This window comes from Mycobacterium sp. 852014-50255_SCH5639931 (assembly GCF_001665605.1).
Lineage (GTDB): Bacteria > Actinomycetota > Actinomycetes > Mycobacteriales > Mycobacteriaceae > Mycobacterium > Mycobacterium paraffinicum.
Map to the genome: position 1 here is coordinate 1 of NZ_LZSV01000022.1, position 55,045 is coordinate 55,045.

Consider the following 55,045-nt stretch of genomic DNA (forward strand, 5'->3'; position numbering starts at 1 on the left):
GTCAAGGTCTGCGCCACCGAAGACCCGGTCTGCTCCGACGGCATGAACTTCTCCGCCCACAACACCTACGCCGACGACGGCGCCATGATCGACAAAGGCGTCGCCTTCGCATCCAGCCACCTCGACGCGGGAACCGGCGGCCCCGCGGGGTCGCCGGTCAGGGGCTTTTCGGGCGGCTGAGCGACCGCTCGGCTAGCGTTGGCCGCCTTTGGTATTCAGGTAGGCGACGATCCCCTGGGTGACCGCGGCGGCATACTTCGCCCGGCCGTCCGGGCTTTGCATCCGCGCGGCGTCGTCGGTGTTTTTCATGTTGCCGAGTTCGACGAGGATCGCCGGGTACTGGGCCAGGTTGAGCCCCGCGAGGTCGTCCCGGCCATACAGGCCGCCCGAGCCGATGTAGTTGGCCGGCTGGAAACCGGCCTGCACTAACGCATCCCGCATCGTGTTGGCCAGCTGGACGGCCGGGCCGGCCTGCACCTCGTTCAAGGGCGGGCTCGAGTAGTTCACGTGGAATCCGCTGCCGGACGCGGGTCCGCCGTCGGCGTGGATGCTCACGATGGCGTCGGGACGCATTGCGTTGGCCGCCGCCGCGCGCTGGTCCACGCAGGGGCCGACGGAGTTGTCGTCACCTCGGGATAGCTGGGTGCGAACGCCCATCTGGTTGAGCGACTCGTTGATCAGCGCCACGACCGCCCAGGTGAACGCGTGCTCGGGATAGCCGTCGTTGGTGGCAGCGCCGGACGCCTGGCACGCCTTGGTTCCGCCCCGGCCGTTGGGGACCTGCTGGTTGATCGAGGCGTCGTTCACGGCGTTGTGGCCCGGGTCGAGGAAGACGGCCGAGCCGGCGACACCGGCGGCGGCGCGCGGAGCGGTCATGAGCCCGGCGCCGATAAGCACCGGCGCGAATTTCAGCACGTCGCGTCGCGAAACGGGTCCCGGCCGGCCGGGGTGGTCACGCATCGCGCGATGGTAGCAATCAGACGTCGGTCAACGCCCGGGCCGCTGCGCGGAACATGGTCTGCTTGATCGCGCCGAGCGTGCCGGGGTCCTTGCCGGCCAGCGGACGCAGCAGGTCGGTGGCCGCCGCGGTCACCTCGCCCTCGGCCGCGGTAGCGTCGACGATGCCGAATTCGGCGGCCTCTTCCCCGCCGAACCGCCGCCCGGTCGTCATCGAGGCCACCGCGGCGCGGGGCGTGAGCTTGGCCTGGATCAGCGCGGCCATGCCGTCGGTGAACGGAATCCGGATGTCGACCTCGGGGAAGCAGAAGAACCCTCGGTCGGCGCGCATCACTCGCACGTCGTGGGCCATGGCGAGCATCGCGCCGGCGCCGAAGGCGTGCCCGGTCACCGCGGCGGCGGTCGGCATCGGGAAGGTGAGGACGCGAGCCAGCAGGGCCTGCACCCGCGCGACGTACGCCTGAGTCTGGTCGGCATGGGCGCCCAGCCAGTCCAGGTCCAGCCCGTTGGTGTAGAACTTGCCGCCCGCGGTCGTGACCAGGCCCTGGGCACCGGCCTGCTGGATCTCGTCAAGCTGCTCGTTGATCGCATCGAGAAACTCCGGGGAGAACCGATTCTCGTCCTCGCCGAGGTGCAGCACCGCGATCTTGTCGTCCCAACTGCATGTCGGTGTCATGTCGTGTCCTTCTCTCTGGTTTTACGCCGGGGTTCCCCGACGTCGAGCACGGCGCGGACCGCGGCGCGTAGCCGCTCCCGCGCCTCCGGATCTTTTATCCTGTTGCGGCGCAACAGGATCGCGGTCGGCAGATCGACGATGCAGGTTGTGATGACGTCGACGGCCGTGGCGTCCTTGCGGTCCCACAGGCGGCGGGCCAGCCGGATCATCGACTCCACCAGCTGCCGGTCCAGGTCGCGCAGCTGTGCCGCAATGTCGGGCGGCGTATCGGGACCCAGCAGCTCGTCGCGGCGCACCGTGAGTAGCAGCTGCGACGACTCCGGGAAGCTTTCGGCGAATACTGCGGGCGCCTCGGCCGCCGCCACCACGGCGGCAACACCATCCCCATCGGGCGCGGCGTGGATCAATTCGCCTTGGGCGCTGAGGAATCGATGCCCGGCCCGCAGCCAGGCGCGCCCAACGAGGCCCGCCCGCGAGCCGAAGGTGTGGTACAGCGCGCCGTTGGAGACCCCGATCGCGTCGCCGACGGCTCTGATCGTGACCGACGCGGGCCCGGACCGCACCGCCAACCGTTCGACGGCATCCAGGATTTGGTCCTGGTCGTGAACACGCGGCCGCGGCATTCCGGCATAGTAACAGAGCAGACGCTCTGTTATAGGCGTGCGCCCAGTTCACGCGATTGCAGCGCCCTCTTAACGCGAAACCCGTTTGATCGCGAGCGCCGATCGGGAACCCCCTGCCCATGGGTAAGGTCACTCAGGTCAACGAAGAGATGCTGTTGGCGGATATCGAGCGGCAACTGATCGACGAGTTCCCGCAGATCCCATCAGAGGTCGTCGACGCCCTCATCCGCGAAGAGCACGCCCGGTTCACGCACAGCCCCGTCCGCGATTTCGTTCCGCTGTTCGTCGAAAAACACACCCGCGAGCAACTGCGGGCGCGGTCCAACTGAGGAAACGGCTACCGGCCAGATTCTCGGCTTTCCGCCCCGGACGGGCGGATCTGCGCCTACGCTCAGCAAATGGTCGGTCGCCGATGGGTCATGCTGGGCATCGGCGCGATGGTCGCGGCGGCCACCGCCACGCCCGCGACCGCACGCGCCGACACCGTGAACTTTCAATCCCCGTCCGGGAACATCTACTGCGTTCTGGACAGCGCATTTGTCGCGTGCGACATCAGTGACTTCGATTACCAGCCGCCGCCACCCCCGGAGTGCGGCAAACACCTCGCCTGGGGAAATCGCTTCGTCCTGGCCCAGGGTCAACCGGCCGCCATCCACTGTCACGGCGACACCCTGCGGGTCGCCGGCGAGCCGACACTCGACTACGGCCAGTCCAAGTCCGCGGGGACGCTCACCTGCGAAAGCGAGCCGTCGGGCATGACATGCACCGACAGCAGCACCGGGCATTACTTCCGGGTGTCGCGGGATTCCTACGATCTGGGCTGAGAGCCGTTCCGCTCCAACCGCTTACATGACCGTACAAAATAGTATGGTACGGTCGCGCCATGTCCGCGGTCGATACTCGCCCGACGTATGGGATCACCGACGACTTCGTCGCCCGCTTGGCCGAGCGCGCCGACGAGGCCGAAAGGCTGCGCCGGCTGCCCGCGGCGACGATCAGCGAGTTCCGGGAAACCGAGCTGTTCCGGCTGTTGCTTCCGGCCCGGTTTGGCGGCATCCAGGCGTCGTTTCCCGGACTGCTGGAACCGATTCGGCGGATGGCGCACGGGTGCGCGTCCAGCGCCTGGACGCTCGGTTTCTACGCCCTGCACAACTGGATGCTGTCGCTGTTCGACATGCGGGTCCAGCAGGAGGTGTTTGCCTCGGGGCCGGTGCTCGCGCCCGCTCCCCTGGCCCCCACCGGCCGCGGCGTCCCGGCTGAGGGTGGGGTGCGCTTGACGGGCCGCTGGTCGTGGGCCACGGGTGCGATGGATGCGGATTGGGTGATGGTCGGGGCGCTCATCGAGCGACCCGATCGCATCGACCCGGCGCTGGTGCTGGTGCCCGCCGACCAGGTCGAGGTCGTGGACACCTGGCACACCGCCGGGATGCGGGGCACCGGGTCCCACGACGTCGTCGTCAGCGACCTCCTCGTGCCGGAGCACCGCATGGTCGCCGTGGCCGATATCTATGCCGGGACGGCGCCCGGCGCCCGGGCCCATGACGTGCCGACGTACCGGTGGCCGATGGTCCCCGCGCTCGCGCTGGTGGCGTCGATGCCGGTGCTCGGTGCCGCCGAGCGGGTGACCGAGCTGTTCGCCGAACGACTGGGCGGGCGCGTCCTGGCGTATAGCGGTGCGGCGCAGAAGGATCAGCCCGCCGCGCAGATCCGGCTGGCGAGTGCGCGGGTTCGGTTGCGCGCTTTGAGGGCGCTCGTCGACGAGACCGCCGACGGGATCGACCGGATGGTGGCCGCCGGCGAGCGGGTGCATCGATCGGTGCGGGCCGAGGCGCGGCTGGCGGCCGCCCACACAGTGCACGAGAGCAAGGCAGTGATTGCCGATTTGCTGGACGCCTCCGGCGCCAGCGCGCAATTCCTATCGAATCCGCTGCAGCGGTTCAAGCGCGACGTGGACATCGCGGCCGGGCATGTCGTCTTCGACTACGACGTGAGCCGAGAGTTGGCCGGCGCGTTGGCGATTGGCGCCAAGATCTCCCCGATCGCGATGGTCTAGTCCTTGAGCATCAGCTCGAGGAAGCGTTCGCGCTGCGCGATCTGTTGCGCCTGCTGCGCCGAACCGGCCAGGTGCAGCAGCCCGATGCCGGCGGCGAAGGTCAGCTCGGCGCGCAGCTTGGCGTCGTCGGGGCTGAAGCCGTAGTCGCTGTAGGCCTTGGTGACAGAGCGCAGCAGGCGCAGGTCGGCCGCGCGGATGTTGGCCGCGGCGGCCGGATCGGTGCGGGCCCATTCGCGCATCGCGCGTTCGAGCGTCCAATGCCCCGGGCTGGTCAGCGCGGTCATCATGGCGGACAGGCGTTCTCGCGGGGGCAGCGCGTCGAGCTCGGCCAGTGACTGCCGGTCCTTCTCGAGGAAGGTGTTCCACGATTCGACCAGCGCGGCCCGATAGCTGTCCATGCCCTGGAAGTGCCAGTAGAAGCTGCCCCGGGTGACGCCCGCCTGCTGGCACAGGCGCTCGATCTTCAGGGCGCGCACCCCCTGCTCGGCGAGCAGCGTGTAGCCGGCCTGCAGCCAGTCCTCCACGGACAGACGCGGGGGCTTGCGCGCGGTCACAGATGAAGGTTACGGGGGACGCTTCCGGGCGCGGATCCGTCTGTCATCAGGGGCCCTGCGTGGGTCCGGGTGAACTCCTACCCAACACCTGGCAAAGCGGAGCGGTCGGCCGCACACATGGGTGTAATGTCCGGGTTTGCTAGCCGACAAATTCCTGTTAACTCTTGGCACGCTTGCTGGGATGCCGAAGGATCAGGAGGTGCCGTGAGCACAGCCGAGGTGTCCGACCTGTCGGCGACGATCGACAACGACGAGGTCGTGGTGTCGTTGCACGACGAGGCCCTGCTGCTGGGCGGTGACCCCGCCGCTGTCGACTCCTATCTGACCCGGCTACGCGCGACCGCCGGCCACGCCATGCGAGTCGCCGGTATCGACAGTGCCTCGCTCGCGAACGCGGCGATCGCCGGGCTGGCCTCCTTGCTGGCCGACTCCGGCAAGTACGTGCAGTTGCATCGCGACACCGTGGAGGCGCTGAAGGAAGGCAACCTCGTTCCCCTCAGCGACGGCTTCTTCCGGCTGACCACGGGCGCCGATGCCGGCGAGCTCCTGGCGCAACTGCAATGGCGACCGGAACTGCTCGGACCGGAGGTGATGCTGTCGGCGCAGATGATCGCGGTGCAGATGGCGTTGAAGTCCGCGGTCGCCGAGGTCGAAGACGCCGTCCGTCGCGTGGAGGACAAGGTCGAATCGGTGCTCGAAGTCGCCCGCGCGCAGCGCGCCGGCGATGTCCTGGGCACAAGCCTCACGATCTCGCGGATGGTCGACTCGTTGGACAAGTACGGGTCGCTGCCCGATGCGTACTGGGATTCGGTGGCCATGCTGGGGCCGGCGCTCAACGTCACGGTCGAGCAGCTACGCAACCACGTGAGCCGCATCCTGGAGTCGTTCGATCACACCCTGGGTGTGCAACAGCGCGCCGGGAAGCTGCGAAATGCCATCAGCGAGAACCGGCTTGGCGACACCCTGAGCCTGCTGGTCATCGCCGAGGAGGCGCTGCACAAATGGCAGCGGCTGAACCTCGCCCGCATCGAGGCAAAGGAGCCCGAGCAGCTGTTGCGGGCGATCGACGAAGCTCGCGAGCTCGTCGACCACCACCTGCGCGAAGACCTCGACATCTACCGGAGCGCGAAGGAAGTCCTCGACCGGTTCGGCAAGACGGCGGCCATCGACGGCTTCCGCTTCTGGGCGGTCCGTGAGCTGGCCAAGCAGCGCGGCGCGCTGCGCGACGAGCTCGACCGCTTCGCCGCGGCCCGTCAGCACCAGGTCGATACCTGGGAGGACTTCCACATCCCGAGCGTGCTCGACGCCGCCCTGGCCACCCTCGAAGCCGTCGGAAGCGTTACGGGCCGTGTGTTCGTAACCGTCGGCCGGGGGGTGGTCTACCTGGGCGGGCAGGTAGCGGGCCCGTTCCGGGGCAAACCTAGCGATGAACCCTCTCAGGCGAGCAGCTCTGAACTCGAGGAACACCAGTCGGCGTCCTGACTGGGCACAGTGCGTCGTCATTGACTGTGGTCGGGGCTGCCTCGATACTCCACCAGTACCGCCGTCGACCATCAACGGCTCGCGGCTAAAGTGCTTGGCGCGCAGAGGAGGTCGACGTGATCGATTTGGGGCTATCCGGCAAGCGTGCGGTTGTGTCGGGTGCGGGCTACATCCCGGAGCGTGCGGGCCACGGCTGGTTCACGTCGTTGGCCCTGGCCGAAGCGGGCGCCTCGGTGGCCTGCATCGATATCGACGAGCAGCGCGCGGAGCACATTGCCGGCGAGATCGTCGGGCGGGGCGGCACTGCCGTCCCGATCGTCGCCGACATGACCGACCCCGTTCAGGTCGGTCGGGCGATCGATGACGCCGTCGCGGCGCTGGGCGGTGTCGACGTGTGCGTCGACATCATCGGTGGTGCGACCTGGTCGAAGGTCGAGGACTTCACCACCGAGCTGTGGGACGCGGCGATCCATTACAACCTGACCCAAGTGTTCTACCTCTTTCAGGCCGCGGCCAGGTACATGATCGGCCAGGGCAGTGGTGGATCGTTGGTGGCGGTCGCGTCGGTCGACGGCATTGCGGCGGCGACCTACCATGCCGCCTATGGCGCCGCCAAGGCCGGCGTCATCTCGCTGGTCAAGACGTTCGCAGATGAACTGGGCCGCTACGGCATTCGCGCCAACGCCGTCGCACCGGGCAATGTGGGCTCCGGCAACGAGGACCAGCCGCCGAACGAGTACGCCGTCAACGGAATCAATCCACTGGCGGCGCCCCGCGCGCACGACATCGCCAACGCCGCGCTGTTCCTGTCCTCCGAGCTGGCCGCCCGCATCACCGGTCAGACCCTAGTCGTCGACGGCGGTGCCACCATTCGCCAGCTGTGGGGGCTGGGCGAGTCGATGATCCCGACCGACCCCGAAGAGGCGCTGCCGGACTTCATGAAACCCGGGCCGTCGGACGGCTAGCGCTGGTGCACCATCGGCAGGCCCGGCACCGAGCTTCTGCCCTTGAGCACATACGGCGTCGTGATCGAGCCGATGTAGATGTCGCGCATGTCCTGTCCGCCCCAGGCGATGCTGGTCGGGCCTTTCAATAACGCGCCCTCGGGATCGTCGAGGACCACCGTGGCCGTGCCGTCCGGGTGGATCGCTACGATCCTGTTGGCGAGAACCAGTGTGACCCAGAGGTTTCCCTCTGCGTCGAACGCGCATCCGTCGGCCAACCCCCACCGGCGGCCTACCTCCGGGTCGCCCATGGACCGGCCGGCGTCCGGGCCGAACTCGTCGGGGCGGCGCTCCCCCAGCGACGGGCCGAATCGCTCTGCCGGGTTGAGCGTTTCGCCCTCGATCGGAAATCGCATCACGTCGGCGGCCAGCGTGCGGACCACATACAGATATTGCTCATCGCGATCCAGCGCCATGCAGTTCGGAAAGCTCACACCGTCGGCGACTACGTGCGCCGACTGTCGATCCGGTGCAACGCGAAAGATGAACCCATCAGCGGTGCCGCGCGCGATGGTATCCATGAGATCGTCAGCCATTGTGCTCACCGAACACCACAGCGCCCCAACGGAATCCACCAGGACAAAGTTCAACCATCGCAGCGGGCGTCCATCGAGTTGTCCGCCCAGCACCGTCGTGTTCGCGCCGGTCACCGGGTCGAGGTCCTGCAACACACCCAAGCCCCAATTGGCGATCAGAAAGTGGCCGTCGCGATCGAGCGCGATCCCGTTCGGCTCGCCGCCCGCCTTACCTATACGTCGAATCGTGTGTTCGTCGATGAGTTCTGCGACAGCAGAGGCCTTATCTGAGGCGAACACCTTGCCATCGCCGGCCACGAGGACGTGTTCGGGGCGATCGACGCCGCGCCCGACGGGGTGGAGATCGGTTACCGCGATTGTGGTCTCGCCCGTTCCGCTCATCGATTCCCCTCGTGGACTCGTAGCAGCCCAATGTCAGGCTAGTGGAGGTTACGAGCTCACCGGGTCGAGCAGCCCAGCATGAGACACCCTCATCCCGTCGGCTGATATGCACCCGCCCGTTTCGAGCTGCGGTCAACGGGGCTGAGGAACCGAGTCGGCGCTGGGCGGGCCAGTGTGCTCAGGCCGTGGTGCCGCTGGCTATTTCTGACGATTGGGCAATGGCTGCGAATTGGCGTTTGAGCATTTGGTATCCCCAGGCGAGTACTAGCCAGGGCGCGATGAGCCAGGGCATGTTGAGCATGATGAACTTCACGCCCAGGTCAAAGAAACTCGAGGTGTTCACCGACGGCAAGCCGCCGATGATTTCGCTGCCGTAGTAGTACCAGGTCAGCACCGTGTGGGTGACGGCCGTGGACATGACGAGCAAAGTGCCGCGGTAGTCGGTGAATTGCGAGCGTTTGAGCATGATCAGACCCGTGACGCCGACGCAGGCGTTGATGACCGAGAGCACCTCGATCATCAAGAAATGGGGATTTGGGTTGAGGTAGCGCAGATCTCCACCGTCGATGTAGGCCCACCACGGGTAAGCCCAGGCGCTTTCGCGAGCGCCGGCGATCGGCTTGTGCAGGATCAGCCACCCCAACTCCCACGTCAGGTGGGTGGCGTAGGAGCAGATCACGAACGGCAGCACGATCCCCTGCAGGCGCTCGAACCTGGTCCAGCGCCGCAGCGACGGGATCGGCAGAAAGGCCGCAAAGATTCCCACGAAGTAGGCGGCCGTAGCTTGAGTGGCCAGCAGGTTGGCCATCAGCCCGCGGTCCATATGGCCGTGGAACACCAGGTACGTGTAGAGCGGGAAGCCCAGCACAAGCGAACCGAACGCCAAGATCCACATCAATCGCAAACCCCGGGACGGCGGCAGGGCGCTAATGACAGGCTTCGCGGTAGCCGGGGGGACTGCGGTGGCGGTCATCAGTGCTCCTTGGTGACTTTCACAAGCAGAATAATGATTACTGCAGGAACAGACATAGTTACCCCCGCCGCCCAAGCCGCTACCGAAGCCGGCAAGATCACCCGACGTCCCGCGATCCAAGCGATGTATCACAGACCTCAAGTCGTCGGCGGTCACGTTTTGGCGTCGTGGCGTGTCGTAGCAGTAGACCACTCGTTACGACACATCGCCGGAGACTCTGAAATGACTGCGATCACAAAAACCCGCGAGATGCGCACTCGCGCCCAGGTGACCACCTACTGGATTGCCACCGCCCTGCTCGTCGCTGAGCTGACACTGGGAGGCATCTGGGATGTGCTCCGCGTTCCGTTGGTTCGCAACGTCGTGACGCACTTGGGCTATCCGACGTACTTCTTGGTTTTGCTTGGGACATGGAAACTGCTCGGCGCGGCTGCCCTCGTTGTGCCGCGGCTTCCACTGGTCAAGGAGTGGGCCTACGCCGGCATCTTCTTTGTCTTTTCGGGGGCCATCGTGTCGCACTTGACCACGGGCAAGGATGTCCAAGAAGTCGCGATCTGCTCCATTGTGCTCGTACTGACGGTTGCGTCATGGGCCCTGCGTCCGGCGGCACGCACGCTCCACAAACGCGAACACGACCAGGACATAAGCGTGGCGGAGTCAACATGACCTTAGTGGCCGGCTGCTCGGGGCGCCCCGAACTTCTCTGAGCTGCAAGAGATGGCGCTGCCCAGCTGCGCGCGGATCGGGTCGATGTCAGGGGCGCTGCTGCGGCGCGACGTTCAGTGAGCTGCCGACAAGACGACCGAAAGATGTCGCCGTTGCGGCGCCACGCAGGGTGGAGCCGATCGCGTCGTCCACGATTGACGAAGGCCAACGCCTTGCCGAGGAGTTCGTCACCCAGTGTCACCAGGATCGTCGTTCCTATGTGAACCTCAATCTGCAACTCGCCGAGTACAATTCGCGGCTATCGCTCGATGTTGCCCTGTCGAATGCCGACGTACCCGGGACCTTAGTGGTTTTTCGCAATCAGCGTCCGGCAGCCGGCACAACGGTGGCAGTCTCCGCGCCACCCGGAGTGACGATGCCAACCGTCTGACCCCGACCGCACCCGGCGCTTCGGGTCAGCCAGCCGGATTCGGTTGGACGACAACGCATCCGGCCTACGCTGACCGACTCAATGCGTGCGATCCCCGCCTCGGTGCATCACCCATTGGCCGGTAAGGTCGCGGCGCTGGCTTTCAGCGACTCCAAAGCGGCGGCGCTGAGCCGGGCGAGTTCGTCCGCCTCGTCGGGAGTGAGGGCGGCTGCGAAAATTTCGGCCATCCGGCGGTTGGTCGCCTCCTCGACCTCGGCGTAGCGGTCCTTTTTGTCCGCGCCGTCGGCGAACGGCTCCGACCAGCCGAACATCGCGGCATACTGATGCCCCTTGTTGAGCATGTGGGCCTCCACGGGGGTGATACCCGAGATCGTGAGGGCGTTGAAATGCACTCCGGCCCGCAGCTCCCGCAGGACGTGCATCACCTGCAGCGTCCGCGCGGGCGGGTCCTCGTCCAGCGACATGGTGCGCCACCCGGCGTACAGCGGCAGACCCCCATCCGGTGTCGCCGCGACGATCTTTTCCCCCAGCGCGGCGATGCGGTCCAGCCCCTCGCCGCCGGCCAGGTGCCTACGCGCGAAGCCGGCGGCCTGTTCCCAGTACACCTCGGCCGCGCCCATCGCGCCGCGAACCGCGACGCCCTCCTCCCACAGGCTCCGCAGGGAGGTGGGCTCGAACACCACGAACACCGAACTGACCGCGACGCCGGTGGCCTCGCCCAGCACCCCGCCGCGCCCCGCAACGTATCCGGCGAGCGGGTTCTGGTAGCCGGCCGCGACGCTTTCGGCGAGATTCTCGGGGTGCAGCATGAACATCCCGACCGCTTGTCCGATGGACGAACCCGCGGTGACGGCGGCGTCGAGCACGTCGTTGTGACTCATGGCTTTTCTCCTTGTCAGGCAGTCGCGTTCATGTCAGTTTCCCTGCTGCGTGGGTCGGGTCGACGCTACTCCTGGTGGTCCGTAGCGACTACGCAGGCAGCGGCGGCTCCCCTGATAGCCGGCACCGACACTTCTTGAGCAGAGCAGTCACTAACCCGCCGGGTTCGGGTCGACGCCATCCAGCCAGAGCCGCGTGCCGAACCCTCTCCTCTCCTCGCGCTTGCGCCGAGGACATTTACGGCCTCGACCGAGACGGTAATGGCGTGGGGTGCGAATAGAACCTTCCCACAAGTACTCGTACTTCAGCCGCGCGTCTCGCCGCCCGGTTTACGGCCGCGGCGGCAGCGCCGCCAACCACCCATCCGAAAGCAGCTCCAATAGTTGCCCATCCGGATCGCGGATCATCGCCATCGCCTCCGTCACCGTTGCGTCCACCACCGCTCCCCCGAACTCCTCGACCTTCTCGAGTACGGAGCCGAGATCGGACACCGAAAACGAAATATGCGTCAGCCCAATCTGATCCATGACGCGTTCCGACCCGCTGTGAACTTGACGCTTCGAGTAGTCCATGAGTTCGAGCACGAACCCGTCGCGCACCAAGTAAGTCGCGTGCACCCCGAGCGGCTCGGGAAGCTGCACAAGCTTGGCGGTGGGACCGTCGGGCGGATCAAGCTCCCACCAGAACTGGAACCCAAGCACATTTTCGTAGAACCGCCGCGACCGCTCGCGATCGGAGACGCACAATCCGACATGGTTGAAGGTCGTGCGGTGACTACTCATCGCGGCCTTTCTCGACAGAACCGACGAGCGTAATAATGCAAAGATAGTGTAGATAGCCGAGCTCACGCCGCGGTGGAGGACTTTGAGATGGCAGCCCGTCCCGACGTCGCCGATGACGTCATCGTCGACTTCGACCACCACTCCGACGCGTTCAACCTCAACGAGCTGGCCATCAACGCCGAGCTGAGACAACGCTGCCCCGTCGCCTGGAACGAGAACTACGGCGGCTTCTGGTTCCTCAGCAGCTACGACGCAGTCAGCCACACGGCGAGAGATGGCGACACCTTCGCCCACAAATACGAGCCCAACGCCGCCGATGGCGTCGACTACCAAGGCGAGATGGGCGTCCCGCGGCCTGAGGGCCAGCCGGCGCTGGGCATCGGCGAGGTCGACGGCCCCTACCACCTAGCCCTACGGCACGCGCTGGCCCCGTTCCTCTCCCCCGGCGCAGTCCAGAAACTCAAGCCGTTCATGGAACAAAAAGCCCATGAGTTCCTCGACCAAAAAATCGAAGACGGGCAGATGGACCTCGTCCTCGACTACGCCAGCCCGGTCCCCGCCATCCTCACCATGAAGCTGATGGGCCTGCCGCACGACAACTGGCATCTCTACGCCAACCTGTTCCACTCCGTCATGGCCGTCCCGCAAGACAGCCCCGAGTACCTCGACGCCATCGCCAAAGTCCCCGCCATGATGCAAGAAGTCCTCGAGTACGCGGCCAGCAGACGAGCCAGACCGGAAGACGACCTGACCAGCTTCCTCATCCAGTTCGAATTCGACGGCCAGCGCCTCACCGACGAACAGCTGCTCAACATCCTCTGGAACCTCATCGGCGGCGGCGTCGACACCACCACGTCCCAAACCGCGCTCACGCTTCAATACCTGGGCACCCATACAGACCTGAGACAACAACTCATCGACCACCCCGACCTCTACCGCACAGCGACCGACGAATTCCTGCGCTTCTTCTCGGTCAACCAAACCCTCAGCCGCACAGTCACTCACGACGTCGAACTCAACGGCCAACACCTGAGAAAGAACGATAAGGTCGTCATCAGCTGGCTCTCCGCCAACCACGACGACAAAGAATTCCAAAAGCCCGACGAGATCATTTTGGACCGAACACCCAACCGCCACCTCGCCTTCGGTCTCGGGCCGCACCGCTGCATCGGCTCACACCTGGCGCGGCTGATGGCCGAGGTAATGGTCAGGGCCGTCCTCGACCGCATCCCCGACTACCAGGTCGACGTGCAAAACGTCCACCAATACCTGGGCAACCCGAGCATGACCGGCCTGGGCACGCTGCCGGTCACCTTCACCCCCGGAGCGAAGCGAGGCTAGATGCCAGACAGCGCTCGCAAATCCGCCAACCCGATGACGCAAGTGCTGGGTCCGTTCACCCGCACCGGCGGCTTCTACGCCCGCTCGTGGGGCACCTACCTGGATCGTCAACCCGACGAGCTACCGGTGGCCCGGCCCACCATCGCGCTCGCGGCGCAGGCATTCCGCGACGAAATCCTGCTGGCCGGCTTCAGCCTGTTGCGCCGGGCTCCCGACGCAAAAACGCTCGAACGGATCGACAGCGAAGTGCTTGCGGCGCAGGAGTTTTACGGTAACAAGGGCTGGCTCGACAATCCCGAGGGTTTCTTTGCCCCTCCCCCACTCCCCACCGACGTGACGGTCAAGCGCGTCAGCAGCATGGGACGCAACTACGAGCGGCTGTCCTTCGACAGCGACTACGAGCCCCACGAAGGCGAACCCGGCCGGGAACGGTGGCGCAGCTACACCGGCAACAACCGCGAATACGCCCTGATGTTCCGGCACCGCCGGCCGCGGCCCTGGCTGATCTGTATCCACGGCGCCGAGATGGGACGGGCCGCGCTCGACCCGATGCTGTTTCATGCCTGGCACCTGTACCGGGATCTCGGCCTCAACGTCGCGCTCCCTGTGCTTCCCATGCACGGTCCTCGAGCAAGCGGTGGACCAAAGTTCCCCAGTGAGGATGTGCTCGACGACGTTCACGGCGCCGCCCAGGCGGTCTGGGATATCAGGCGCCTCATTGCCTGGATCCGCGCGCAACAGCCCGACGCCGCGATCGGGGTCAACGGCATCTCGCTCGGCGGTCTGATCTCGTCGCTGGTCGCCAGCCTCGACGAGGGCCTCACCTGCGCGATCCTGGGCGTGCCGGCCGTCGACCTGGTGAACCTGGTCGGCCGCCACGCCGGCCTCAGCGGCCACGCCGCCCTGCGCCACACGATGAACTCGGCCAAACCCCTCGGCCGCATGATCTCGCCGCTGGCCCTGACCCCGCGCGTGCCGCAAAAGGGCCGCTTCATCTACGCCGGCCTCGCCGACCGGCTGGTACACCCGCGCGACCAGGTCACCCGACTCTGGGAGCACTGGGGCAAACCCGAAATCCAGTGGTACCCAGGCGGTCACACCGGATTCTTCCGTTCGCGGCCGGTGCAGCGCTTCATCGACGACGCGCTCGTGCAGTCGGGGCTGGCCGACAAGAGATGACTGCCTCCTACCTGCGTTGGATAGCGACGAGCGCGGCCAAGCCATTGGTCCATGCCTATCGGCGCACCGGTGCCGACGTGCCCTTCGGCGATCCGGTTCCTTCACACGGGACAGAAATGGAGGGCTGGTTCTGGCGCCTCACCGATACCGCCTCGGGTCGCGTCGTCGTCGCACTGTGCAGCGTGAACCGGAATCCAGACGGGGACTGGGCGACCGTCGCGGTCGCACTGCATCCCGGCGGCGTGGTGCGTTCCGCGGCCATGGACGGTGCCCACGCCGAATCGTCCACGTTCTCAGTGCACGCCGGGACCGCTCCCGACTGCCGTCTGGCGGCGAACACCGATCGACTCCAGATCGACCTTGACGGCATCCACCTCGACCTGCACTTCGCCGATCCCTTCAATTGGCCCAAGGCCTTTGGTGGAGGCGGCGTCTTCTCTTCGGTCCCGTTTCTCAACCAATACTGGCATCCCTACCGACTCGGCGGAAAAGCCACCGGCACAGTCAAATTCAACGACGAGATGTGGTCGTTTGACGGCGCCGCGCTGTACACGGAACGCAACTGGGGCGCGGGCTTCCCCGAGCGCTGGTGGTGGGGTCAGGCACACGATTTCGGCGACGCCGACGTCTCGGTCGCCTTCTCGGGCGGCCTTCTTCAGCTCGGCCCGATCCGCAGGGACGTCACCGGAGTCGTCGTGCGACTCGGCGACCGCGTCATTCGAGTAACCCCGCCGGTGCCCGTGCGATCGGACGTCGGCGACGGACACTGGACCGTGTCAGCACGCACACTCCGCTACCACATCGAGCTGGACGGAGACGGCACCCGCGCGGATCCGCACGTCTTGCCGGTGCCGCTGCCCGAGCAGCGCCGCAACATCGACACCGACTTTGAGCACCTCGCCGGCCGATTGCATTGCAGGGTGCGGGAGTACGGCCGGGTGGTGTTCGACGGCACCTGCGAGATCGCTGGCCTGGAGATCGGCAGCCGACCGGCATAGCTCGACTCACGGTCGGGAAGTGCGCCTGCCCTCTCATACCACCTGCCATCGCCCGGTAGAGTCACGAACTCGTGCAGATCGCAGTGACTGGTGGCACCGGATATCTCGGTGCACACGTCGTCCGTGGCCTACTCAATGCTGGCCATCAGGTACGGCTTCTGGCCGAGCCCGGGTGGGACAACCCCGAACTGCTGCGCAGGCTTTCCGAACTCGGCTCGATAACCGTGCTAGAGGGCGACGTCCGCGAGTCCGATACCGTGGCGACGCTCCTGGACAACAGTGACGCCCTGCTGCACGCTGCCAGCGTGGTCGGGACCGACAACCGGCGCGAGAACCTGATGTGGGAGATCAACGCGCTCGCGACCGAGTCGATCCTGCGTCAGGCACACGGCCGCGGGCTGGACCCGATCGTCACGATCAACAGCTACAGCTCCCTCTTCTCGCCGGCGGTCCCGGTGATCGGGCCGGACACTCCCACCGCGGCGGGTAGGTCGTCCTACGCCAAGACGAAGGGCTACGCCGATCGTGCTGCCCGGCGCCTGCAAGACGAGGGTGCGCCCGTTGTCATCACCTATCCGTCCAGCGTGGTCGGACCGGCCTTCATGACGGCCCCCGGTATCACCGAACAGGGCTGGGCGCCAATCATCCGCGCGGGTGTCGCGCCGCGACTGCGGCACGCCGGAATGATGATGGTGGACGTCCGTGACATCTCCGATGTGCATATCGCGTCGATGCAGCCGGGCCGCGGCCCCAAACGCTACGTGTGCGGCGGCGTGATGCTGAGCTTCGATGAGATGATCTGCGCGCTCGAGGCCGGCTCCGGGCGTCGCATCAGGCGAATTCCCGTGACTGGCGGAATGTTTCGGGCACTGGGCAGGATCGCGGACGCCGTCGGGAACCTACTGCCACTCGGGGCCGGATTCAGTTTCGAAGCGGCACAACTGCTGACCGCGGCGATACCAACCGATGACTCCCGCACCCTGGCCGAGCTCGGGGTGACCTGGCGCTCACCTCGCGAGGCGATCATCGCGACGTTCGCGCACCGCAGCGGAGAAGAACCCTGCGGAACACCCGCTAGCGGGTGAAAAGCCGTTCCTCGATGCCGAGCCGGCGTCGCTCTGCCACGTCGCACCTCCAAGAACGATCGACTTTGCCCGCGCTTCCTGGCCAACTTGGCTCGTCGGGCTCAGATCACTTCCTATGGAACCGGAATCGGCTTAATCGGGTTGCCCTGCTGGATCGACGAACAGTTCTCGACGGAGGCACTTCGGCGATAGCGAACGCTGCGAGTCTTCAGCACAGATGTCCGACAGCGGCTTTTTTCCGGTGTACGAGTAGAACGGACCGTCCTTCGGATGCGGCGGGGCGATGGCCGCGCGTGCAGGTGGTCGTGAGGCGGTCATGGCTTCCCCTCAAGCGCGGCGCTGCGCCTTAGCCTTCGATCGGCTCGGTGTGGTCGCCGGCCTCGTGCCGTTCAACCGCGCGGAGGCACGCTGCCCCGTGCGTGGTGAGCTTGTCGTGGGCACCGGATCGAATGCGGCGGGATCGGCGAGATACGCGCGGAAGATGCCGGCCATCGTCGCGGCCTGGTAGCCGTCGACGAACCGGTGATCCAGGCCGATCGACAGCGGCAGCACCGGACGCACGACGGGTTGGCCGCCCAGAGCCAACACCTTGTCCTTCACCGCGCCGATCATGATCCCGAGCGGCACGTGGCAGAACGTCGGCCAAGGGGCGGCGGCCGTGTCGAGGCCGTAGGTGCCCACGTTGCTCACGAGTATCGAGCCGTAAGGGCGGGCCTCCAGCCCAAGGAACGGAATGGGCAATTGCAGGCTCTCGGTGATGAAGCCCATCGCATCCATCACCGGACGAAGCAGCAGCGGCGGCAGTCCCTTGACCATCGCCTTGCTCTGCTTGAACTGCGGATCTTCGTCGTGGCGAATGCGTCCGACATGATCGGCGAGTTCCTTGGCGATGGCCCAGGGCGGCTTCTCGTTGATGCGACGCACCACGGTGCCAGAGAGATCGGTGCCAGCGGCTTCGGCTCCGGTTATGAGGTCCGTCCGCAGCGATACCACGAAGAAGCAGTCGACGGTCGGGGACGGCAGGAAGCCGCCGAACACGACCCGGCCGTTGAGACCCGGCAGCGCCTCGATGACCTTGCCCGCAGCCCTGCCGACGAGGTCCATGGGGGTGACGTGCTGACCCGTTGCCTCGCGGACCTGGCGCAGGTACTCGAGCAGCCGCACCGCTTCGATATCCATCGTCGCCCAAATCACCGGGTCTTTCCGCGGCCGCCAGGTGGCCATGGCAATCTTCCGCCAGACGGAGAACGGGATGACGGATGGAGTGGTCCACATTGTCGGAACTTCCTCTTCGAAGCAGGTACCCGAGTCTTCGCCCCAGAGCCGCAATACCGGCAGAGGACAAGGTCCCCTTGTCGGTGCCAAACGACGTCACGATGGCTAAAGCGAACACGCTCCGCCCGTGGTGATCAGGACGCGGTTGCGTACTGCAACACCGGCTCCGACGAATCGACGTGGCTGCCGCTGACGATCCTGAGCCGATTCGGGCGCACCTCGTAGCGCACGCCGTCGACCGGGTTGGTCACATCGAACCCGTCCCCGACGCGCTCCGCGTTCGACAGCTCGATGTGCGCGCCGTCGCGAATCCGCTCGCCGCGGTAGTAGTAACTGCCGCTGAGGTTTTGACACACCACCGCCAGCGACTTGGCGGTGCGCACCACGGCGGCCGGCGGGTTCCCCGGGTCGCAACGAGCCGTCTCGCCGACGAACCCTAACCCGTCGGCGCCCCGCACCGGAGCCGACAGCGTCGGCGTCTTCGGCGGCGGCGGGCTCGACGGCGCGGGCGATGGCGCCTGAGCCGTCCGCGTAGGGGGCGAACCGCCTCTCGTCAACGCCGACGCAAGAGCCACCACGAGCCCGGCTATCACCAGCACCACCGCCGCCGCAGTGACCACGAACGCTCCGCGGCCGCCAACGGGCCGCCAACCGTCTGGCCGCGACGGCGAAGGCGCTTCGTCAACGGGATACGGGCTGTAACCGGTGTCGTCCGGGTTCGGATAGACCGCCTCGAACGGCCGGGTGCCAAGGGGCCCGGCGCCAACGCCGGCCGCGACGGGCTCGTACGCCGCGTTCACCGCCTCGCTGGCCGCCCGGGCGAGTTCACCCGCGGAAGCGAACCGCGCCGCAGGCTGTTTGGCCATGCCGCGGGCGACGACGTCGTCGAAGGCCCGGCCGATGCCGCGGCGCATGATGCTGGGTCGAGGCGCCGGCGACAACATGTGCGCGCTCTTCAGCTCGGCCGGGTCCGTGGCCTCGAACGGCGGATGCCCGGTGAGGCACTCGTAGAGCAGGCAGGCCAGCGAGTACACGTCGGTCTGCGGTCCGACCTGGCCGGTGGTGAACCGCTCGGGCGCCATATACACGCGCGAACCGTCGGCATGCCCAATGCCGAGGTCGACGAGACTCGCGAAGTGATCGGGGGTCAGCAGTACGTGTTCCGGCCGGACACCCAGGTGCACCAGTCCGGCGGCGTGCGCGGCGTCCAGCGCCCGCGCCACCTGCGCGACGATCGACGCGGCCCGCGGCGGCTCCAGCGGCCCGCGCTCGCGCAGCAGGTCCTTCAGGCTGCCGCCCTCGACAAGGTGCATGTCGACGTAGGAAACCCCGTTAATCGAACCGAAGTCGTGCACCGGGATGACGTGGGGCTCCTGCAACCGCGACGCGATCCCGCACTCCCGCCGAAAGCGTTGCTGGAAGCCGGGTTCCGCGGCCATCTCGGCAGGCAGCAGCTTGACCGCGACCGTCCGGTCCCTAACCGTGTCGTGCGCCCGGTAGACCTCGCCCGTCGCGCCCGCGCCGATCAGCGATCGCAGCTCGTAGGGCCCGAACCGGGTGCCAAGCCGCGAGGTCAATGGGCAGTCCTTTCGCTAGGTCGTAAAGGTCCAGCCGTGCGGGTTCCCGAATTGGGCGCCGACCTAACGTGCGGCGGCTCACGCGTGCGGCGGCACCGGGCACCAGAATAGGCCGCAATTGAAGTTGGGCGGGCCGGCCGGCGCCCGGGGGGTGGCGTTGATCGGGCCGCTCGGCCACCCGTAGACCGCGCCGGTGTCGGCGTCGACGACGCCGCGGTAGTCGTAGTAATAGAGGTGGCACACGCCCATGTCCCAGCTGATGAAGTTGTCCGGGACACGCTCGCCCGGGCACCACTTGCCGCAGGTGTGTCCGGCCGGGCAGTTCCCGCCGACGTGGCCGTACGGGTCGGCCTGCGCGACGCCCGCGACCAGCCCCGCGCCGATGCCGGCGGTCAGCAGCGCGCAGGCCATCCACTTCTTATTCATGCCGTGAGCACACAACCGCGGGCGGGCTACCGATCCCATATCGACCTCAGCCGCCGTGTCCGCCTTTGGGCTTCTTACCCGGGTGACCGGGTGGCGGCGGTGGCGCCGGCTGCGGGGTGCTGCTGGGCGTGGTGGTGGCGGTGGTCGTCGGGGGCGGCGTCGGCGTGGTGGTGGTCGTGGTCGGCGTCGGCGGTGGCGCCGAGAACGGCGGATCGATGGCCAACAGAAGCAGCGCCAACAGGAACGCGCCAACGATCGCCGCGATCCACCACTTGCGCCGCGGAGCGTCCGGCTCCAGTGGCGCACCCGCGGGCGTGTAGGTCAGCACGGCCGGCGGCGGCGCCTCCATCACCCGGGTGTGGGCGGGCATCGCTGCTGGGGCCGCGCCGGCCAGCGCGGCTCGCATCGCCCCGGCCTGGTCGAACCGCCACGCCGGGTCGCGCGCCATCGCACGTTCGATCGTGGCGGCCAAGGCCGGCGGAACGTCCGGGCGCAGCGCGGCCAGCGGCGGCGGTGATGTGTGCAGGATCGCGTGTGCCAGCGCGCCCAGGTCCTCCTGCGGGAACGGCCTCCGCCCGGTCAGCGCCTCGTAACCCACCACGCCCACGGCATACAGGTCGTCGAACACCGTGGCCGGCTTGGACGTCAGCCGCTCGGGGCTCAGATATGCCATGCTGCCGACGACTTCGCCCGCCCTGGTGTAGGCGGCGCCGGACGTCTTGGCGATACCGAAATCGGCGAGCTTGGGTTCGCCGGCCGCGGTGAACAAGATGTTGCCCGGCTTGACGTCGCGGTGCAGGATCCCGGCGCTATGCGCCTCGGCAAGGGCGTCCAGGACACCGTCGAGCGCGACGTGCACGAACGCCGGTGGCAGCGGCCCGCGAGCGATGTGGTCGGCCAGCGACACACCCGGCAGCCGCTCCATGACGATGAACGGCAGCCCGTCGTGCTCGCCGATGTCGTGGACCACCACGACGTGCCGGCCGGTCAGCCGCGCCGCCGCGTGCGCCTCCGTTTCGAACCGCAACCGGCTGTCCGGCCGGTCGGCCACCCCCGGATAGAGCAGCTTGATTGCGACGGGCCGGTTCAGCTTCCGGTCCCATCCCTCACGCACCTCGGCCATCGCGCCGCGGCCCAGGACGCCGCGCAGCTCGTACCGACCGTCGCCGAGGAGCCCGCCCGGCCCCAGAGGCACTCCGGTACTGCCCTGGTCGCGGTAAGACTGGGTTCCTTGGAGGTCCGTGTCGATCTCCTGTCGGAAAGCTGACTCCCTGCTGGTTCGGGATAACCCCGCAATCCGGAATCGAAACCCGCTACTCGACAGGCGTTAAACAGCGGCGTTCCGCAACGGTTTTTGGACCGCCCCCGCGTACTCGCCGACGAAGCCGTTCCCCAACCACCACCTGGGCTCGGTGTGCTCGAAGATTTCCTCGCCGAGGGCCCGAGTGCGCACCGACCTCTTGACCGGAAACGGATTCATCCCCGACTTGTATTCGACCCCGACCATGGCGGGGACGGCCGGCCGGTCGCGCCGGGGCAGCAGTTCGAAACCGGCGTCCCGGAGCATCGCGTTCAACTCGGCTGGGCGAGGGAATCGCCGAAAGTCGTGGTTCGGTTTGTGCAGGCCGAACACGAACAGCGGCCCGATCGTGACGAAACACAGCCAGGTGCACAGGTTGCGATCCGGTGCGACATAGAACATCCGGCCGCCGGGTTTCAGCGCGCGAAACACGCTGTCCATCAGGCGGCGGTGCTGGGTGCAGTGGTCAAGCACTCCGTGCAGGTAGACAAGGTCGAACCGATTGGCGCCCAACACCTCCGGGTTACGGGCATCGCCGACGACGAAGGTCACACCAGGCTTGCCGGCAAAGCGCTTGCGGGCCGCGTCGATCGACTTGTAGTCGACGTCGATGCCGACGACGTCCCATTCACCCAACTCCGGATATCGTTCGAGCAACCCCGCGATCGCCCCGCCGCTGCCGCAGCCGACCACCGCCATCGCCGGCCGTTGACCATTCGCCGCCGGAAGGTAGTCACGCAGGAAGTCCCACGCGGCGTAGTCGATTTCGCCGACGAGCTCGGCGGTGAAGCGCCACTGATCGCTCACTTCGGCGTTGGAGAAGTAACGGACCCCGCGCTCGATCGTGCCGTTACTGATCCGCATCAGCACGCGATCGATGATCGAATACCGGTATTCCGGTTCGCCCGCCGCGTCGTTGGCCCGTTCACGATCGAGAAATTCGAAGTAGCTGCGCTCTTCGGGTTCGATTGGCGCTTGCCATGATTGGGCCTTGCCGAGCACACGCTCCCGAATCCACGAGTCGATCACGCGGCTGTAGACGCTGGTGTCAAACAACATGAGCTGATGGCCGCCACCGGGCATCACGAAAAAGTCTTTGGTCCCGCCGATCCGCTCGAAGCAAGCCCGGCAGTGCTCGACTCCGACGATTTCATCGTGCTCGCCGCAGGCGATCAGGACGGGTTTCGTGTTGGCGGCGGCGGGTTTTGGCGGCACATAGTTGAACACCGAGTGGTAGCTCTTGAACCCATACGACCAGACGTAAAGCGGGTCCTTCTTCTTGGTGTCCAGCAGTCCGGGGTCTTCTTGGTAGGCGGCCTTGAAGTCGATGAACCGCCGCAGCGGGACGCGTAGCCGATCGCCGACCTTGTCCGCCGCGAATTTCGCCGGCCGCGACCGGAAGAGCCGGATCGGCAGGCTCATCGGCGCCTCGTGGTTCAACAGGATGTTCATGCACACACCGGCCGCCACGGCCGGGCACGCGTCGAGCGCGTGGAATGCGACCTCCCCGCCTTGGCTGGCGCCGTGCACGACGACAGGCAGGGACGTCCGTCGTGCGGCGTAGTCGGTGACCGCCCTGGTGTCTTCGAGGAAGGCTTCGAAACTGAACACACCCGGCTTGCCCTCGGTGCGGCCGTGCCCGGTCAGGTCGAAGGAATAGACCGCCGCGCGGTAGTGGCGGCGCATGTGCTCGGCGAACGCGTCGTAACTCTCGCTGTTGCCGGCGGTGCCATGCACCAGCACCAAGACATAGTCGGCCTTCTCGTTGTCGTAGCGGCGCAAGAAGATTCGTTTGCCGCCGGATCCGGTCACTGCGTCTTCGACCATCGGCGGCACTGCCTGAATGGTGGTGTTCGGAGTCATCGGCTTTTCGAATCCAATCCTTCGGTGAAGCGCGCGGCGATCATCTCGGCGAAGGCGTCGAAGTCCGCTCGGAACCTTTCAGTGTCGGCGACGAACGGGCGCTGCATCGACATGCCGAGCAGCACGATTTCGCAGAGACGCACCGCCTCGTCGATCGAGTGCTGCGGCGCCTGGTCACCGGCGATGGTGCGCAGCAGCTCACCCAACTGCCGTCGCTGGGTATCGCGATAGTCGACATACGCGGTGCGCAAGAACTCGTTGTGGTTGGCCGCCGCGGCGAACTCGACCATGAAGGTGACCGCGTCGAGGTCGTCGATGAACAGCGTGTACAGCAAGCCGGCCGCCTCGGCCAGGCCGTCACGAACGGACGGTCCCTGCGACAGCCGGGCCGACGCCGCGGCGAACATGTTCTTGGCCATGTCGTCGATGGCCGCCTGGAAGAGCTTTTCCTTGGTCTCGAAGTGGTAGTGCAGCAGCGTCTGCGAAACGCCGGCCTTTGCCGAGATCAGCTTCATCGAGGATTTTTCGTAGCCGTACGCGCAGAAGCAGCGCATCGTCGTCTGCAGGATGCGCTGCCGGGTGTCACCGGCGGTGTCCCTGGTCTTCGGAATCGCTTCGGTCACCATCGACTCATCTCGTTGCTTCGAATACGGTACTGCCTGATCGATCAGTCAGGCAAGGGTGGCGCGATACCCTTTGAAGTGATGCGACCGAAAATCACCTTGACCTTCGACAACGGCCCGACCCCCGGTGTCACGGATCAGGTTCTCGATGTCCTCTCTCGGCGCCAGATATCCGCCATCTTCTTCGTGGTCGGCGAGAAGGTTTCCTCGCCGGCGGGACGCCGGCTGATCGAGCGCGCGGTAAGCGAGGGGCACCGGATTGGCAATCATTCCTTCACCCACGGCCGGCCCCTCGGCGAGCTCTCCGCGCCGGAGACCCTTCGCGAAATCGGCAGCACGCAGGAGGTTTTGGACGAGTTCAACGATGCCGATCGTTACTTCAGGCCGTGGGGAACGGAGGGCGCGCTCGAACGGCGCTGCCTGAATCAGACGGCGGTCGACTACCTCATCGCGGAGAAGTACACCTGTGTCCTGTGGAACAGCGTGCCGCGCGACTGGGCCGACCCCCGCGGATGGGTCGACCGGGCGCTCGCCGATGCCCGTGCCCATCAGCACACCACGGTCGTACTGCACGACCTACCCACCGGCGCGATGGAGCGGCTACCAGAGTTCCTCGATGGGCTCGACGATTCCGGTGTAGAGGTCACCACCGACCTCCCCGACGACTGCGTGCCGATCGTCCGCGGCCGGATGCGAACACCCATCGATCACCTCACTCCGGCGATAAGGTGAACCGGAGGGAGGCCCCAATGAGCGACATGACGGCGCGGTTCTCCGAGATCGTCGGCGAGCACAACCTGCTGGCCGGCGACGCCATCCCCGAGGACTACTGGCACGACGAGGTGTTGACGAAGCCGCCGCAACGGCCAGCGTACGTCGCCAAACCCGCTTCGGCGGAAGCGGTTTCGCAGCTGTTGAAGACCGCCTCGGACCACGGCGTTCCGGTGACGGCCCGCGGGTCCGGGACCGGGCTGTCGGGCGCGGCGATCCCCCGCGCCGACGGGCTGCTGATCTCCTTCGAGCGCATGAACGCGATCCTCGAGGTCGACACCACCAACCAGGTCGCCGTCGTCCAACCCGGCGTCACGCTGACCGAACTGGACGCCGCGACCGCCGACGGCGGCCTGCGGTACATGGTGCACCCGGGCGAGCTGTCGTCCAGCGTCGGCGGCAACGTCGGCACCAACGCCGGCGGCATGAACGCGGTCAAGTACGGGATCGCGCGTAACAACGTGGTCGGGTTGCAGGCGGCGCTGCCGACCGGCGAGCTCATCCGCACCGGCGGCAAGATCGCCAAGATCTCCACCGGCTACGACCTGACCCAGCTCATCGTCGGATCCGAGGGCACCCTGGCCCTGGCCACCGAAGTGACCGTCAAGCTGCATCCGCGGCTCGACCACAACGCCGCGGTGCTCGCCCCGTTCACCGACTTCGACCAGATCATGGCGGCGGTGCCCAAGGTGGTGGGCAGCGGCCTCGCGCCCTACATCCTGGAGTACATCGACAACGTGACGATGGCCGCGCTCGTCCACACCCAGAACCTGGAGCTGGGCGTCCCCGACAGCGTCCGCGACAGTTGCGACGCCTATCTCGTTGTGGCCCTTGAGAACCGGACCGCCGACCGGGTGGACGAGGACGTCGAAGCGGCCGGCGAGCTGCTGGCCGAGCTGGGTGCCGTGGATGCCTATGTGCTCGAAGGGGTATCGGCACGCAAACTGATCGAGGCACGCGAGAAGGCGTTTTGGACGGCGAAGGCGATCGGCGCCGACGACATCATCGACACCGTGGTGCCCCGCTCAGCGATGCCGAAGTTCCTGTCCACCGCGCGCGGCATGGCGGCGGCCGCCGGCGGCGCCGCGGCGGGCTGCGGGCACGCCGGCGACGGCAACGTGCACCTGGCGATCTTCTGTAAGGACCCGGACACGCGCAAGAAGCTCATGACCGACATCTTCGCGCTCGCAATGGAATTGGGTGGTGCGATCTCCGGCGAACACGGCCTGGGCCGCGCCAAGACCCCGTACTTCCTGGAACTGGAAGACCCGGTCAAGGTCGACCTGATGCGCCGCATCAAACGGAGCTTCGACCCCGCGGGCATCCTCAATCCGGACGTGGTCTTTGCCACCGAAGCGCTCAGCCGACAACCGGAAAGTGGCGCTGAGCGGCAAGAGCTTTGAGCCCCTTCTGCATCACCGACCGCACGTGCGTGTCGAGACCTTTGATGTCGTGGGCATCAGGGAAGTTGGCGATTTCGATGGGCGGCAACACCTCGGTGACGATCTTGGTGGGCAGCGGCAAGTTGACCGGCGCGACGACACTGAGCCCGAACGGGAAACCGATGGTGATCGGCAAGATGTCCGTGCGGAACAGCTTGCGCTCCAGCTTGGTGAGCCGAAGCGCTCGTACCAGCCATCTGCCACGGCTCAAGAAGAACTGGCTTTCCTGTCCGCCGATGGACACGGCGGGAACGATCGGGACATTCGCCTCGATGGCCGTGGTGACGTAACCGGTTCGTCCGTCGAAGTCGATGGTGTTCTCCCGCAGCGTCGGCCGGTAGACATCGAAGTCGCCGCCCGGATAGACCAACACGATGGCCCCGGCAGCTAGCGCCTCGGCGGCGTTCTCGCGCGTCGCCCGGATCACCCCGGTGCGTCGCAAAAAGTCACCGGCCGGTCCGGCGAAGATGGTGTCGAAACCAAGAGAGTAGAGGGGGCGGTCGTAGCCGTACTTGTCGTAATAGTCGACGGCGAACACCGGCAGATCGAACGTCGTGAGGCCGCCGGAATGGTTACCCACCACGAGCGCCGGGCCCGGTGGGATGTTGTCCAGGCCGCGCACCTCGGAACGGAAATAACGTTTGACGATCGGGCGGGTCAGCGCGATGACGTGTTCGGTCAGACCGCGGTCCCATTTATCGACGTCGGTCGAGGCGTTGGGGTTGTGACTCATGTCTTTGGCCTCAGATGAGCTGATGGTACGCCCGCCGATCTGGGACGGCATAGTCTCGCCGCCCGGGTTCCTGCCGGCGATTTGCAGGGATACGCCGATGTGCCCGCCTCCGAGCGACAACCGCGCATTCGGTGAACCACCGTCGCGAGTTGTCGCTGTGAGGCGGACACTTCGGGTGCCGCCTCGGCCAGGGACCCCTGTGGCGCCTGTGACTTAAGCCGCCGACGCAAAGTGCTTGTCAGCGTTCAAGTGTGAACACGACGTCGTAGAGACCGGGGTGTGCTTGCCCGTACTCTGCGTTGCGATCGAGGTAGCCCGCTTGGCGAAGCCGGTCGATCACCGACACTGCTGACTCGAGGCTGTCGCTTTGGGCATAATTCACAACGCGTGTTCCATCGTGACTCTTGTGCAGGCTTGCGGAGAGCCACCCCGGCACCGTGCTGGCGAATCGCGCTGCTTCGCTCAGTCGATCGATGAGCGCTTGTTGGCCGCCGTCTGGCACCGTGAAAGTGTTGATTTGAGTGACGATTCCGGCGTTAGTTCGGATGAACGGCATGTTGACCTCCTGTTAGGGGCGCTGCCGCCGGAGGTTCAACGCAGTAGCTCTCGTGCGCGCGTCAAGCCGCCGACGCGTCTGCGCCAGTTGCTTGTCGCGGGTCCGCTGCGCGGTACGGAGCTTCCTCGCGGAAGGGAGCGGGCTTACCGGTGCCGCTCCTGGTCCTTTTCGACGATTTCGAGCGTAAAGAGTGATTGTGAAGCCGCGCAACCTTGTGCGTCGTTAGACCACATCAACCCGGACGTGCTGTGCCCCCTCCGAGCGGCAACCGGTGATGCCCGCCGCGCCGCCTTGGTTGTCGCTGTGAGGCGGGCACTTTGGGTGCCGCCTCCGCCGGGGACCCCTGAGGCGCGTGTGACGTAACCGGCGACGGATCACATCCCGAAGCGCGCGCGACGCACCGCCGCAACCACTTCCGGCGGTCCGCTCACTTCGACGTCCGCCGCCCCCTGCCGGCCAAATAGATACAGCAGCAGCTCGCCCGGTTGGCCGCGCAGGACTGCCGGTGAACCCGGCCGCAGCGTCACCCGCGAGCCGGCCCACTCGACGTCGAGCCCGCTACCAGAAAGCCGCCGACTCAGAAAGCGCCCGCCGCGGCATACGTTCCGCCACAACGCCGCGTCCATGTCGGACGCCAAAGAACGCGGCCCGAGTCCCTGCGCCCTGCGCACGTCCTCGTGGTGCACGAAGAACTCGTTGAGATTGGCCAGCGCGCGCACCCATCCGATGCGGAAGAACCCGACGGGCGGGCCGGACCGGATCCGCGCGACGAGCCACCCGAAATCATGACGGGCCATGGCAACCCTGCGCCGCTCGGCGAACCGTTGGAAGGGGCCGGGAAGGACGAGACACGGCCCCGCAACGACATCGCGCTCTCGCAACGCCAAATGGGCGGCGAGATCGCGACAAGTCCAGTCCTCGATCAGCGTGGGCGCGGCGGGGCCGAGCTCGACGAAAAGATCACACAGTGCGGACCGTTCCCGCGCGTCTAGCGTCGGCCCAGCCACCACCGCAGGTTACTGCAATCACAGTGCGCGCCAAACCAATAAACGTGAACCGGCACACACAACCAACGGTTGTGCCCTCACAACAGCACGACCTCTACCCCCCTAGGCCTAACCCGGGCACTATGAAGCCATGAGACGTGGGCGCAACGGAGCGCCCGCGCTCACCTCTGACTGACAACATCATCGCGTCGATGCCGCGGCCAGCAGCCCTGCAGCCCCACGCACCGCGAAGGAGCACACCACATGACCACAGCACGTCCCGCCAAGACCCGCAGCGAGGGCCAGTGGGCGATGGGTGATCGCGAACCGCTCAACGACACCGAGAAGATCAAGAACGACGACGCGCCGCTGAACGTGCGCGACCGCATCGTCAACGTCTACGCCAACCAGGGCTTCGACAGCATCGACCTCTCCGATCTGCGCGGGCGGTTCCGCTGGATGGGCCTCTACACGCAACGCGAACAGGGCTACGACGGCAGCTGGACCGGCGACGACAACACCGACAAGATCGAAGCCAAGTACTTCATGATGCGGGTCCGCACCGACGGCAAACCGCTGTCGGCGCACTCGATGCGCACCCTGGGTCAGATCTCGACCGAATTCGCCCGCGACACCGCCGACATCAGCGACCGGGAAAACGTGCAGCTGCACTGGATCCGCATCGAGGACGTCCCCGAGATCTGGCGGCGGCTCGACTCCGTCGGCCTGCAGACCACCGAGGCCTGCGGCGACTGTCCGCGTGGCATCCACGGTTCGCCGCTGGCCGGCGACTCGCTCGACGAGGTGCTCGACCCCTCCCCCGCGATCGACGAGATCGTCCGGCGCTCCATGGGCAATCCCGAGTACGCGAACCTGCCGCGCAAGTACAAGACCGCGGTCTCGGGCCTGCAGGACGTCTCCCACGAGACCCACGACGTCGCGTTCGTGGGCGTCAACCATCCCGAGCACGGCCCCGGCCTGGATCTGTGGGTGGGCGGCGGATTGTCGACCAACCCGATGCTGGCCCAGCGGGTCGGGGTGTGGATCCCGCTTGACGAGGTGCCCGACGTCTGGGAGGCCGTCACCCAGGTGTTCCGCGACTACGGCTACCGGCGGATGCGCGCCAAGGCCCGGCTGAAGTTCCTGATCAAGGACTGGGGCGTCGAGAAGTTCCGCGAGGTCCTCGAAACCGAATACCTCAACCGCCGCCTGATCGACGGCCCGGCCCCCGCGCCGGTCAAGCACACCATCGACCACGTCGGCGTGCAGAAGATCAAGAACGGGCTCAACGCGATTGGCGTCGCGCCGATCGCCGGACGCGTCTCGGGCGCCACCCTGTCGGCGGTCGCCGACCTGATGGAAAAGGTCGGCTCCGACCGGGCCCGGCTGACCCCGTTCCAGAAGCTGGTCATCCTCGACGTGCCCGACGCCTTGGTCGACGAGACCGTCGCCGCGCTGGACGCCCTCGGCCTGCCGTCGCGGCCGTCGGCGTGGCGCAAGAACACCATGGCCTGCACCGGCATCGAGTTCTGCAAGCTGTCGTTCGCCGAAACCCGGGTGCGCACAAAGACTTTGGTGCCCGAGCTGGAACAGCGCCTGGCTGACGTCGACTCGAAGCTCGACGTGCCGATCAGCGTCCACCTCAACGGCTGCCCGAACTCGTGCGCGCGAATTCAGGTCGCCGACATCGGCTTCAAGGGCCAGTGGATCGACGACGGCGAGGGCAATTCCGTCGAGGGCTTCCAGGTCCACCTGGGTGGCGGCCTGGGCGAGGCGAGCGGATTCGGCCGAAAGCTGCGCCAGCACAAGGTGACCAGCGACGAGCTCGGCGACTACATCGACCGGGTGACCCGCAGATTCCTCGAAGCCCGCGACGGCGGCGAGACTTTCGCGTCCTGGGCGCTGCGCGCCGACGAGGCCGACCTGCGATAGGAGTTGAGGACCCCGCCATGGTGGCGATGAACTTCACCACGGAGCAGCTGCGTGAGCTGGCCGAGCGCGGTGCTTCCGAGATGGAGGGCGCCGGCGCCGTCGACATCCTGCGCTGGACCGACGAGCACTTCGGCGGCGTCGACGGTCCCCGCGGCTGGACCAACTGCAAGTACGTGGTGGCCGCCAATATGCAAGACGCGGTGGTGGTTTCGCTCGCCTCGGACGTGCGGCCGGGGGTGCCGGTGCTGTTCCTGGACACCGGCTACCACTTCGCCGAAACCATCGGCACCCGCGACGCGGTCGAGTCCGTCTACGACATCCACCTGCTCAACGTCGAACCCGAACACACCGTGGCCGAGCAGGACGAGCTGCTGGGCAAGGACCTCTTCGCCCGCGACCCCAACGAATGCTGCCGGCTGCGCAAGGTCCTCCCCCTGCGCCGCGCGCTGCGCGGTTACGCGGCGTGGGTCAGCGGGCTGCGCCGGGCAGAGGCGGCCACCCGCGCCAACGCCCCCCTGATCAGCTTCGACGAGTCGTTCGAGCTCATCAAGGTCAACCCCATCGCGGCCTGGACCGACGACGACGTCCAGGACTACATCGAGCGGAACAACGTCCTGGTCAATCCGCTCGTCGAGGAGGGCTACCCGTCCATCGGCTGCGCCCCCTGCACCGCCAAGCCGGCCGAGGGTGACGATCCTCGCAGCGGCCGCTGGCGGGGACGAAACAAGATCGAATGCGGGTTGCACGCATCATGAGCACCCTCGTACTCACCGCCCATGGCAGCCGGGACCCACGGTCGGGCGCCAACGCGCAGGCCGTCGTCGACCGGCTGGCCGGCATGCGCCCCGACCTCGACGTTCGGCTGGCGTTCCTGGAGCTCAACGAACCGAACTTCGCCGACGTCCTGGCCGGGTTGCCGGACAGCCGCCGCGCGGTGGTCGCCCCGTTCCTGCTGGCCAGCGCCTACCACGCGCGCCTGGACATCCCCAAGCAGATCGCGAAAGCCGGAGCCCACGGCATCCGCCAGGCCGACGTGCTCGGCGAGGACGACCGGCTGGTGTCGGTACTGCGCGGACGCCTGGCCGAGGTCGGGGTTTCCCCGCACGACGACGACCTCGGCGTGATGGTGGTCGCGATCGGCTCGTCCAACGCCGCGGCAAACGCGCGCACGTCAAAGGTGGCGTCCCGGTTGGCCGTCGGCAGCCGGTGGGTCGGGGCGACGATGGCCTTCGCCACCCGGCCCGAGGCCTCCGTGGAACGCGCCGCCGGCCAGTTGCGCCGCCGCGGCGCCCGCCGGCTCGTCATCGCACCCTGGTTCCTGGCGCCCGGGCTGCTCACCGACGGCGTCTCAACGTATGCGCGGGACAACGGTATTCCGATGGCCGCGCCGCTGGGCGCCCACCCGCTGGTGGCCGAGACCCTGCTCGACCGCTACGACGAGGCGCTGGAAGCCGACGCGGCAGCCTAGCGGCTGTTGATGTGGCTCAACAGATCTCGAACCGCCCCGGCCGGCGGCGTGCGCCCGCCCACCCAGATCGCGCGAAACTTGCGCCGTAAGTCCAACTTCGGAATGGTGACCGCGCTCAGCCGCCCGACCGCCAGGTCGTCGGCCACCGCCAGCCGGCTCATGGCCGCCGGTCCCGCGCCGGCCAGCACGGCCGCGCGCATCGCCGCCGCCGACGTCAGCTCCAATACCGGTGGCGCTTGCTCCATGTCGTCGCCCAGCACCTGACGCAACGCCACCGTCAGCGAATCGCGGATGCCCGAATGCGGTTCGCGGGCCACCAGTGGCGTCTCCGCGAGTTCGCGAGCGGTGACACCCCGCGCCCGTCGCGTCCACTTGTGGCCCGGCGGCACCACGATCACCAGTTCATCCTGACCCACCACACAGGTTCCCAAACCCTTTGGTGTGCCAGGGTTTTCGACAAACCCGAGATCCGCGCTGCCGTCGCGGACCGCGGCGATCGCGTGCTCGCTGTTGGTCGCGGTCAAACTCACCTGCGAGGCAACGACGCCGCGCCGCGTCGCCTCGGTCTGCAGGGACAACAGCCAATGCGGCATCAGCTGCTCGGAGATCGTCTGGCTGGCCGCGACGCGGATCCGCTCGCGGCCCTCCTTGCGCAGCGATCCCATGCCCGCGTCAAGCTCGGTGGCGACCTCGAGCAACCGCCTCGCCCAGTCCGCGACGATCAGGCCCGCCGGCGTCAGCTGCGAGCCGCGCGTGGTCCGCACTGCCAGCGTCACCCCGATCTGGGCCTCCATCGACGCGAGCCGCCGCGAGATGGCCTGCTGGGTCAGCCCGAGTTCGCGCGCGGCGCGGCCCAGGCTGCCGGTCTCGGCGATCGCCAAGAACACCTCGAACGAGGCGAGCTCGGGCATTCGCGGGCTGAGCGGCATGGCTGATCACATCACAATCAATTCGTGTGACACAACGATAGCTTGTGACTCCACAACGCCGGGACCTCTACTCGCGCCCGGTTGCGGCGAGAACCATGGGGTCATGGCCTACGTGATCGCCGAGCCCTGCGTCGATATCAAAGACAAGGCGTGCATCGAGGAATGTCCCGTCGACTGCATCTACGAGGGCGCGCGGATGCTCTACATCCACCCCGACGAGTGTGTCGACTGCGGCGCCTGTGAGCCGGTGTGCCCCGTCGAGTCCATCTACTACGAGGACGACCTGCCCGGCGAATACGGCGAGTACACCCAGATCAACGCCGACTTCTTCACCGAGCTGGGCTCGCCCGGCGGTGCATCGAAGGTCGGGCTGACCGAGAACGATCCCGCCGCGGTCAAGAACCTCGAGAGCCGGGCAGAAGCCACGTAGGGCATTTCGTAAGGTGAGCGGATGCGGACAGCTCGAATACTCCACGTCATCCGGCAGATAGGGTCGCTGATCGTCACGGCGGTGACCGCGGTGTCCACGCTCAACGCGTACCGGCCGTTGGCGCGCAGCGGCTACCTATCGCTCTTCTCGTTTATGTTCGGGCTGGTCGTCACCGAGTTGCCGTTGCAGACCCTGGTCAGCCAGCTCGGCGGTCTGGCGTTGACCGCTCGCCGCCTGACTCGGCCGGTGCAAATCGCAGCGTGGGCGGTGGCAACCGTGTCGGCGATGGGCCTGCTGAACTTCAGCCGCGCCGGGCATAAGGCCAACGTGCCGCTGACCCAGGCGCTGGACGAGGGCCTGGGCGCGGCTCGTCGTACCGAGTCGGGAGACCTGTGGCGCCGGCCGGCCGGCGGCGGGACCGCCAAGACGCCGGGGCTGCTGCGGATGATGCGGATTTATCGCGACTACGCCCACGACTCCAACATCAGCTACGGCGAATTCGGCAGCGCCAACCACCTGGACATTTGGCGCCGTCCCGACCTCGACCCGATTGGCAAGGCGCCGGTGCTCTTCCAGATCCCGGGTGGCGCCTGGACGACGGGAAACAAACGCGGACAAGCCCATCCACTGATGAGCCACCTCGCGGAGTTGGGCTGGATCTGTGTGGCGATCAACTACCGGCACAGCCCGCGCAACACCTGGCCGGACCACATCATCGACGTCAAGCGCGCCCTGGCCTGGGTCAAGGCGCACATCGCCGAGTACGGCGGCGACCCCGAATTCATCGCCATCACCGGCGGTTCGGCCGGCGGCCACCTGTCATCGCTGGCCGCTCTCACCCCCAATGACCCTCAGTTCCAGCCCGGCTTCGAAGACGCCGACACCCGAGTGCAGGCGGCCGTGCCGTTCTACGGCGTCTACGACTTCACCCGGTTCAACGACGCGATGCACCCGATGATGCCCGCCCTGCTCGTCAAATCCGTTGTCAAGCAACGCCCTTCGACGAACCTGCAGCCGTTCATCACCGCGTCACCGGTCAACCACGTTTCGGCCGAGGCTCCCCCGTTTTTCGTCTTGCACGGCCGCAACGACTCGCTGGTGCCCGTCGAGCAGGCGCGTGGATTCGTCGAGCGGCTGCGGCAGGCGAGCAACCAGCCCGTCGTGTACGCCGAGTTGCCGTTCACTCAGCACGCTTTCGACATCTTCGGTTCGGCGCGCGCGGTGCACAGCGCGGTCGCCGTGGAACAGTTCCTGGCCGAGGTCTATGCGACGCGCCGCCAGGCCAACGTGGCCTAATGGCCTAACCGCCCAGCATTTGGGCCACCACGCCGGCGATGATGGTCTCCGGGTCCTGCTCGATGCCCACGCTGAGCAACTCGCCACCGATCGCGAGCGACGCGACGCCGTGCACCAACGACCACAGCGGCGCGGCGAGTTCACGCGGGTCTTGACCGCCGACGATGCCCGCCTGTTGGCACGTCACGATCGCGTCGAGCAGATCGCCGAACGCCTGCTCGCCGGCGACGGCCAGGTCGGGGTGGTCGGCCTTGGAGAGTTCGGCGCCGAACATCACCCGGTAGTGATCCGGGTGGGCGACGGCCCAGCGCACATATGCGCGGCCGAGTTCGACCACCCGGTCCTTCGGGTCGGGCGCGGCGTCGGCGGCCGCGGCCAGTTCGGCGTGTAGGTCACGAAAGCCCTGTTCGGCCACGGTCGCGAGCAGCGCGGCCTTGTCGGCGAAGTGCCGGTACGGGGCGGCGGCGCTGACGCCGGCGCGCCGTGCCGCCTCGGTCAGCGTGAAGCCTTTCGGCCCCTTCTCGGCCACCAGCGACAAAGCGGCGCTGCTCAGGGCGCGTTTCAGGTCGCCGTGGTGATAGCTGTCCCGACGCTCCGCGACTTTCCGCTCCCGTGCCATGTTGACGACATTAACATTAGGGCCTATGTTAAAGCCATTCACATCTCTGGAAGGGGATGAAATGGACCAGCAACTCATGACCCCCCGCGCCGGCGACCGCGATCGGGAGCGGGCGGCAGAACGCCTCGGCCAGGCATTCGCGCAGGGCTACCTGCAATTGGATGAGTACGAGCAACGGGTACAGGCGGTGTTCGGCACGCACACCGCCGAGGAACTCACCCAGCTCCTCGCCGACCTACCGCTCGAGCGGATCCGGCGCGCGGACCCGCGCCGCCGCGCCGCCCGCGTCGAGGCCGCCCGCCGCGGCGTGCGCCTTCACCTCGCCGCCTACCTGGCGATGACCGTCATCGTGCTCACCGTGTGGGCGGCCGTCGCCGCGACCACCGGTGCCACCTACTTCTGGCCGATATGGCCCATCCTCGGCGCCGGGATCGGCCTCGTCAGCCACGCCCTGGGCATTCACCCCGCCGTAAAAACTCTTGCGAAGTAAGGGGTCAGCCATGTCATGGGCAGTCATCACCGGTGCCAGCTCCGGGCTGGGCGCAATTTTCGCCGACCAGCTGGCGCAGCGGGGCATGTCGTTACTGCTCGCCGGGCGTGACGAAGCACGGCTGAGTGCGGTGGCCCAGCGGGTCGACCAGCACGTCGAACTGGCAGTCGGCGACCTTGGCACACAGGCCGGCGTCGATGCGCTCGTCGCCCGCCTGGACGGGCGGGGGGTCGACGTGCTGGTCAACAACGCCGGCTTCGGCACCTACGGCCCGTTCGCCGAGCTCGACGCCGAGCGTGAGCGCGAGCTGGTCGCAGTCAACGTCGACGCGCTGGTGCGGCTGAGCCATGCGGTGCTTCCCGGCATGCTGGCCCGCGGCCGGGGCGGCATCCTGAATGTCGCGTCCACCATCGCGTTTCAGCCCGGGCCGTATCAGGCCACCTATGGCGCGTCCAAGGCGTTCGTGTTGTCGCTGAGCCAAGCGCTGTGGGCGGAGACTCGCGGTTCGGGGGTCACCGTCACGGCGTTGTGCCCCGGACCCACCCGGACTGGGTTCGTCGATGCGCTGGGATCGGACGTCTCGCACACCGCGATCTATCGCCGACTCGCGGCGCCCGAGCCCGTCGTGGCCGCCGGGCTGCGCGCCCTGGACCGGGGCCGCGCCGTCGTCGTGCCCGGGTGGCGCTATCGGCTGATGACGACGAGCACACGATTGATGCCCGGGTGGGTCTCGTCGCTCGTCAGCGCACGGATGCTGCGGCCGGCCGCGTGACGGAAACCGTTGTCCCGCAGCCTAGGTCTTGGGGCGCACCCCGGCCGCGCGATACACGAAAACCGGCTGGACCGGATAACGCAGCGTCGTCGTGGGCAGCGTCTCCAGCACCTCGTCCGGGATGGTCTTCTTGTAGTTGAGCCTCATCGACCCGCTGAAGGCGGGATCGACACCGTGCAGGTCGATTTCCAGCTTCAGCCCTTTGCCGGTGATGGTGGCCCGGGCCGGCCCCTCGCCGCTGTCCCATGCGCAATCGATCGATCGCAGGTTGGCGTCCCCGCGCGCGGGAAGTGTGGCGACGATCCGGGCGGACGTGAACGCGAACGCGCCCGTGTAGCGGGATACACCGGAAGCCGAATAGACCCCCGGCACATGGCCGCTGAAGTGCCGGCTCACCCCGACTTTGCCGGCGCTGAAGATGACGCCCTCGGCTTCGAGCTCGTCGCGCAGCGCCGCGGGCAGTTTGCCGATTTCGGACAAGTTACGGAGAAAGCCGAACACGCACCAGACCGTAGCGCGAGGTCCGGCCGGTGCGCACTCGTTTGCCGGAGAGGTTTACTGCACCGTGACATCGGCCGTATAGCTGCACGCCGCTTTGGAATCCTTGTCGACGAAGCTGGTGTAGGACGTGCCGATGGTGGTGGTCCCCGGCTTCATCGCGGTGAACTTCCACACCTCGGTGCCGGGCGCCCCCAACGCATCGGAACTCGGCGGCACGAACTCGTGACTGATTTGCTTCAGGATCCCCGGATCGCCGACCTTCATCTCCGGCGCCCACCGGTACGGCGTGGTGTAATTCGAGCCCAACTTCACGATCAGCGTGTTGCCGACGGCCAAGGTCATGCTCTGCTTGATGACGTCCTGGGTAAGCACGTCGTTCATGGGCACCTGGAGCGTCTTGGTCGACGGCGGGTTCCTGGATGCGAAGTGGCAGCCCATCACCGTTGACGAAACGAGCACGGCGACTGCTATCAGCAGCCTCATCCTCACAAGATTCATCGCCTCCATTATGGCGGGAAGCCCGATGCCGAGATCGGACTGTATGGCCGGAAGCTTGATACCCAGGTCGGGGTGCCGAGCGGAGGTGGGCCGGCCGACTCGCGACGAGTCCGACCACTGCCTCCACGAACGTCAGAAACCACAGCCCGGCCCGAAGGACGGGACTGGTCAGCCGGGCAGTCATCGCGGCGCCTTGCGCGGACGGTGCGGCAGGTAAGCGCGGATCGCGTCCTGGTAGGGCAGTTGTCCCGCGTCGACCTGCTCCTGGAGGTACTGCTCGAAGGTGATCGCGCCCGCGGCGTGCTCCGGGGTTAGCAGGGCGCCCCCGCGCAGTCCGCGAAACACCTTGCCGGGCAACCGGATCGCGACGATGCGTCGACGTTTACCCACGATCGCCAAGTAGCTGCGGGCAAGGTCTTCGAGTGCGCGCGCCGGCGGGCCGCCGAAATCCGGCGCACGTCCGATCGGCTCGCCGAGCGCCAACCGGGCCAACCGCTCGCCCACGTCGCGCACGTCGACCGGTTGGAACTTGAGGCCCGACGGCAGGACCATGACCGGCGGTTTCGCGAGCATGCGCAATATGACGGCGATCAGATCGTGAAACTGGGTCGCCCGCTGCACCGTCCACGGCAGGCCCGACTCAGCGATCGTGCGTTCGTTGGCGAGCATCATGCGGTACAGGGCGAATGGGACGCGGTCGATTCCGACGATGGAGACGTAAACCAGATGCGGTGAGCCCGCCCGTTTGGCTGCAGCGACCAGATGCTCGCAGGGATAGACGCAGTGCACGATCGTGTCGACGCCGTCGACGGCCGCATCGAGCCCGTCGCCGGTTTGCACGTCGCCCACGACATGCTCGACGTCGGTGCGCTGGTGCCGCCGTCGTCCGCGGCTCAGAACGCGGACGTCCTTGCCGGCGGCCGTCAGCTGGTCGACGACGACGCGACCCACGGTGCCGGTGCCGCCTGTGATCAGTATTCGATTGGTCATACCCTTATGAACCGGGCAGACCCGCCGGATGTGACAACTGGTCGGCGAGGAACCGCAATTTGTCGGGATTTCCCATCGCCCGCAGGGCTGCGATTTGGTCGCCGACGATCTCGAAAGACAGCACGCCGGTCAGCGTTTCGCCGTCGAATGCCAGGATCGCCGGCTCGCCGTTGACCTCGGCGACATCGAGGCGCAGCCCCAGCCGCGGGATGTTCCTGCCGAACGCGCGGGCCACATAGGAGGCCACGCGGTCGCGGCCCGAGATCGGGCGTCGGGCGGCCGCCACCTTGCCGCCCCCGTCGGCCGTCGAGGTCACGTTGTCGGTCAAGATCTCGACGAGCCCGGCGACGTCGCCGGCGCGGGCGGCGCTGAAGAAGCGGTCGACCAGGCGGCGCCACTGCGTCCGATCTGGTTGGAAACGCGGCCGCGGTTCACCCAGGCGCTGCCGCGCTCGCCGGTACAGCTGGCGGGCGTTGGGCTCCGATGTCTGCAGGATCTCGGCAATCTCGGAATGGCTGTAGGCGAATGCTTCTCGGAGAACGAACGCCGCGCGCTCCGTCGGGCTCAGGCGCTCCATCAGGCTCAGCAGCGCGATCGAAATCGACTCGCGTTGTTCGGCGGTATCCAACGGGCCGAGTGCGCGGTCGTCGGTCAGGACCGGCTCCGGGAGCCACGGCCCCGGATAGACCTCTCGACGGGCGCGCGCCGAAGTGAGCCGGTTGAGACACAGGTTCGTGACGGCCGTGGTGAGCCACGCCGGCAGCGACTCGATCGCCTCCGCATCCGCGGTGTGCAGTCGCAGGTAAGCATCCTGGACCGCGTCTTCGGCCTCGCTCGCGGAACCCAGCAGCCGATACGCCAACCAGAACAGGCGCGGCCGTTGAGACTCGAACGCCTCCGCGACGTCGCTCACGCCACCAACACTGCCACGTTTCGGGCGCGCGTTGCCCGCCCCGCACTCGGGGCTGAAGTGAATTGTTACGAGGCTCTGCGCCCAAACCCCGATCGGCGCAAAGCCCGCATGTCCGGCAGGATGGGCAGGTGTTTGGCCTCGTCCTGATCGTTGCGCTCGTCTCCACCGTTATCGTCGGGACGGTCCTCGGCCGGCGCTACCGCGTTGGTCCCCCCGTGCTGCTCATCGTGCTCGGCACGCTGCTGGGCCTGATCCCCAGCTTGGCTCACGTGCACGTCAACGGGGAGATCGTGCTGCTGCTGTTCCTGCCGGCGATCCTCTACTGGGAGGGTCTGAACACCAGCTTCCGGGAGATCCGAGCGAACGCGCGCATCATCGTGTTTCTCAGCGTCGCCCTGGTGATCGCGACGGCGGTGGCCGTGTCGTGGACGGCACGGGCGCTGGGCATGGACTCCCACGCGGCGGCCGTGTTGGGCGCCGTGTTGTCCCCCACCGACGCCGCCGCCGTGGCCGGTTTGGCCAAGAAGTTGCCACGCCGATCGGTCACCGTGCTCAAGGCCGAGAGTCTCATCAACGACGGCACGGCCCTGGTCCTGTTTGCCGTCACGGTCCACGTCGCGATCGGCGGAGCGCAGATCACCCCGATCGACCTGGTTGGTCGTTTCGTCGGCTCCTACCTTGGCGGCATCGCCGCCGGACTTCTGGTCGGCGGAGCGGTCACGCTGCTGCGCAAGAGGCTTGACGCGCCACAGGAGGAAGGGGCGCTCAGCCTGCTGACGCCGTTTGCGGCGTTCTTGCTGGCGCAGAGCATGGATTGCAGCGGGGTGGTTGCGGTCATGGTCGCGGCGTTGATGCTCGCCTACGCCGGGCCGGTGGTGATCCGCGCGCGATCCCGGCTGCAGGCCTACGCGTTCTGGGACAGCGCGACCTTCTTGCTCAACGGCTCGTTGTGGGTGTTCGTCGGTGTCCAGATACCGGGGGCGCTGCGCGGCATAGCCGGCGTGGACGGCGGGATTCGCCACGCCTTGTTCATCGCGCTCGCCGTCACCGCCGTGGTGATCCTGTCGCGCATCTTCTGGGGCGAGATCACCGTGTGGTTGATCCGGCTGATCGACCGCCGAGAAGCGCAGCGGGAACGCCGGGTCGACTGGCGTCAGCGTTTCGTCACCGCCTGGGCGGGATTCCGCGGGGCGGTGTCGCTTGCTGCGGCGCTGGCCGTCCCGATGACCACGCTCAGCGGCGCGCCATTCCCCGACCGCAGCCTGCTCATCTTCATCGTGGTCGTCGTCATCCTCGTGACGGTCCTCGTCCAGGGCACCACGCTGCCCGCAGTGGTGCGCTGGGCGAAGATGCCCGAAGACGTGGCCCACGCCGAGGAATTGCAGCTGGCTCGCACGCGTGGCGCTCGAGCCGCCCTCGACGCGTTGCCGACGGTTGCCGACGAGGTCGGCATCAGCGACGACCTCCGCCGGCGGCTGCAGAAGGAATACGAAGAGAAGGCCGCGCTGGCCCTCGCCACCGAGAACGACTCGACGAACAGCCATCTCGTCAAGAAGAAGGATCTCGTCCGTCGGGTGCGGCTGGGCATGCTCGAGAGCAAGCGCCGCGAGATCACCGCGCTGCGTAACGAGAACCTCATCGACGACATCGTCCTGCGCGAGCTGCAGAACGAGATGGACCTCGAGGAAGTGCAGCTGCTCGACGCCGCCGACAACGAGTAGGGCCCGTCGGTCGTCGACCGTACAGTCGGCTCCATGTTGCAGACGGTGGCGATCCGCGGCTACCGCTCGCTGCGTGAGGTCATAATGCCGCTAAGCCGGCTGTCGGTGGTCACCGGCGCCAACGGCGCCGGCAAGTCCTCGCTGTACCGCGCGTTGCGGTTGCTGGCCGATTGCGGCCGCGGCGAGGTGATCGCGTCGCTCGCCCGCGAGGGTGGGCTGCAGTCCGCGCTGTGGGCCGGGCCCGAGGAGCTCAAGGGCGCCCGCCGGACCGGTAAGGTCGAGGGCACCGTGCGCACCCGGCCGGTATCCCTCGAATTAGGCTTCGCCTCAGACGATTTCGGCTATCTAGTCGACCTCGGAATGCCGCAGATGGCCGGACCGAAGTCGGCCTTCGGCCGGGATCCGGAGATCAAGCGGGAAGCGTTGTTCGCCGGGCCGGTGCTGCGGGCCAGCGCGACGCTCGTGCGCCGAACGCGCGATTTCGCCGAGGTGAGCGCGGATTCGGGCCGCGGGTTCGACGAGTTGTCCCGTTCGTTGCCCACGTACCGCAGCGTGTTGGCCGAGTACGCCCACCCACACGCGCTGCCCGAGCTTGCGGCCGTGCGCGAGCGGCTGCGCGGCTGGCGGTTCTATGACGGCTTCCGCGTCGACGCGGGGGCGCCGGCCCGGCATCCGCAGGTGGGAACGCGAACCCCGGTGCTCTCCGATGACGGCAGCGATTTGGCCGCCGCGATCCAGACGATCATCGAGGCGGGTTTCGACGACCTGAGCCGCGCCGTCGGCGACGCCTTCGACGGCGCCACCGTGTCGGTCGCCGTTCATGACGGGCTGTTCGACCTGCAGCTGCGGCAGCGCGGCATGCTACGGCCGCTCCGCTGCGCCGAATTGTCCGACGGCACACTGCGATTCCTGCTGTGGGCCGCCGCCTTGTTGAGCCCGCAGGCGCCGTCGCTGATGGTGCTCAACGAACCGGAGACCTCGCTGCACCCCGACCTGGTGCGTCCGCTCGCTGGCCTGATCCGCACCGCCGCCGCGAGGACGCAGGTCCTGGTGGTCACCCACTCTCGTGCGCTGCTCGAAGCCACCGGCGACGACACCGTCGAGATCGAGCTCTACAAGGAGTGGGGCGAGACACGTATCGCCGGGCAGAACCTGTTGACGACGCCGCCGTGGGACTGGGGCAAGCGCTAGTTGTTCAAGGGGCGCGCTGTTTTTTACGAATGCATCGCGGGCGCGTAAGAGATGCCGATGATCGTGCCCTCGATGGACTGCAGTCGAGCGACGGTTTGGCCCCACGGCTCGGTATGCGCGTCGTGCAGCAGCATGAAGCCCTTCTGCGTCAACTCGTTTGCTGCGACCTGGACGGTGTCGGCGTCTGCGACCTCGAACTCGACGCTGGCCTGCGGCACCGGCCGCTCAAGTGGCCAGTCAGGCACGCCAAAGCAGGCTTGCGCAGCCTGAGTCAGCGGCCAGACGCCGAAGGACTTGCAGCCGTCGATGCCTTCACCGTGAAGATAGCCGTCGGCTTCCGCGGTTAGGGGCAGACCAAGCGCGTCCACGTACAAGCTTCGGCTGACCGCCGGCTCGGGGGTGATTACTGCAACGCTCGTGATGAATTGCACATCCATGGCTTCACCTTCCAACGCGAATTCGGCTGACCCACCGATCGTGACATCCGGTACCCACACTCCAGGCTAGTCACATTCCTCAGATATTGCCCGGTAGGCAATCTTGCCCACCGGGCACGTTTTGCGTACCTTGGTCCGCATGACCGAACATCCGCGCGGATTGCGGGAGCGCAAGAAGGCCGACACGCGCCGCGCCCTCAGCGACGCCGCGCTCAACCTGGCCTTCGAACGCGGGCTGGACAACGTGACGCGCGAGGACATCGCCAACCTGGCCGGAGTCTCGTTGCGCACCTTCAACAACTACTTCGGCGGCAAGTACGAGGCACTCGCCTATCGGCAGACCGAGCGCATGCGCCGCAGCGTGGCCGCGCTGCGGCAACGCCCGGCCGGCGAGCCGCTGTGGACGTCGATCACGCATGTCGTGCTCGAAGCCTTGGAGGCCGACTTCGGCGACGTATACGGAGAGGAAAACCTGGTGCCGAGCCGCCAGGAGCTCGTCGAGGTGCGCAAAATGCTGATGAACCCCCAGGTGCGTAATGCGTTGCCGCAGGACCTATTCGATGAGTGGCTCGCGGTGATCGCCGAACGCACCGGCACGGACCCCGAGCACGACCTGTACCCGCGGCTGCTGGTGGCGATCGTGCGTGCCGTCGGCGACGCCGCGGCCGAGGCCTACGTGCGAGCCGACCCGCCGGTCCCGATCACCGACCTGATTCGCGAGGGCTTCGCCGCCGTGAGTGCCGGCCTGCCCGAACCCACCAAGCGCACGGAGAAAACCCATGAGTGACGAACACGCCGACATCGTCATCTCCGGCGCCGGCCCCAATGGGCTCCTGCTGGCGTGCGAGCTCGCGCTGGCCGGCATCCGGCCCGTCGTGCTGGACGCCCTGCCCGGGCCCAGCTCCGAGCCGAAGGCGAACGGCCTTGTGGGGCAGGTGGTTCGGACACTCGACATGCGGGGCCTGTATCGGGAGTTCACCGGCGACCCCAACCCACCGCAGCCGGTCTACGGCTGGATCTTCGCAGCCATGACTTTGGACTTCTCCGGCCTGCCCGACAACCCCATGTACGCGCTGCCCATCCAACAGCCCCGAGTGGTGCGGCTACTGGAGAAGCGGGCCCGCGACCTTGGCGTGGATCTGCGCTGGGGACACGAACTGACGGATTTGGATCAGGAGCCGGAAGCCGTTGGGGTGCAGGTATCTTCGCCCGAGCGTGATTACCGCATCGACGCCGACTACCTGGTGGGTGCCGATGGCGGACGCAGCCTGGTGCGCAAGACGGTGGGCATCGACTTCCCCGGCACCACCCTGGACATCGTGGGCCGGCTCGCCCACGTGCACGTCCCGGACGAATACCGCCGCGCCGACGGCAGCCTCGACATTCCCGGGTTCGGCCGGGTCGCCTTCGGTCACACGCGGTTGGACCGGGGCGGACTGATCTACGCCGAGTTCGAACCCGGCCGATCGCTGTTCGGGACCTTCGAATTCGGGCCGCCGGTCGAGGACAAACCGATGAGCGTGGCCGAACTGCTCGCTAGCGCCCGCCGCGTCCTGGGCGTCGACGTTCCCTTCGAGGAGCCGAAAGGCCCTGGGCCGCATGCCCTTCGTCGGATCAACGGACAGAACACCCGCCACGCCGAGCACTATCGTGACGGCCGGGTCCTGTTGCTCGGCGACGCCGCCCACGTGCACAGCGCCATGGGCGGGCCCGGCCTGAACGTGGGCCTGCAAGACGCCATGAACCTGGGCTGGAAGCTGGCCGCCCACCTCAACGGCTGGGCGCCGGACGGGCTGCTCGACACCTATGAATCCGAGCGACATCTCGTCGGCGAGCGCGTCATGATGCACTCGCAGGCGCAGACCGCGCTCATGTTGCCGGGTCCCGAAGTCGCCGCGCTGCGCACGCTGCTGGGCGAACTTTTCGCCCTCCGCGACGTCGCCAAGCACATGGCCGCGCTGCTGGCCGGCACCGACGTGCGGTACGACGTGGGTGACGAGCACCCGTTGTCGGGTTGGCCCGTGCCCGAGTTGACCCTCGCGGACGGCCGACGGGTCGCCGAGCTGCTGCACGACGCGCGCCCGGTGCTGCTCGACTTCGACGGCGGCGCCGGGGCCGCGGCGTCGGCCTGGTCCGATCGGGTCGACATCGTCACGGCGACGCTCGATGACCCGCCCGCCGCGGCATTGCTGATCCGGCCCGACGGATACGTCGCCTGGGCGGCCGGCGAATTCGGGCCGGCCGACCAAGCCGGCCTGCACGAGGCGCTGCGGCGCTGGTTTGGGCCCGAATCCAACGGTTAGGGCGCGGGTCGCCATCGAGTGTGCACCTATGGCGACCTCGCTCGGCGTGTCGCCGCCCTAGACGCACACTCAAAACCCTCAACGCACACTCGGTCGTATCGCGTCTCGCCGCGACGCGTGCTTGGCTGGGTACATGGCCCCCACGACCCCCGGTGAGCCCGTGCGCAGCGCGCAGAAGGTCGTCGACGTCTTGTCAGCGCAGGGCGTGCAGTACGTCTTCGGCGTGCCCGGCGCGAAGATCGACGCCGTCTACGACGCCCTGCTCGACTCCGGCCCGCAGGTGGTGGTGTGCCGGCACGAACAAAACGCCGCCTTCATGGCCGGGGCGATCGGTCGCCTCACCGGCATCCCCGGCGTGGTGCTTGTGACGTCCGGCCCCGGCACCACCAACCTGGCCACCGGCCTGCTGACCGCCAACACCGAACAAGATCCGGTGGTCGCGTTGTGCGGTGCGGTGCGCCGCCAGGATCGGCTCAAGCGCACGCATCAGTCCATGGACGCCGCCGCCATGCTCCGGACGGTCACCAAGTTCACCGGCGAGGTCAACGACCCGGACAACGCCGCCGAGGCCACCATCGGCGCGTTTCGCGCCGCACAAAGCGAACCGCGCGGGGCGGCCGCAGTGGTGCTGCCCGCCGATGTGTTGGGCGCCCCCACCACGGCGAGCATCCCGGGCCGACAGCCGATTCCGCCGTTGGCGGCCGCCCCCGCCGCGGCCATCGCGACGGCGAGCGAGCTGATCCGCGCCGCCCGGCGGCCGGCCTTGTTGGTTGGGATGCGCGGCGCCGACCCGGACAGCTGCCTGGCGCTGCGCGCCCTGGTCGCCACGACCGGGTTGCCCGTCGTCGAGACCTTTCAGGCCGCGGGGGTGATCTCCCGCGCGTTGGAGGACAACTTCCTCGGCCGGGTCGGACTGTTCCGCAACCAGCCCGGCGACGTCGTCCTCGGGCACGCCGACGTCTTGGTCGCCATCGGGTACGACTCGGTCGAATACGACCCCGTGCTGTGGAACAACGATGCCGCGCGCACCGTCGTGCACATCGACTCGGTTCCCGCCGACATCGACAACCACTACCAGCCGACCGTGGAACTGCTGGGCAACATCGCGGCGACGCTCACCGCGCTGACCGACCAGCTGGCCGACCTGACCCTGACGGACGACTATCAGCACGAGATCGCCACGCAGCGAAAAGCGTTGAGTGACATCGACATCGCTGCCGGTAGCGTCATGCCCGCGGGCCCGGGCCTCAACCCCGTCGCAGTCTTGCTGCGGCTGCGTGAAGAGCTCGACGACACCGCCACCGTCACCTGCGATGTCGGCTCGGTCTACATCTACCTGGCCCGGCATTTCCGCGTCTATGAACCGCGACGGCTGATGTTCTCCAACGGCCAACAGACCCTGGGCGTGGCGCTGCCGTGGGCGATGGCCGCCTGCCTGGTGCGGCCGGGAACGCCCGTGGTGTCCGTCTCCGGCGACGGCGGATTCCTGTTCTCCGCCCAGGAACTCGCGACCGCGACCCAGCTCGGGTTGACGTTCACCCACATCGTCTTCCGGGACAACAGCTACGACATGGTCGGCTTCCAGGAAGCCCTCAAGTACGACCGCAAATCGGGTGTCGAACTGAGCGGCTACGACCTGGTCTCCTACGCGGCGGCCTTCGGCGCCCGCGGCTACCGGGTCAATACGTTGGACGAGTTCACCACCACCCTGCGCCAGGCGTTGGCCGAGGACGGGCCGTCGTTGATCGACGTTCCCGTGGACTACAGCCGGAACACCGACCTGGCCGCACAGCTGCACGACGACCCCTTCGAGTAAGGACCATGGACACACATACCGGCGCCTATGAACGCTTCCGGCATTGGGCAACAACGCTTCTCACCCATCAGCATGCGGATGACGCCGAGGTGTATCAGTTCTCGACGATCGGCGCACTGCTCGAGGGCGTGTACGACGGCGACGTCACCGTCGCCGAGATCCTGCGCCACGGCGACTTCGGCCTGGGCACCTTCAACCACCTCGACGGCGAGATGGTCGTTCTCGACGGCGTCTGTTACCGGTTGCGCGCCGACGGCACCGCCAGCCGGGCCGCGCCGACCGATCGCAGCCCCTTCGCGGCGGTCACCCGGTTCCACAGCGACTTTGAGATCGATATCCAAGCCCGCACCGGCCGCGCGGATGTGACGGCCGCGATCGACCGCGAAATCAAAAGCGCCAACCTGATTTACGCCATCCGGATCACCGGGCACTTCGCCGAGCTGCACACCCGCACCGTGATGGCGCAGAAGCCGCCCTACCCGCCGCTGACCCAGGCCACCGAGGAGCAGGCCGAGACCGTCTTCACCGACGTGTCGGGCACGGTGGTCGGATTCCGCACCCCCGACTTCGAGCAGGGCATCTCGGTCGCGGGTTATCACCTGCACTTCCTCAACAGCGACCGCACCGGCGGGGGTCACATCCTCGATTTCACCCTCGAACGCGGAGAGGTCGCGGTCAGCGGGGCTTCGCAATTGCATCTGAGCCTCCCGACCTCCGGCGATTTCCTCGGCGCGCAGCTGTCCGGCGCCGACGTCGCCGAGCGGATCAACAAAGCCGAGGGCCCCAAGGCCGACTGAACGCAGCCGGTTCAGCGGAATTCATGGACTGTTCAGGCCAGCGCCAAGTCCACATTGTTGAATGCACACGCGAACCGCGTGTCCTCACGTTATGCGCGTTGTACAGGTCGCCAACTTCTATGGCCCTCGCTCCGGCGGCCTTCGCACCGCGGTGGACCGGCTGGGCGCCGAATATTGCGCCGGCGGCCATGAGGTGTTCCTGATCGTTCCCGGGCAGCGTGCCGAGCGCAGCCGGCTGCACACCGGTGTGGTGCGAATCACCCTGCCCGCCCGGCTGATTCCCCTCACCGGCGGCTACCGCGCCGTGCTGCCCGGGCCGGTCAAGGCACTGTTGGAGGCGTTGCGGCCCGACGCCCTGGAGGTCTCCGACCGGCTGACCCTGCGATCACTGGGACGGTGGGGGCGCGACCATGGCGCCACGACGGTCATGATTTCCCACGAGCGGCTGGATCGGCTTGTGGGACAGATCCTTCCGCGCCGCGCTGCGGTGAAATTCGCCGATCTGGCCAACGCGCGCACAGCGGCCGATTACGACACGGTGGTGTGCACCACCGGTTTCGCGCGGGAGGAATTCGACCGCATCGGCGCGATGAACACCGTGACCGTCCCGCTGGGCGTGGATCTGCAGACCTTCCACCCGCGCCGGCACTCGTACCTGGTACGGCGGCGCTGGGCCACCCCGACCCAGCTGCTGGTGGTCCATTGCGGCCGGCTGTCGGTGGAAAAGCGGGTCGACCGCAGCATCGACGCGATCGGCGAGTTGCGCCACGCCGGGGTCGATGCCCGGCTCGTCGTCGTGGGCGAGGGGCCGTTGCGGGCCAGGCTGGAGCGGCAGGCCGCCCGCCTTCCGGTGGACTTCACCGGCTTCGTCTCCGATCGGCACACGGTGGCCGGGCTGCTGGCCTCCGCCGACGTGACCCTGGCACCCGGGCCGCACGAGACTTTCGGGCTCGCGGCCCTGGAGTCGCTGGCCTGCGGGACACCGGCCGTGGTCTCGCGCACCTCGGCGTTGACCGAGATCATCACCGCGGACAGCGGTGCTTCGGCCGACAACCACCCGGCCGCCATCGCGCGGGCGGTCAGCGCCGTCACCAGCCGTCCCGAGCACCACCGCCGCGTCTCCGCGCGGCGCCGTGCCGAGGACTTCACCTGGCACCGGGCAGCAACGGGCATGCTGGCCACGTTGGGGGCACCCGCACTGGACGAGGACCCCGGCGACGCCGAGCACACGGCTTAGTCGCCCCCGGAACGCTCCGGCTTCCAGCCGACGTACGTCAGGTACAGCCCGGCGGAGGCGAGGCAGGCGAATAACACCCAGATCGCCACGGACATGCCCGAGGTGTAGATCGCATCACCGGCCGCATCGTAGGCCCGGGGCACGGTCAACAACAGCACCCCGCGTATCACGAAAAACCAGCCCACACCCGACACAATGACGGCCGCCAGGCTGCGCCAATACTGGTGAAACGCGATGATGAAAATCCCGCTCATCAACAGGATCGCGCCATAAAGCCAGGGCCACATGGGATTTGCCTTGAACTCCGTGAACAGCTCCCGCATGTACGAGCCGCGCACCGCGACTGTGATCGGCACGATCGTGAGGTAGGGGCCCAGCACGCGGGCGAACATGCGGGTACGGGTCTGCGATTGCTCGGATGTGCTCATTAGCGCTGAACTCCTTAAAAGTCGGAGGCTGCCCACGATCCGGGCGGATACGGCGGAACCACGCCGGCGAAGGCGCCATCGGTGAGCCTGCACAGGGTGTCGGAAATCGTTCCGGCATTGGCCAATACCTTCGCGTCGCTGCCCGGCGCGACGCGCGCAACCACCGCCTGCCAGAAATAACCGACGCCGCCGTGTTCGTACCAGACGAACCAGTCGGCGTCGCGATTGCCGGCACGAATCAGCCGGCGGAACGGCAACGTCGGATCGCTGACCGAGTCGGTCGCGTTGAACGGCGCCCCGATGTCGGCGATGGGCGGCAGCAGCTTGGTCAGCTCCGGCGGCAGTTGGGACAAGTGCTGCACTTCCCGCACGGGTGTCGTCAACGCGCACTGGGTGTTTGGCATCGCTTCCGCGGGGACCGCCGCCACCAGAGCCAACGCGGCCGCAAGACAACCGCTGAGTCCATAGCTGATGCGCGCCACGATCTGCTCCATCCGCTCTACCGCTCACCAGGACGCTACGCCACCCCTTGGGAGAACGGCGCCGCTTTTCGCGCGGCCACTAGGCTCGGTGCAGACGATCAGGGAGGCGAATCGGTGGGAACCCGAGACCAGGTGTTGATCACCGTCGCAGAGCTGGCTGGCCTCCTCGAGGCCGGCGATCCGGTAACCATCCTCGACGTGCGATGGCGCCTCGACGAGCCCGACGGGCGGCCGGCCTACCTGGACGGCCACCTACCGGGCGCGGTGTACGCATCCCTCGAAGACGAACTCAGCGATCACACGGTCGCCGGACGCGGCCGCCACCCGCTGCCGTCGGGACGCGATCTGCAGGTCGCCGCCCGCCGGTGGGGAATCCGGGACGACGTGCCGGTCGTGGTCTACGACGACTGGAATCGCGCCGGCTCGGCGCGCGCCTGGTGGGTGTTGACGGCGGCCGGCCTGACCGACGTTCGCATCCTCGACGGCGGCCTGGCCGCCTGGCGAGCGGCGGGACGGAGCCTCGAAACGGGGCGGGTGACACCGCAGCCCGGGAATGTGACTGTGCCGCACGATGATCTGTACGCCGGAAGCCGGCCCGCCCTGACCGCCGAGCAAGCCGGCGACGGCGCCGTGAAGCTGCTCGACGCGCGGGCGCCCGAACGCTTCCGCGGCGAAATCGAACCGCTCGACCCCGCCGCCGGCCACATCCCCGGCGCCACGAACCTGCCCAGTACCGCCGTCCTGGCGGCCGACGGCACGTTCGTCGGCGGCGACGCGCTCAGTCAAATTCTCGCCGAACACGGCGTCGATCACGGCGGCCCGTTGGGCACCTACTGCGGCTCGGGCGTGACCGCCAGCGTCACGGTAGCCGCGCTCGCCGCGCTGGGCCGGGAGGCGGCGCTGTTTCCCGGGTCGTGGTCCGAATGGTGTTCGGACCCCGCGCGTGCCGTCGCCCGCGGTCCCGAGTAACGGTCATCACCCGTCCCAGCTCTGCAGGAAGGCGGCGGTCACCCGGGCGGCGTTATTCGCCGCGATCCGCTTGTAGCAGAAGAACTGGAACGGAAAGCCCGGCAGGTGGAGCGGATCGCCCGGCCCGTCCGTAATGGCCCGGATGCCCAGGAACGGGACACCGTGCGCATCGGCGACGGCCTGCGCCGCCGCGGTCTCCATGTCCGTCGCATCGTAGGCCGGGTCCGACGTCGAGACGATGTTCAGGTTGCTGATGAGCGCGCTCCTGAGCCAGCGGCCCGCCGCCTGCCGGAAATTGCCCGTGTACCGCAGCGACCGATCGGGCGCGCGGCGGGGCTGGCAGCCGAAAACATCGCCGCCGTTCGGGATACAGGGAAACGCCACGCCGTTGTTGTTGTCCCAACTGCAACCGTCGCCACCGACGACGATTCGCGGCCTGCGTCGCAGATCGATCCTGCCGGCGACACTTTCCAGTGCGACGGAGAGCTTCTCGGCCGTGGCCAGCATGGCGGGATCGACCGGGTGAAACGTCGTGCCGTTGTCCAGTGTCCAGCGCGCCGGTACGGCCACGTCCGCGATGCAAATGCGCGCCGCCCCGCCGGCGACCCCCGAAAACACAACCGCCCCAATCTCGTTGGACGATCCGCGCGCGAAGCGAGCCAACGCGGCCTCGGTGGTGTCGACGGCGTTCACCAAACCGATGCCGGTCATCGAAACGATCACCTTCTTGCCGGCGATCGCGCCGAGATAGAAGTGCCGCCGGTCGGCCACGACCACCGGGTCGTGGTCAAGCGTGGTGTGGGACAGCACCGCGTCGGCTTCGGCCGGAAAGGCGGACAACACCAGCGTGCGCCGTTCACCGCGATCCGCACCAGCACGCATCGACCCAGTAAACGCCACCACAGCCGCGGGCGGGACCGACTTCGGTCGCGGCTTTGCTGATTCCGGCCCTTCGCGGGTAGGCCAGCGGTTAGTCTCAGCGGCGTTGCAGGCAACCCTGGGCGCGCCACAGAGGAGCACGTTCATGCTCGAAGTGATCGACAGAACGCCGCGCCGCGAATCCCACAAGCCGCCGGTGCTATTCGTCCACGGCGCGTGGCACGGCGCCTGGTGCTGGGACGAGCATTTCCTGGACTTCTTCGCGGACAGGGGCCACCGAGCGTTGGCGCTGAGCCTTCGCGGTCACGGAAAGAGCCCGGCTCTCAAGTCGATGCGGTTGTGTTCGATCGCGGACTTCGTTGCCGACATCGCCACGGTCGCGGACGGGTTGCCGCAACGACCGGTGATAGTCGGCCACTCCATGGGCGGCTTCGTCGTCCAGAAGTACTTGGAGTCGCACGACGCTGCGGCCGCCGTGCTGCTGGCGTCGGTACCCCCGAACGGAATCCGCGGATTCTTGGCGCGCAGGTTCAAGCGCCACCCGTGGTACACCGCCAGCGGCCTGGCCAGGACCAGGTCGTTGTGCGGTGTCGGCGCCACACCGGAATTGGCCCGCGAGACCTTCTTCTCGCAGTCGAACTCCGAAGCCGACGTGGCGCGCTATGCCGCCGAACTCTGCGAGGAGTACGCCCTCAAGATCGCGATTGACATGTTGTGGCACGACCTGCCCAGACCGGCGCTCGTCAGCACACCGCTGTTGGTGTTGGGGGCCGAAGACGACGTGTGCTTCACGGCACGGGAAGTCCGGGTGACCGCGGCCGCCTACGACACCGAAGCGGAAATCTTCCCTAAGATGAGCCACGACATGATGCTCGACCCTGGGTGGCGCACCGTCGCCGAGAGAATCCACGCCTGGCTCGAAACATGCGTGCCCGCAAGTTGACTGCGCAATGAGCGGCCGGCTTGACGGCAGGGTCGCCATCATCACCGGGGCCAGCACCGGCCTGGGGCCCGTGCTCGGCGCGCTGTTCGTCCGGGAGGGCGCCAAGGTGCTGCTGGCCGCGCGACGCGAAGAGCTGGTGCGCGAGGCCGCCCACGCCGCGGGGCCCGGCGCCATCGCGATGCGCGCGGATGTAACCGACGAGCATGACGTCGCGGCCATGGTGGCGCGAGCCGTCGCCGAATTCGGCCAGGTCGACATTCTGTGCAACAACGCCGCCGCGCCCGGACAGGACCGCTGGATCTGGGAGCAGACCCTGGAGAACTGGAACGCCACGATCGCCATCGACGTCACCGCGGCGATGCTGTGCACCCGGGAAGTGCTCAACCAGTCGATGCTGGCACGCCGTCGCGGCGTCATCCTCAACTTCTCTTCCACGGCAGGCTATTCCGGCATCGTCCGCAAGACACACTACGTCACCGCCAAGGCATCCCTTCGGGCGTTCACCAAGACCGTCGCGCTGGAGGTCGGGCCCTACGGAATCCGGTGCAACTGCATCGTGCCCGGCGCCATCGATACCGAGCTGTGGCGGCAATGGGTGCAACGCACGGCCGACGAGCGGGGGATCGATTTCGCCACCCAGCGGGCCAAGGCCCTTAAAGGTGTTGCCCTGCAGGATATCTCCGCGCCCGAAGATGTCGCCAACCTGGCGTTGTTTCTGGCCAGCGACGAAAGCCGCACCATCACCGGCCAATCCATCCCCGTCGACGCCGGAGGGTACATGCAGGGATGAGCGCCCCACGACTCTCGGTGGCCACACCCGTAGTGACGATGTTTCCGAAGACCAGCGGCGACTGGGAGAAACACGCTTCCATCGACGATCTTGCGCGGATCGCCGAGGCGGCGGATCGGCTCGGCTACCACCACCTGACCTGCAGCGAACACATCGCGCTGCCCGCGGCCGAGACGCACCGCCGCGGTACCCGCTATTGGGATCCGCTGGCCACCTTCGGCTACCTGGCGGCGCGTACCCAACGAATCCGGTTGGCCACCAACGTGCTGGTGCTCGGATACCACCATCCGCTCGAGATCGCCAAACGCTACGGCACGCTGGACAAGGTGAGCGGCGGCCGGCTCATCCTCGGCGTCGGAGTCGGCAGCCTCAAAGAGGAGTTCGAGCTCATCGGCGCACCCTTCGACGACCGCGGACCGCGGGGTGACGACGCAATCAAGGCGCTACGCGCCTCGCTGTCCGTGCCCGAACCCGTCTACCATGGCGAGTTTTACTCGTTCGACGGCATGGTTGTCGATCCGTGCGCGGTGCAGGACCGTATCCCGATCTGGATCGGGGGTCGCACGCTGCGGTCGCTGCGCCGCGCCGCGAACCTGGCCGACGGCTGGGCACCCTTCAACGTGACCCTGCCTCAGGCGCGAGACTGGTTGAGCCGCTTCGATCTTCGATCCGATTTTGAGGTCGTCCTGCCGCCATCGACGGCACTGGATCCGATCAACGAGCCGGAACAAACCCGCGACGCCATCGGCGAGGCCGCCGCGCACGGCGCCACCAACGTGCCCGCCGTCTTCCGCCACATCTCGCTGCAGCATTACCTGGACAACCTGCAGGCGCTCGCCGAGCTGCAATCCCCCGGCGGCGCCGCGTGATCCGCGTCAGGGCAGGCATATTCAGCCTCACCGCCGCCGCGCCGGCCGACGACGACGGCAGCTATCTGCGTTGGCACCTGCTGGATCACATGCCGGAGCAGTATCAACTTCCCGGCATCGTGCACGGGTTGCGCTGGATCGCCGACGGCGACTATCCCCAGCACCGACTGGCGGCCCGCGGCCCGCTGGGCGAGATTGGCAACGCGGTGCACTATCTGGTGAGCGACCCCGTCGAGGAGACCTTCGACGACTTCGTCGCCCTCGGCCGCGCGCTGCGCGAGAACGGCCGCTTTCCCGTCGTCAGGCCGTCCCTGCAAGTTGCCGGCCTCCGCTTGTTGCAATGGCACAGCGCCCCGCACGCGCTCGTCTCCGCCGAGGTGGTGCCGTTCCGGCCGCACCGCGGCATCGTGCTGATCGTCGAAGAACCCGTTGACGGACGCCGCCCGGACGGGTGGCTGCAGTGGTTGCATGCCGAGCACCACCCGGCGCTGCTCGGTGTGCCGGGCACGGCCGGCGCCTGGACATTCGGTTCCAGCGCGGGCTGGAGCCGACTACCGCGGGGCTGGCGAACTGAGCACCAATACATTACCGTCGTCTACCTCGACGACGAGCCGCTGACCACGACCCGTGCCCTGGCCCCCGTCATCGAAGAGCGGTGGCGAACGGGCGCGGTACGGCCCATCTTCGCCGGACCGCTGCGCAGCATGGTCAGTTGGGAAGCCTGGCGGTAAACCCCCCGGTTGACTGGTCGCCAGAGAAATGAGACCTTCCCGAAACGAAGGGAACCTATCGTCCTCGCTGACAACGGAGGTGAGATGACCAATCGGTGTGTCCTCGCGGCCGCCGGGATCGTTCTGGCGGCCGGTCTGTCCGGCTGTTCGGACAAGGGCGGCCAGCCGGCGTCCGCCCCGAGTTCGAGCCCGGTTGCTGTGACCACGACCGTCATGATCGACGGGAACAAACACACCATGACCAAGGCGGTCAGCTGCGCCAGTTCGGCGGCGCAACCGAACGCGTCGCCACCGGAATCCGGGGATTTGACCACCCGCATCACCGTGCACGACGACACGGCGTCTGTGTCGCTGGCCCTGTCCGACGAGAAGCCGCCCATGGTGGACGGATTCGCGATTTCACTGACGCTGGCCAACGGTCAGTACCAACTGCCCTACCAGTCGACCAAGTCGGCCACCCAGG

At 67.3% G+C, this 55,045-nt stretch carries 60 protein-coding genes and 1 pseudogene (1 of these 61 cut by a window edge); 34 read left to right on the forward strand and 27 right to left on the reverse strand.

Features of this window, described 5'->3' with window-relative positions; all coding sequences use genetic code 11:
- Positions 1-180: pseudogene (locus A5758_RS13200) on the forward strand (cutinase family protein); the annotation flags it as partial.
- A gap of 12 nt (positions 181-192) precedes the next feature.
- On the opposite strand, the gene A5758_RS13205 reads toward A5758_RS13200, so the two are convergent.
- From A5758_RS13205 to A5758_RS13215, 3 genes are read right to left on the reverse strand one after another with little or no spacing between them, the layout of a single operon-like run.
- Positions 193-960, reverse strand: a complete 768-nt coding sequence (locus A5758_RS13205; protein ID WP_067212107.1) for an Rv3717 family N-acetylmuramoyl-L-alanine amidase — start codon at positions 958-960, stop codon at positions 193-195.
- 16 nt (positions 961-976) lie between these two features.
- Entirely contained in the window at positions 977-1,633 is a 657-nt protein-coding gene (locus tag A5758_RS13210) for an enoyl-CoA hydratase-related protein (RefSeq protein ID WP_067212115.1), read from the reverse strand.
- The gene (locus tag A5758_RS13215) at positions 1,630-2,256 is read right to left on the reverse strand and encodes a TetR/AcrR family transcriptional regulator (RefSeq protein ID WP_067740542.1); all 627 of its coding nucleotides are present in this window, start codon (positions 2,254-2,256) and stop codon (positions 1,630-1,632) included. Before A5758_RS13215 ends, A5758_RS13210 begins: the two co-directional genes overlap by 4 nt.
- A 119-nt stretch (positions 2,257-2,375) precedes the next feature.
- On the opposite strand from A5758_RS13215, the gene A5758_RS13220 reads away from it, so the two are divergent.
- The 3 genes from A5758_RS13220 to A5758_RS13230 all read left to right on the forward strand — a co-directional run bounded on the left by A5758_RS13220 (position 2,376) and on the right by A5758_RS13230 (position 4,309).
- On the forward strand, positions 2,376-2,585 hold the full coding sequence (locus A5758_RS13220; RefSeq protein WP_231987306.1) for a three-helix bundle dimerization domain-containing protein: 210 nt from the start codon (positions 2,376-2,378) through the stop codon (positions 2,583-2,585).
- A 69-nt stretch (positions 2,586-2,654) separates the two neighbouring features.
- On the forward strand, positions 2,655-3,080 hold the full coding sequence (locus tag A5758_RS13225; protein WP_231987307.1) for a DUF6636 domain-containing protein: 426 nt from the start codon (positions 2,655-2,657) through the stop codon (positions 3,078-3,080).
- A gap of 59 nt (positions 3,081-3,139) precedes the next feature.
- A complete protein-coding gene (locus A5758_RS13230; RefSeq protein WP_067740544.1) occupies positions 3,140-4,309 on the forward strand; it encodes an acyl-CoA dehydrogenase in 1,170 nt (389 codons plus the stop codon).
- Here A5758_RS13230 and A5758_RS13235 read toward each other — a convergent pair.
- Positions 4,306-4,863: a TetR/AcrR family transcriptional regulator gene (locus A5758_RS13235; protein ID WP_067740545.1), complete on the reverse strand. Its 558-nt coding sequence runs from the start codon at positions 4,861-4,863 to the stop codon at positions 4,306-4,308. The two genes, A5758_RS13230 and A5758_RS13235, sit on opposite strands and share 4 nt — an antisense overlap.
- A 228-nt stretch (positions 4,864-5,091) precedes the next feature.
- Here A5758_RS13235 and A5758_RS13240 point away from each other — a divergent pair, with 228 nt between their 5' ends.
- Positions 5,092-6,345 (forward strand): hypothetical protein, encoded by a 1,254-nt coding sequence (locus tag A5758_RS13240; protein ID WP_067740725.1) that lies wholly within the window; start codon positions 5,092-5,094, stop codon positions 6,343-6,345.
- Between the two features lie 116 nt (positions 6,346-6,461).
- A complete protein-coding gene (locus A5758_RS13245; RefSeq protein WP_067740547.1) occupies positions 6,462-7,310 on the forward strand; it encodes an SDR family NAD(P)-dependent oxidoreductase in 849 nt (282 codons plus the stop codon).
- On the opposite strand, the gene A5758_RS13250 is transcribed toward A5758_RS13245, so the two are convergent.
- Both A5758_RS13250 and A5758_RS13255 read right to left on the reverse strand, forming a co-directional pair.
- On the reverse strand, positions 7,307-8,182 hold the full coding sequence (locus tag A5758_RS13250) for an SMP-30/gluconolactonase/LRE family protein (protein ID WP_197503931.1): 876 nt from the start codon (positions 8,180-8,182) through the stop codon (positions 7,307-7,309). The two genes, A5758_RS13245 and A5758_RS13250, sit on opposite strands and share 4 nt — an antisense overlap.
- A gap of 262 nt (positions 8,183-8,444) precedes the next feature.
- A complete protein-coding gene (locus A5758_RS13255; RefSeq protein WP_067740551.1) occupies positions 8,445-9,239 on the reverse strand; it encodes a hypothetical protein in 795 nt (264 codons plus the stop codon).
- Positions 9,240-9,461: 222 nt separating this feature from the next.
- On the opposite strand from A5758_RS13255, the gene A5758_RS13260 reads away from it, so the two are divergent.
- Both A5758_RS13260 and A5758_RS25215 read left to right on the forward strand, forming a co-directional pair.
- Positions 9,462-9,905 carry a DoxX family protein gene (locus A5758_RS13260; RefSeq protein WP_067212143.1) on the forward strand — a complete coding sequence of 148 codons (444 nt, stop codon included), beginning with the start codon at positions 9,462-9,464 and terminating at the stop codon, positions 9,903-9,905.
- A gap of 169 nt (positions 9,906-10,074) precedes the next feature.
- Positions 10,075-10,335, forward strand: a complete 261-nt coding sequence (locus A5758_RS25215; protein ID WP_197503932.1) for a hypothetical protein — start codon at positions 10,075-10,077, stop codon at positions 10,333-10,335.
- A gap of 107 nt (positions 10,336-10,442) precedes the next feature.
- Here the strand turns inward: A5758_RS25215 and A5758_RS13265 are convergent, their stop codons facing one another.
- Both A5758_RS13265 and A5758_RS13270 read right to left on the reverse strand, forming a co-directional pair.
- Complete coding sequence (locus tag A5758_RS13265) at positions 10,443-11,216, reverse strand: evbL (protein ID WP_067740553.1); 774 nt, start codon at positions 11,214-11,216, stop codon at positions 10,443-10,445.
- A 327-nt stretch (positions 11,217-11,543) separates the two neighbouring features.
- Entirely contained in the window at positions 11,544-11,996 is a 453-nt protein-coding gene (locus A5758_RS13270) for a VOC family protein (protein WP_067740555.1), read from the reverse strand.
- 87 nt (positions 11,997-12,083) lie between these two features.
- Between A5758_RS13270 and A5758_RS13275 the strand changes: the two genes are divergently transcribed.
- From A5758_RS13275 to A5758_RS13290, 4 genes are all read left to right on the forward strand, one after another.
- Entirely contained in the window at positions 12,084-13,337 is a 1,254-nt protein-coding gene (locus A5758_RS13275; protein ID WP_067740557.1) for a cytochrome P450, read from the forward strand.
- The gene (locus A5758_RS13280; protein WP_067740559.1) at positions 13,338-14,516 is read left to right on the forward strand and encodes a S9 family peptidase; all 1,179 of its coding nucleotides are present in this window, start codon (positions 13,338-13,340) and stop codon (positions 14,514-14,516) included.
- The gene (locus A5758_RS13285) at positions 14,513-15,514 is read left to right on the forward strand and encodes a tocopherol cyclase family protein (RefSeq protein WP_067740561.1); all 1,002 of its coding nucleotides are present in this window, start codon (positions 14,513-14,515) and stop codon (positions 15,512-15,514) included. The genes A5758_RS13280 and A5758_RS13285 overlap by 4 nt, the downstream gene beginning before the upstream one ends.
- Positions 15,515-15,585: 71 nt before the next feature.
- Positions 15,586-16,599, forward strand: coding sequence for an NAD-dependent epimerase/dehydratase family protein (locus tag A5758_RS13290; RefSeq protein WP_067740567.1), 1,014 nt, complete (start codon positions 15,586-15,588; stop codon positions 16,597-16,599).
- Positions 16,600-16,926: 327 nt separating this feature from the next.
- Here A5758_RS13290 and A5758_RS13295 read toward each other — a convergent pair whose 3' ends face one another.
- The 6 genes from A5758_RS13295 to A5758_RS13320 all read right to left on the reverse strand — a co-directional run bounded on the left by A5758_RS13295 (position 16,927) and on the right by A5758_RS13320 (position 23,666).
- Entirely contained in the window at positions 16,927-17,823 is an 897-nt protein-coding gene (locus A5758_RS13295) for a 2-oxo acid dehydrogenase subunit E2 (RefSeq protein ID WP_197503933.1), read from the reverse strand.
- A 185-nt stretch (positions 17,824-18,008) separates the two neighbouring features.
- Positions 18,009-19,451: a serine/threonine-protein kinase gene (locus A5758_RS13300; RefSeq protein WP_067740569.1), complete on the reverse strand. Its 1,443-nt coding sequence runs from the start codon at positions 19,449-19,451 to the stop codon at positions 18,009-18,011.
- 78 nt (positions 19,452-19,529) lie between these two features.
- A complete protein-coding gene (locus A5758_RS13305) occupies positions 19,530-19,877 on the reverse strand; it encodes a hypothetical protein (RefSeq protein WP_067740571.1) in 348 nt (115 codons plus the stop codon).
- Between the two features lie 46 nt (positions 19,878-19,923).
- Positions 19,924-21,072, reverse strand: a complete 1,149-nt coding sequence (locus A5758_RS13310) for a serine/threonine-protein kinase (protein ID WP_067740573.1) — start codon at positions 21,070-21,072, stop codon at positions 19,924-19,926.
- Positions 21,073-21,204: 132 nt separating this feature from the next.
- Positions 21,205-23,040: an alpha/beta fold hydrolase gene (locus A5758_RS13315; protein ID WP_067740575.1), complete on the reverse strand. Its 1,836-nt coding sequence runs from the start codon at positions 23,038-23,040 to the stop codon at positions 21,205-21,207.
- A complete protein-coding gene (locus A5758_RS13320) occupies positions 23,037-23,666 on the reverse strand; it encodes a TetR/AcrR family transcriptional regulator (RefSeq protein WP_067740578.1) in 630 nt (209 codons plus the stop codon). The genes A5758_RS13315 and A5758_RS13320 overlap by 4 nt, the downstream gene beginning before the upstream one ends.
- A 78-nt stretch (positions 23,667-23,744) precedes the next feature.
- On the opposite strand from A5758_RS13320, the gene A5758_RS13325 reads away from it, so the two are divergent.
- Positions 23,745-24,395, forward strand: a complete 651-nt coding sequence (locus A5758_RS13325; RefSeq protein WP_067740727.1) for a polysaccharide deacetylase family protein — start codon at positions 23,745-23,747, stop codon at positions 24,393-24,395.
- 17 nt (positions 24,396-24,412) lie between these two features.
- Complete coding sequence (locus tag A5758_RS13330; RefSeq protein ID WP_067740579.1) at positions 24,413-25,837, forward strand: FAD-binding oxidoreductase; 1,425 nt, start codon at positions 24,413-24,415, stop codon at positions 25,835-25,837.
- On the opposite strand, the gene A5758_RS13335 is transcribed toward A5758_RS13330, so the two are convergent.
- The 3 genes from A5758_RS13335 to A5758_RS13345 all read right to left on the reverse strand — a co-directional run bounded on the left by A5758_RS13335 (position 25,794) and on the right by A5758_RS13345 (position 28,172).
- Entirely contained in the window at positions 25,794-26,609 is an 816-nt protein-coding gene (locus A5758_RS13335; RefSeq protein ID WP_067740729.1) for a 1-acyl-sn-glycerol-3-phosphate acyltransferase, read from the reverse strand. The two genes, A5758_RS13330 and A5758_RS13335, sit on opposite strands and share 44 nt — an antisense overlap.
- A gap of 238 nt (positions 26,610-26,847) precedes the next feature.
- Entirely contained in the window at positions 26,848-27,165 is a 318-nt protein-coding gene (locus tag A5758_RS13340; RefSeq protein ID WP_067740580.1) for an antibiotic biosynthesis monooxygenase, read from the reverse strand.
- 374 nt (positions 27,166-27,539) lie between these two features.
- On the reverse strand, positions 27,540-28,172 hold the full coding sequence (locus A5758_RS13345; RefSeq protein ID WP_067740731.1) for a TIGR03085 family metal-binding protein: 633 nt from the start codon (positions 28,170-28,172) through the stop codon (positions 27,540-27,542).
- Between the two features lie 243 nt (positions 28,173-28,415).
- On the opposite strand from A5758_RS13345, the gene A5758_RS13350 reads away from it, so the two are divergent.
- Genes A5758_RS13350 through A5758_RS13360 form a run of 3 tightly spaced genes read left to right on the forward strand, consistent with a single transcriptional unit; the run spans position 28,416 to position 31,551 of the window.
- Positions 28,416-30,083 (forward strand): nitrite/sulfite reductase, encoded by a 1,668-nt coding sequence (locus A5758_RS13350; protein WP_067740585.1) that lies wholly within the window; start codon positions 28,416-28,418, stop codon positions 30,081-30,083.
- Between the two features lie 17 nt (positions 30,084-30,100).
- A complete protein-coding gene (locus A5758_RS13355; protein ID WP_067740587.1) occupies positions 30,101-30,838 on the forward strand; it encodes a phosphoadenylyl-sulfate reductase in 738 nt (245 codons plus the stop codon).
- Positions 30,835-31,551, forward strand: coding sequence for a sirohydrochlorin chelatase (locus A5758_RS13360; RefSeq protein ID WP_067740589.1), 717 nt, complete (start codon positions 30,835-30,837; stop codon positions 31,549-31,551). Before A5758_RS13355 ends, A5758_RS13360 begins: the two co-directional genes overlap by 4 nt.
- Here A5758_RS13360 and A5758_RS13365 read toward each other — a convergent pair.
- A complete protein-coding gene (locus A5758_RS13365; RefSeq protein WP_067212193.1) occupies positions 31,548-32,480 on the reverse strand; it encodes a LysR family transcriptional regulator in 933 nt (310 codons plus the stop codon). The two genes, A5758_RS13360 and A5758_RS13365, sit on opposite strands and share 4 nt — an antisense overlap.
- A 103-nt stretch (positions 32,481-32,583) precedes the next feature.
- On the opposite strand from A5758_RS13365, the gene fdxA reads away from it, so the two are divergent.
- Positions 32,584-32,910 (forward strand): ferredoxin, encoded by a 327-nt coding sequence (gene fdxA, locus A5758_RS13370; RefSeq protein ID WP_067212196.1) that lies wholly within the window; start codon positions 32,584-32,586, stop codon positions 32,908-32,910.
- A gap of 21 nt (positions 32,911-32,931) precedes the next feature.
- Positions 32,932-34,206 (forward strand): alpha/beta hydrolase, encoded by a 1,275-nt coding sequence (locus tag A5758_RS13375; RefSeq protein WP_067740596.1) that lies wholly within the window; start codon positions 32,932-32,934, stop codon positions 34,204-34,206.
- Positions 34,207-34,210: 4 nt separating this feature from the next.
- On the opposite strand, the gene A5758_RS13380 is transcribed toward A5758_RS13375, so the two are convergent.
- The gene (locus A5758_RS13380) at positions 34,211-34,825 is read right to left on the reverse strand and encodes a TetR/AcrR family transcriptional regulator (RefSeq protein ID WP_067740598.1); all 615 of its coding nucleotides are present in this window, start codon (positions 34,823-34,825) and stop codon (positions 34,211-34,213) included.
- A gap of 61 nt (positions 34,826-34,886) precedes the next feature.
- Here A5758_RS13380 and A5758_RS13385 point away from each other — a divergent pair, with 61 nt between their 5' ends.
- Both A5758_RS13385 and A5758_RS13390 read left to right on the forward strand, forming a co-directional pair.
- Complete coding sequence (locus tag A5758_RS13385) at positions 34,887-35,315, forward strand: DUF1707 domain-containing protein (protein ID WP_067740600.1); 429 nt, start codon at positions 34,887-34,889, stop codon at positions 35,313-35,315.
- A gap of 10 nt (positions 35,316-35,325) precedes the next feature.
- On the forward strand, positions 35,326-36,087 hold the full coding sequence (locus A5758_RS13390) for an SDR family oxidoreductase (protein ID WP_067740602.1): 762 nt from the start codon (positions 35,326-35,328) through the stop codon (positions 36,085-36,087).
- 21 nt (positions 36,088-36,108) lie between these two features.
- Here the strand turns inward: A5758_RS13390 and A5758_RS13395 are convergent, their stop codons facing one another.
- The 4 genes from A5758_RS13395 to A5758_RS13410 form a co-directional block, all read right to left on the reverse strand.
- Positions 36,109-36,588, reverse strand: coding sequence for a hypothetical protein (locus tag A5758_RS13395; RefSeq protein ID WP_067212209.1), 480 nt, complete (start codon positions 36,586-36,588; stop codon positions 36,109-36,111).
- Between the two features lie 54 nt (positions 36,589-36,642).
- The gene (locus tag A5758_RS13400; RefSeq protein WP_067740733.1) at positions 36,643-37,077 is read right to left on the reverse strand and encodes a protease inhibitor I42 family protein; all 435 of its coding nucleotides are present in this window, start codon (positions 37,075-37,077) and stop codon (positions 36,643-36,645) included.
- 189 nt (positions 37,078-37,266) lie between these two features.
- On the reverse strand, positions 37,267-38,076 hold the full coding sequence (locus A5758_RS13405; RefSeq protein WP_067740605.1) for an SDR family oxidoreductase: 810 nt from the start codon (positions 38,074-38,076) through the stop codon (positions 37,267-37,269).
- 4 nt (positions 38,077-38,080) lie between these two features.
- On the reverse strand, positions 38,081-38,989 hold the full coding sequence (locus A5758_RS13410) for an RNA polymerase sigma-70 factor (RefSeq protein ID WP_067740607.1): 909 nt from the start codon (positions 38,987-38,989) through the stop codon (positions 38,081-38,083).
- Positions 38,990-39,117: 128 nt separating this feature from the next.
- On the opposite strand from A5758_RS13410, the gene A5758_RS13415 reads away from it, so the two are divergent.
- Together A5758_RS13415 and A5758_RS13420 are read left to right on the forward strand one after the other, a co-directional pair.
- A complete protein-coding gene (locus tag A5758_RS13415; RefSeq protein ID WP_067740612.1) occupies positions 39,118-40,710 on the forward strand; it encodes a Na+/H+ antiporter in 1,593 nt (530 codons plus the stop codon).
- A 33-nt stretch (positions 40,711-40,743) separates the two neighbouring features.
- Positions 40,744-41,901 (forward strand): AAA family ATPase, encoded by a 1,158-nt coding sequence (locus A5758_RS13420; protein WP_067740614.1) that lies wholly within the window; start codon positions 40,744-40,746, stop codon positions 41,899-41,901.
- A gap of 23 nt (positions 41,902-41,924) precedes the next feature.
- On the opposite strand, the gene A5758_RS13425 is transcribed toward A5758_RS13420, so the two are convergent.
- Positions 41,925-42,338, reverse strand: a complete 414-nt coding sequence (locus A5758_RS13425) for a glyoxalase (RefSeq protein ID WP_067740616.1) — start codon at positions 42,336-42,338, stop codon at positions 41,925-41,927.
- Between the two features lie 139 nt (positions 42,339-42,477).
- Here A5758_RS13425 and A5758_RS13430 point away from each other — a divergent pair, with 139 nt between their 5' ends.
- The 5 genes from A5758_RS13430 (at position 42,478) to A5758_RS13450 (ending at position 48,491) form a co-directional block, all read left to right on the forward strand.
- Positions 42,478-43,125, forward strand: coding sequence for a TetR/AcrR family transcriptional regulator (locus A5758_RS13430; protein ID WP_067740618.1), 648 nt, complete (start codon positions 42,478-42,480; stop codon positions 43,123-43,125).
- Positions 43,118-44,641, forward strand: a complete 1,524-nt coding sequence (locus A5758_RS13435; RefSeq protein WP_067740620.1) for an FAD-dependent monooxygenase — start codon at positions 43,118-43,120, stop codon at positions 44,639-44,641. The genes A5758_RS13430 and A5758_RS13435 overlap by 8 nt, the downstream gene beginning before the upstream one ends.
- 133 nt (positions 44,642-44,774) lie before the next feature.
- Complete coding sequence (gene alsS / locus A5758_RS13440; RefSeq protein ID WP_067740622.1) at positions 44,775-46,457, forward strand: acetolactate synthase AlsS; 1,683 nt, start codon at positions 44,775-44,777, stop codon at positions 46,455-46,457.
- 5 nt (positions 46,458-46,462) lie between these two features.
- Positions 46,463-47,254: an acetolactate decarboxylase gene (gene budA / locus A5758_RS13445; RefSeq protein ID WP_082939676.1), complete on the forward strand. Its 792-nt coding sequence runs from the start codon at positions 46,463-46,465 to the stop codon at positions 47,252-47,254.
- A gap of 91 nt (positions 47,255-47,345) precedes the next feature.
- Positions 47,346-48,491, forward strand: a complete 1,146-nt coding sequence (locus tag A5758_RS13450) for a glycosyltransferase (protein WP_067740624.1) — start codon at positions 47,346-47,348, stop codon at positions 48,489-48,491.
- Here A5758_RS13450 and A5758_RS13455 read toward each other — a convergent pair.
- Together A5758_RS13455 and A5758_RS13460 are read right to left on the reverse strand one after the other, a co-directional pair.
- A complete protein-coding gene (locus tag A5758_RS13455) occupies positions 48,488-48,919 on the reverse strand; it encodes a hypothetical protein (protein ID WP_067740626.1) in 432 nt (143 codons plus the stop codon). The two genes, A5758_RS13450 and A5758_RS13455, sit on opposite strands and share 4 nt — an antisense overlap.
- Positions 48,920-48,933: 14 nt before the next feature.
- Entirely contained in the window at positions 48,934-49,413 is a 480-nt protein-coding gene (locus A5758_RS13460; protein ID WP_231987309.1) for a hypothetical protein, read from the reverse strand.
- A 102-nt stretch (positions 49,414-49,515) separates the two neighbouring features.
- Here A5758_RS13460 and A5758_RS13465 point away from each other — a divergent pair, with 102 nt between their 5' ends.
- Positions 49,516-50,370: a sulfurtransferase gene (locus A5758_RS13465; RefSeq protein ID WP_067740633.1), complete on the forward strand. Its 855-nt coding sequence runs from the start codon at positions 49,516-49,518 to the stop codon at positions 50,368-50,370.
- A gap of 6 nt (positions 50,371-50,376) precedes the next feature.
- On the opposite strand, the gene A5758_RS25220 is transcribed toward A5758_RS13465, so the two are convergent.
- On the reverse strand, positions 50,377-51,252 hold the full coding sequence (locus A5758_RS25220) for a hypothetical protein (RefSeq protein ID WP_082939677.1): 876 nt from the start codon (positions 51,250-51,252) through the stop codon (positions 50,377-50,379).
- 142 nt (positions 51,253-51,394) lie between these two features.
- Between A5758_RS25220 and A5758_RS13475 the strand changes: the two genes are divergently transcribed.
- The 5 genes from A5758_RS13475 to A5758_RS13495 form a co-directional block, all read left to right on the forward strand.
- Positions 51,395-52,192 carry an alpha/beta hydrolase gene (locus tag A5758_RS13475; protein ID WP_067740635.1) on the forward strand — a complete coding sequence of 266 codons (798 nt, stop codon included), beginning with the start codon at positions 51,395-51,397 and terminating at the stop codon, positions 52,190-52,192.
- A 7-nt stretch (positions 52,193-52,199) separates the two neighbouring features.
- Positions 52,200-52,982 (forward strand): SDR family NAD(P)-dependent oxidoreductase, encoded by a 783-nt coding sequence (locus A5758_RS13480; RefSeq protein WP_067740637.1) that lies wholly within the window; start codon positions 52,200-52,202, stop codon positions 52,980-52,982.
- Complete coding sequence (locus A5758_RS13485) at positions 52,979-53,851, forward strand: LLM class F420-dependent oxidoreductase (protein ID WP_067740639.1); 873 nt, start codon at positions 52,979-52,981, stop codon at positions 53,849-53,851. Before A5758_RS13480 ends, A5758_RS13485 begins: the two co-directional genes overlap by 4 nt.
- On the forward strand, positions 53,851-54,582 hold the full coding sequence (locus tag A5758_RS13490) for a hypothetical protein (protein WP_067740739.1): 732 nt from the start codon (positions 53,851-53,853) through the stop codon (positions 54,580-54,582). Before A5758_RS13485 ends, A5758_RS13490 begins: the two co-directional genes overlap by 1 nt.
- 84 nt (positions 54,583-54,666) lie before the next feature.
- Positions 54,667-55,045, forward strand: the 5' portion of a protein-coding gene (locus A5758_RS13495) for a lipoprotein LpqH (protein ID WP_067212255.1). The gene runs 116 nt beyond the window's last position; only the first 379 of its 495 coding nucleotides appear in the window; the start codon lies at positions 54,667-54,669; the stop codon falls past the right edge of the window.

Excerpts from the sequence above, each read along its gene's own strand:
- A5758_RS13205 (WP_067212107.1), bottom strand. The coding sequence starts at position 960 with ATGCGTGACCACCCCGGCCGGCCGGGACCCGTTTCGCGACGCGACGTG.
- A5758_RS13210 (WP_067212115.1), bottom strand. The coding sequence starts at position 1,633 with ATGACACCGACATGCAGTTGGGACGACAAGATCGCGGTGCTGCACCTC.
- A5758_RS13215 (WP_067740542.1), bottom strand. The coding sequence starts at position 2,256 with ATGCCGCGGCCGCGTGTTCACGACCAGGACCAAATCCTGGATGCCGTC.
- A5758_RS13220 (WP_231987306.1), top strand. The coding sequence starts at position 2,376 with ATGGGTAAGGTCACTCAGGTCAACGAAGAGATGCTGTTGGCGGATATC.
- A5758_RS13225 (WP_231987307.1), top strand. The coding sequence starts at position 2,655 with ATGGTCGGTCGCCGATGGGTCATGCTGGGCATCGGCGCGATGGTCGCG.
- A5758_RS13230 (WP_067740544.1), top strand. The coding sequence starts at position 3,140 with ATGTCCGCGGTCGATACTCGCCCGACGTATGGGATCACCGACGACTTC.
- A5758_RS13255 (WP_067740551.1), bottom strand. The coding sequence starts at position 9,239 with ATGACCGCCACCGCAGTCCCCCCGGCTACCGCGAAGCCTGTCATTAGC.
- A5758_RS13260 (WP_067212143.1), top strand. The coding sequence starts at position 9,462 with ATGACTGCGATCACAAAAACCCGCGAGATGCGCACTCGCGCCCAGGTG.
- A5758_RS13265 (WP_067740553.1), bottom strand. The coding sequence starts at position 11,216 with ATGAGTCACAACGACGTGCTCGACGCCGCCGTCACCGCGGGTTCGTCC.
- A5758_RS13270 (WP_067740555.1), bottom strand. The coding sequence starts at position 11,996 with ATGAGTAGTCACCGCACGACCTTCAACCATGTCGGATTGTGCGTCTCC.
- A5758_RS13275 (WP_067740557.1), top strand. The coding sequence starts at position 12,084 with ATGGCAGCCCGTCCCGACGTCGCCGATGACGTCATCGTCGACTTCGAC.
- A5758_RS13280 (WP_067740559.1), top strand. The coding sequence starts at position 13,338 with ATGCCAGACAGCGCTCGCAAATCCGCCAACCCGATGACGCAAGTGCTG.
- A5758_RS13285 (WP_067740561.1), top strand. The coding sequence starts at position 14,513 with ATGACTGCCTCCTACCTGCGTTGGATAGCGACGAGCGCGGCCAAGCCA.
- A5758_RS13295 (WP_197503933.1), bottom strand. The coding sequence starts at position 17,823 with ATGGCCACCTGGCGGCCGCGGAAAGACCCGGTGATTTGGGCGACGATG.
- A5758_RS13305 (WP_067740571.1), bottom strand. The coding sequence starts at position 19,877 with ATGAATAAGAAGTGGATGGCCTGCGCGCTGCTGACCGCCGGCATCGGC.
- A5758_RS13315 (WP_067740575.1), bottom strand. The coding sequence starts at position 23,040 with ATGACTCCGAACACCACCATTCAGGCAGTGCCGCCGATGGTCGAAGAC.
- A5758_RS13320 (WP_067740578.1), bottom strand. The coding sequence starts at position 23,666 with ATGGTGACCGAAGCGATTCCGAAGACCAGGGACACCGCCGGTGACACC.
- A5758_RS13325 (WP_067740727.1), top strand. The coding sequence starts at position 23,745 with ATGCGACCGAAAATCACCTTGACCTTCGACAACGGCCCGACCCCCGGT.
- A5758_RS13330 (WP_067740579.1), top strand. The coding sequence starts at position 24,413 with ATGAGCGACATGACGGCGCGGTTCTCCGAGATCGTCGGCGAGCACAAC.
- A5758_RS13335 (WP_067740729.1), bottom strand. The coding sequence starts at position 26,609 with ATGAGTCACAACCCCAACGCCTCGACCGACGTCGATAAATGGGACCGC.
- A5758_RS13340 (WP_067740580.1), bottom strand. The coding sequence starts at position 27,165 with ATGCCGTTCATCCGAACTAACGCCGGAATCGTCACTCAAATCAACACT.
- A5758_RS13350 (WP_067740585.1), top strand. The coding sequence starts at position 28,416 with ATGACCACAGCACGTCCCGCCAAGACCCGCAGCGAGGGCCAGTGGGCG.
- A5758_RS13355 (WP_067740587.1), top strand. The coding sequence starts at position 30,101 with ATGGTGGCGATGAACTTCACCACGGAGCAGCTGCGTGAGCTGGCCGAG.
- A5758_RS13360 (WP_067740589.1), top strand. The coding sequence starts at position 30,835 with ATGAGCACCCTCGTACTCACCGCCCATGGCAGCCGGGACCCACGGTCG.
- A5758_RS13365 (WP_067212193.1), bottom strand. The coding sequence starts at position 32,480 with ATGCCGCTCAGCCCGCGAATGCCCGAGCTCGCCTCGTTCGAGGTGTTC.
- fdxA (WP_067212196.1), top strand. The coding sequence starts at position 32,584 with ATGGCCTACGTGATCGCCGAGCCCTGCGTCGATATCAAAGACAAGGCG.
- A5758_RS13375 (WP_067740596.1), top strand. The coding sequence starts at position 32,932 with ATGCGGACAGCTCGAATACTCCACGTCATCCGGCAGATAGGGTCGCTG.
- A5758_RS13380 (WP_067740598.1), bottom strand. The coding sequence starts at position 34,825 with ATGGCACGGGAGCGGAAAGTCGCGGAGCGTCGGGACAGCTATCACCAC.
- A5758_RS13385 (WP_067740600.1), top strand. The coding sequence starts at position 34,887 with ATGGACCAGCAACTCATGACCCCCCGCGCCGGCGACCGCGATCGGGAG.
- A5758_RS13390 (WP_067740602.1), top strand. The coding sequence starts at position 35,326 with ATGTCATGGGCAGTCATCACCGGTGCCAGCTCCGGGCTGGGCGCAATT.
- A5758_RS13405 (WP_067740605.1), bottom strand. The coding sequence starts at position 38,076 with ATGACCAATCGAATACTGATCACAGGCGGCACCGGCACCGTGGGTCGC.
- A5758_RS13420 (WP_067740614.1), top strand. The coding sequence starts at position 40,744 with ATGTTGCAGACGGTGGCGATCCGCGGCTACCGCTCGCTGCGTGAGGTC.
- A5758_RS13425 (WP_067740616.1), bottom strand. The coding sequence starts at position 42,338 with ATGGATGTGCAATTCATCACGAGCGTTGCAGTAATCACCCCCGAGCCG.
- A5758_RS13430 (WP_067740618.1), top strand. The coding sequence starts at position 42,478 with ATGACCGAACATCCGCGCGGATTGCGGGAGCGCAAGAAGGCCGACACG.
- A5758_RS13435 (WP_067740620.1), top strand. The coding sequence starts at position 43,118 with ATGAGTGACGAACACGCCGACATCGTCATCTCCGGCGCCGGCCCCAAT.
- alsS (WP_067740622.1), top strand. The coding sequence starts at position 44,775 with ATGGCCCCCACGACCCCCGGTGAGCCCGTGCGCAGCGCGCAGAAGGTC.
- budA (WP_082939676.1), top strand. The coding sequence starts at position 46,463 with ATGGACACACATACCGGCGCCTATGAACGCTTCCGGCATTGGGCAACA.
- A5758_RS13450 (WP_067740624.1), top strand. The coding sequence starts at position 47,346 with ATGCGCGTTGTACAGGTCGCCAACTTCTATGGCCCTCGCTCCGGCGGC.
- A5758_RS13455 (WP_067740626.1), bottom strand. The coding sequence starts at position 48,919 with ATGAGCACATCCGAGCAATCGCAGACCCGTACCCGCATGTTCGCCCGC.
- A5758_RS13460 (WP_231987309.1), bottom strand. The coding sequence starts at position 49,413 with ATGGAGCAGATCGTGGCGCGCATCAGCTATGGACTCAGCGGTTGTCTT.
- A5758_RS25220 (WP_082939677.1), bottom strand. The coding sequence starts at position 51,252 with ATGCGTGCTGGTGCGGATCGCGGTGAACGGCGCACGCTGGTGTTGTCC.
- A5758_RS13475 (WP_067740635.1), top strand. The coding sequence starts at position 51,395 with ATGCTCGAAGTGATCGACAGAACGCCGCGCCGCGAATCCCACAAGCCG.
- A5758_RS13480 (WP_067740637.1), top strand. The coding sequence starts at position 52,200 with ATGAGCGGCCGGCTTGACGGCAGGGTCGCCATCATCACCGGGGCCAGC.
- A5758_RS13485 (WP_067740639.1), top strand. The coding sequence starts at position 52,979 with ATGAGCGCCCCACGACTCTCGGTGGCCACACCCGTAGTGACGATGTTT.